We start from the raw sequence: 57,671 nt of genomic DNA on the forward strand, positions 1-57,671 counted from the left end.
GTGGGGTTGAAGTCTATTGTAGGGATAAAGTCGGAGAGAACAATAGTAGCAACAGGAGAATATACTCAAGAGGTCAGATACTATGTAACTTCACTTGATAATACCAAACCGGAGGAGATTGCATCTGCCATCAGGCAGCATTGGTCTATTGAAAATAATCTTCATTGGCAACTGGATGTTACCTTTCGAGAAGACTACAGTAAAAAGGTGAAAAATGCAGCCAGAAACTTTTCGGTGGCAACAAAGATGGCACTTACCATACTAAAGAATGAAAAAACAACAAAAGGAAGCATGAATCTGAAAAGACTAAAAGCCGGATGGGATGAAAAATATTTGTCACAACTTTTACAGGAAAATAATTTTTAATGCGTCTGCCCTGTGTAATATGATTATCTGTCTTTAGAAGAATGAAAGTCATTAAAGATACGAAATTAAATAGCAAAAAACAAGAGTGGCACTTGTTTTTCCTAATATCCCAATAGTTTTTTCATATTTGATACATTGTCATTTTTATGCCATTTACTTTACTATGCCATTATTAATTTGTACCTAATTTATCCTCTGTCTGTTTTTGTCTATCTCTTCACTTTTATTATTATTGATTATCAACATATTATCATTGACGACCGTCCGTATCCGTCCGGTAAAAAATGCCTGTTTTAGCAGTATGTCCTGTAACTTTGCAAATAAAAAAGTACAGAACAATGAGCAACTTATTATTTAAAAGATGGAATGATTTCGGTGGGTGGCTGGTCTTTCTGATAGCAGCATTTGTGTATGGGATGACCATCGAACCAACCGCAAGTTTCTGGGATTGTCCCGAATTTATTTCTTGTGCTGAAAAATTACAGGTAGGGCATCCGCCGGGAGCACCTTTCTATATGCTTGTCGGCAACCTGTTTACCCAGTTTGCTTCCGATGCTTCGCAAGTGTCGGGAATGGTCAACTTTTTAAATGCACTATTGAGTGCCGGTTGTATCTTGTTTCTTTTCTGGAGTATTACCCGATTAGTGAGAGCCTTGCTTGTGGGCGATGAACGGAAATTATCTGTTATGGATGTTATTATCATTCTGGGAGCAGGTTTTGTGGGAGCTTTAGCTTATACTTTCAGTGATACATTCTGGTTTAGTGCGGTAGAGGGGGAGGTATATGCCTTCTCTTCTTTCCTCACAGCCTTGGTATTTTGGATGATTCTTCGCTGGCAGGATGAAGCAGATTCTGTGTCCGGTGACCGCTGGATTATCCTGATAGCCTATATTATAGGGCTTTCAATCGGAGTGCATTTGCTTAATCTGCTTTGTATTCCTGCCATTGTATTAGTGTTCTATTACCAAAAATATCAGACTCTATCACTCAAGGGAGTTATCGGGGCCATTGCATTATCCGGTATTCTTATTGTATTGATTCTTTTTGTTTATATACCCGGAATGGCTGATGTAGGAGGATGGTTCGAATTATTCTTTGTCAATGTGATGGGATTACCCTTCCAGTCAGGATTGATCGTCTTTCTGGGTTTGGTCCTGTTTTTACTGATAGGAGCCATTTATCGGTTCAGAAAACGCATCGTGAATACCGGTTTGTGGTGTTTACTCATGCTCACCATAGGATATACCACCTATGCGGTCATACTCATTCGTGCCAATGCTAATACGCCGCTCAATGAGAATGCACCGGATACTATTTTCACACTCAAAAGCTACCTGAATCGCGAACAGTATGAAAGTGCTCCTTTACTTTATGGGAGAACCTATGCGTCCGAACCGGAGTATGTGCCCGAAGGAGACTATTACAAGGTAAAGACAGAAAAAGGTAGTGCCATCTATCGGCCGGATAAGAAAGAAGGCAAGTATAAAATTATTCGCTATAAGGAAGACGTGTGCTACACTCAAAATATGTTGTTTCCGCGAATGTGGAATGATCGTTCGGCCGCTTCTTACAAAGGATGGTCCGGTGGAGGTGCGAATGAGGCTCCTACACAAAAAGAGAACCTGACTTATTTTATCACATACCAACTCAATTACATGTACTGGCGCTATTTCTTATGGAATTTTGTCGGACGACAGAATGATATTCAAGGAAGCGGTGAACCGGAACATGGTAACTGGATTACAGGAATTTCCTGGCTTGATAATCTGCGACTGGGGGATCAAAAACTTTTGCCGGAATCTTTGCGTGAGAACAAAGGTCACAATGTGTTCTATGGTTTACCATTATTATTAGGATTACTCGGTATCTATTGGCAATGGACACGTGGGAAAAAAGGCAAGCAGCAATTCAGTGTCTTATTTTTCCTTTTCTTTATGACGGGATTGGCTATTGTGCTCTATCTGAATCAGACTCCCGGACAACCCCGTGAACGGGATTATGCGTATGCAGGTTCGTTTTATGCGTTCGCTATCTGGATTGGAATGGGAGTCGCCGGATGCTGTGACATGCTTCGCAGGAAACAGGAAAAAATCCTCCCAGTCGGCTTACTTATGCTGCTTTGCCTGTTTGTCCCCATACAAATGGCAAGCCAGACTTGGGATGACCACGATCGAAGCAACCGGTATACCTGTCGTGACTTTGGAGCTAATTATCTGATGACACTTCCCGACAAAGGAAATCCGATCATATTCTGTAACGGGGATAATGATACGTTCCCCTTGTGGTATAATCAGGATACGGAAGAAGTACGCAGAGATGTACGTATCTGCAATTTAAGTTATGCGCAGACCGACTGGTACATTTATCAGCAACAATGTCCTCTGTACGATGCTCCCGGACTGCCGATCAGTTGGGACCAAAATCAATACCAGAAAGGTAAGAACGAATATGTGGCTGTTCGTCCGGAGTTGAAGAAACAGATAGAAGAATTGTATCAGAAACATCCTGAAGAAGCCCGTGACAGTTTTGGAGACGATCCGTATGAAATAAAAAATATCCTGAAATATTGGGTGTTCGCGGAGAAACAGGAATTTCATGTGATACCTACCGATACAATAAATATCCATATTGATAAGAATGCAGTACTCCGTTCGGGAATGATGTTGCCTGAAGCCATTCATCATTTAAGAGGGGAAGAACTAAAAGATGCAATACCGGATAAACTGTCTATTTCTCTAAAAGATATACGTCTATTGACTAAAGTGGACTTGCTCATGCTCGAGATTTTGGCTAACTGTAACTGGGAACGTCCCCTATACATGGCTATCTCGGTAGGCAACTCTAGTAAACTGAAGTTTGATGACTACTTTGTTCAGGAAGGGTTAGCATTCCGGTTTACTCCTTTCAACTATAAAGAATGGGGAGACGTAGAAGAAGGCAATGGATATGCCATAGATACGGAGAAGCTCTACGAGAATGTGATGAACAGATATAAATACGGAGGATTGGATACTCCCGGACTTTATCTGGACGAAACAACCCTGCGCATCTGTTATTCTCATCGAAGGCTTTTTGCGCAACTGGCTAAAGAATTGGTGAAACAAGGAGACGATATCCGTGCCAGAAAAGTATTGGAATATGCTGAACAAGCTATTCCGGCATATAATGTTCCCGAAGTATACGAGAGCGGTTCGTATGATATAGCCACCGCTTATGCTTCCATAGGAGAAACAGAAAAAGCAATCCCTTTATTGAATCATCTGATAGCAGAATCGGAAAACTATATCGATTGGGCTTTCTCGTTGGGAGACGACCGGATAGGGATGGTTCAACGGGATTGTTTGTATAGGTTCTGGCAATGGAATCAGTGCAATGAATTACTGAAAAGTATGGATAAAGAGAGATATAAGCAGAGTAATCAGCAATTTGAAAAGAAATATATGCGCTTTACTCAACTAATGAATTATCACAACTAAACTCAAAGAATATGAGATCGAAAAGAAGAAGAGAAGAAGAAATAAAAACAGTATTGGGCAAAAGAAATTACGTCATCTTAATTATCGGCTCAATATTGACTATTATAGGATATATATTAATGAGCGGCGAGGGGAGTACCCTTGCCGCCTATAATCCCGATATATTTAGTGGAATACGCATATGTATTGCCCCATTATTGTGTTTATTGGGGTATCTACTGAATGTATTCGGTATTCTTTACCGTCCTCGTCAAAGGGGGATTTAATCTTTCAATAGAGGTAACTGATTGAGCATATTTCTAAGTTTGATTGCCACTCGTGGCATAGGTTCGGCAACTGTAAGTCCTACCAGATCATATTCGGAGGATATATCATGAATGATACGAACCACTTCCTCAATCTTCATGCCGTTAGGCTCAATGCCTACGGCAGCGATTATCTCTGCCGGGTCCAATACATCCATATCGAAATGTATAACCACCTTCGAAACTCCGGTGTTTTTCAGCCATTCCATAATCTTTGTACGATCATTGGCTACTTCCTGCGGAGATAATCCTTTAATGCCCAGCTTTCTTTGTCGTTCCTGCATACCTTCATCCCATGAGCGGAGTCCGACAATCAGGGCTTTGGAAGCATCTGTTTTTCCCGGAAGTAATTCCATAATTTCTTCATCTCCCATTCCCAAACAAGCTGTTAGTGCCATTGCATGATAACCCTTATATTCATCATAAGGCAGATTGATGTCGGGATGCGCGTCTATCCAGACAATAGCTACATCATCCGGGTATCTATTAATTAAATAAGTAAACGGAACAACACTTACGGAACATTCTCCTCCTAAAGTGACAATCCGGTCCGGATGATTCTCTTTAAGCAGATCAAGCGCAGCTTTAGTTTGTTTCAGTATGACACTGCGTGCACTGATACCTTTTTCCGTCGCTCTGTCATTGATATCCAGTGAAACCGGAACTTCGACGGTCTTCTGACCGGTCTGTGGGGCTAAATAGTTCAATAACTGTGCTCCCAGATAGTAGCCTCTGGATGAATCTTCCGCCGGAATATCAGGCATCCAATGATCTACAATTCCTCCTTGCCATTGAGGATAGATAAAACGAAGAGTTGATTTTTTATTTTCCATATTTACATTGTTAGTTACTTTTTCTTGTGCATTCATTGAAACGACTCCAACGACTAATGCAAGTGATAATAAATACTTTCTCATCTTTTTGAAGCAAAAGTAGGGAATACCTGAAACATCGGCAAGTAGGGACGAATTATTCATATACTGATAAATTTAGCCCTATACTACATTTTGGGGTTATTATTTTTGTTTTTGTAGTGATATCCTTATTTTTGCAGAAAAGCAGAAAACTATGTATAAGAAGAAAATTCCTTTTGATATTGATTGTGGGATAAAGATTACGATGGAAGTGATCGGGGGAAAATGGAAAAGTTGCATCATTCAGGAATTATGCACTGGTCCGAAACGTCCCAGCGAGCTGCATCGTTTATTTACCGAGGCAAGTCCCCGGGTCATCAATCAACAACTGAAAGAATTGGAGATGCACGGCATTATCAGCAAAAAGATATTCATGGAGCTTCCTCCCCATTCGGAATATGCTATCACCGAATTGGGAAAGACGCTGATTCCTCTGATTGAGCAACTGGAAATCTGGGGTGACAGCTTTCGTCCGGAGATGAAGAGAATCTTGAAAATAGAATAAATCTTTCTAATATCATTAATATTTCAAAAAAGACCATCTTTATAAGATAAATTATTGTTTCTTTTGTCCTAATGAAATGAAAGTTGGGAAATAGTATGAGTAATAACATTGATATAAAAACGCTGGAGGCCTTTCAGGATGGGAATCACAAGGCCTTTGAGACTATTTTTATAGCATACTACAACAAAACCAAAACATTCATTGACGGATATATAAAATCGGAGCCCGATGCAGAAGAGCTGACAGAGGATTTATTTGTTAATCTTTGGATCAATCGTCATTCCATTGATACATCCAAATCATTCAATTCTTATTTGCACACCATTGCAAGAAATGCAGCCATCAACTTCCTGAAACATAAATATGTGTGTGATGCCTATCTGAACAACAACCAAGATACAGAATATAGCTCTACTTCCGAAGAAGACCTTATTGCCAAGGAACTGGAAATGCTGATTGACAAACTTGTCGGGGGAATGCCTGAACAACGGAGAATGATTTATACATTGAGCCGTAACGAAGGACTATCCAATGCCGAGATTGCCGAACGCCTGAATACTACCAAAAGAAATGTTGAAAGCCAGTTAAGCCTTGCTTTGAAAGAAATACGGAAGGTTATTTCATGTTTTTTGGTATCATTGTTATAGGATCATTTTCGTCTTCATCCTGCTTTTTTCAAAAAAATATTCATTTTCTTATTGAGCTTTTTGCCACCAAACTGTATATATAGTAAAGTGCAGCAAAAATGAAGAAAAGTAATATTAGTAAAATCATCAAAATGTTCCTCTCCGCCCGCTTTCCATCCGAAACGGAAGAAAAAGTGCAGAAGTGGATCATCAAAGATAAAAATCAGCAGGCGAAAGCTAAAGCTTCACTGGATTTTTGGAATGAATTGGACGTAGAAGCCGATTCAAATACTTATGCTTCATTGGAACGGGTGAATTTAAGAACGGGATATAATAAGGAGCATCTCACCAACATAGTTTCTTATCAGAAATTTGCCCGTATTGCCGCCGTTATTATTCCTTTGTTTTTATTTGCAGGAGGAATGTTCTACTATCTTTCTCCCCACAACGAAATGATAGAAGTATCCGTTGCCTACGGAGAACAGAAACACCTGATCTTACCGGACAGTTCGGAAGTATGGTTGAACGCGGGAAGTACCATTTTATACCCGGAAACTTTTGCCAAAGATAAACGCTTGGTCATGCTTGACGGCGAAGCTTATTTCTCTGTCAAAAAAGATACCGCAAGTCCTTTTATTGTAGAAGCATCCCAACTTTCTGTGAAAGTGCTTGGAACCAGATTCAACGTGAAAGCTTATCCTAATGATGAAAAAATAACGACTACATTGACTAGCGGTAAGGTGGAAGTGAGTATTCATGCCCAACCTCCCCATATACTAAAGCCTAATGAACAACTTACATACGACAAAAAAACATCAGATATCCATATATCAGTGATAGATACGAATGATACAAACTCTTGGATAGTGGGAAAACTGGTCTTTACCAATGCCAGCGCCGGAGAAATATTCCGAACTCTGGAAAGACACTATAACACCACGATTGATAATACAGCAAATATCCCTGCATCCAAACGATATACAGTCAAATTCCTGAAAGATGAAAGCCTGGATGAAATACTGAATATATTGAAAGATATAATCGGCTTTGATTATCAGCAGTATGAAAAGAAAATAGTATTAACCCAATAATAAAAAGAAACAGCCTATGAATAAAAAGAACCGGGAAGCAGCTTGAGACCCTCTTCCCAGTTCTGAAATGTCTACCCTCATTCAACAAGTGACGTAAAATGAAGTATCAACATACAAATATAGAATAATGAATCGAATAAATACGAATAAACAGGCGGCTAAGCTTGCCATTTTTTTATTTTTTACTTTTCTCTCTCTCACAACTGTTGCACAGAATAAAGAAAAAAAAATTACCATACAAAATAAAAGTATCTCACTAAAAGAGGCTTTTGCACAAATAGAAGTACAAACGGGATATAGCATTGCTTATGAACAGTCAAATCTGGATATAGAAAAGAAACAATCTTTATCTCTTAAAAATGTAGCCATCGACAAAGCTATGACTCAACTATTGAAGGAAACCGGATATGTATATAAGATAAAAGGATATCATATTATTATTTCTTCGCAGGATAACAAGCAAAAGCCCGCCAACAATGATACACAAAAACTGACTCAAACCATAAGAGGAATCGTTGTTGACTCCAAAACCAATACGCCCATAGAATATGCCTCCGTCTGTATAGCAGAAGATCCCTCACGGGGAGGTTCGACTGACGGACGGGGAAATTTCCGGATTAATAATGTCCCGGTGGGTCGTTATAATATTCAGGCATCTTTTATGGGGTATCGCCCAAGTATCATCAGCGAAGTATCTGTCACTTCATCCAAAGAAGTATTTGTAGAGATTCCTATGGATGAGAATGTACAAGATTTGGCTGAAGTACTTGTCAAGCCGGAAATAAAAAAAGACCGGACTGTCAACCCAATGGCTATCACAGGAGGACGTATGATTAGTATTGAAGAAGCGTCCCGATTTGCCAATGGTTTTGACGATCCTGCACGGTTAAGTTCTGCATTTGCAGGTGTAGCAGGAGATGTCGGTACTAATGCGGTTGCCATCCGGGGAAATGCCCCGCAATTTACACAATGGAGACTGGAGGGAATTGAAATACCTAATCCTACTCACTTTGCTGATTTATCAGGCTTGGGAGGAGGATTCCTGTCCGCTTTGAGTACGCAAGTCATCGGCAACTCCGATTTCTACAACGGAGCTTTCCCGGCGGAATACAGTAATGCCCTATCAGGTGTTTTCGATATGCATTTGCGCAATGGTAACAATCAGAAGTACGAACACGCCTTTCAGGTCGGACTCATGGGCATAGATTTAGCTTCGGAAGGTCCTATCAATAAAAAACGGGGAAGTTCCTATCTGGTGAATTATCGCTTTTCTACTACTTCACTGGCATCGGGTAATGACATCAACCTGAAATATCAGGATTTAGCCTTCAAACTAAATTTTCCCACACGTAAAGCTGGAACCTTTTCGATCTGGGGATTAGGATTGATAGACAGAAATAAAGCAGATGTTTTGGAACGTTCCGAATGGGAAACGATGGGAGACCGGTCGTCGGGATATAATAAACTGGATAAACTGGCAGGTGGCTTAGCGCACAAATATGTACTGGATGAAAATACTTATATCCGTTCTTCTCTATCCGCTACCTATTCCAAAGACCGTTCATTGGCGGACTTACATACCGACGACGCTATTATTAATGTAGCAGATATTCAGAATAGCAGATGGAATTTAGTATTCAATTCATATCTGAATAAGAAATTCAGTCCGAGGCATACCAACAGAACAGGGATTACCATTACGGAACTTAAATATGATCTTGATTACAAAGTCAGCCCTTATTTGGGATTAAACAAACCTATGGAACAAATATCGAAAGGCAGTGGAGAAAGTACAGTCCTCTCGGCATATAGTAATTCCGTAATAAACTTGAGCAACAATCTGACAACCAGTTTAGGGGTTACCGGACAATATTTTACTTTAAACAAGAACTGGTCGATAGAACCGAGAGTTGCCCTTAAATGGAAAATAAATTCTGCACATTCTTTAGCAGCAGCTTACGGCTTGCATAGCCGCCGGGAAAGGCTCGACTATTACTTTGTTGAACAGATAATCAATGGTAAAAAGGAATCAAACCGGTACCTGGACTTCTCAAAGGCACATCATTTCGGATTCACTTATGACTGGAATATCAATCAGAGCCTACATCTGAAAATAGAACCCTATTATCAATACTTGTTCCACATACCGGTTGAGGAAAACTCTTCCTTTTCGATTATCAATTACGAAGAATTCTATTTAGACCGCATATTAACAAACACTGGAATAGCCAAAAACTATGGAATAGATATAACACTGGAACAATATATGAAAAATGGCTTCTACTATATGATTACAGCTTCATTATTCAAATCGAAATATAGAGGAGGAGACCGTATCTGGCGAAATACAAGACTGGATAAAAGTTTTTTAGTGAACCTGCTCGCCGGAAAAGAATGGATGGTTGGCAGACTCAAACAGAATGTATTAAGTGTAAACGGCCGTCTGTTCTTTCAGGGAGGAGGACGTTATACACCTGTGGATGAAGAAAAAAGTCAGGAGGAAAAAGACATTGTCTTTGACGAGAGCAAAGCATATACTAAACGATTCAATCCATCTATAAACGGTGATGTTTCCATCAGCTTCCGGATCAATAAGAAAAGAGTATCCCATGAGTTTTCTCTAAAGATACTGAATGTAGGCATGCGTACCGGAATGCATTTCTATCAATACAATGAAAGAACGAACGTAGTCGAAGAAAAAGATGGAGCGGGTCTGATTCCGAACATCAGCTACAAAATTTATTTCTAAAGAACTGAACAAGAAAAGGGTTTGTTCACACAATAGACTGACACCCAACACACAACTGCTTTCAGTAATTATGGTATAACAATCTGTAATATATATACTAACAAGCTCTCTGAATACCTGTATATTTGCTGCGTGAAATAATTTAGTGATGAATTATATGCGTATCATATTCAAGAAATTCAAAGCACGTATGATTGTAGGATGTATATTAGCTGTAATAGCATTGTTGACGGTGTCAGTCATTGTTTTTATTAATCAAGCCAGTTTCGGCAGAACTCCCCGTGGGGAACGGCTGGAAAGAGTCATGAAATCTTCTAATTACAGAAACGGAGAATTTAAAAATCAGCATGAAACCCTATTGATGACTTCCGACAGGGGACGTTTTATCGGAATCTGGGAGTTCATTTTCAAAAAGATAGACGGTTTGCGCCCCGAACAGGCTGTCAAAGCAATCAAAACGGATTTACGTAAGATTGACCGTAATGAAGAAATATTGGTATGGTTCGGACATTCATCTTACCTGATTCAAACGGGAGGAAAGCGAATATTGGTTGACCCGGTATTCTGTATGGCTTCTCCCGTATCTTTTGTCAACAAGCCATTCAAAGGTACGGAACTTTATACACCGGATGATATGCCAGACATTGATTATCTGGTGATTAGTCACGATCATTGGGATCATTTGGATCACAACACGGTCAAAAAACTGAAAGATCGGATTGGAGCAGTGATTTGTCCGTTGGGTGTCGGCGAACATTTCGAATATTGGGGATTTGATAAAGAGCGTCTGATAGAACTTGACTGGAATGAAGACGCAAACCTAGCTCCGGGCTTTATGATACATTGTTTGCCTGCCCGCCATTTCTCCGGTCGCGGACTTACTGCCAACCAGTCGCTTTGGGCTTCCTTCCTGTTAGAGGCTCCTTCACAAAAGATATACATCGGCGGAGACGGAGGATATGATACGCATTACGCAGAAATAGGTAATCGATTTCCGGACATTGACCTTGCGATCCTCGAAAACGGACAATACGACAAAGAATGGAGTTTGATCCATTTGATGCCCCAGTATATGGCGCAGACGGCCAGAGACTTAAAAGCAAAAAGAATCCTGACCGTACATCATTCCAAATATGCGTTGGCCAAACATCGTTGGGATGAACCTCTCAAAAATGCAGAAGAGATGAAGAATAAAGATTCTCTGAATGTATTGATTCCGGAGATTGGAGAGGTCGTGGCATTAGAAAAATAGTGCTTTACCCAATCGGCTAAAGGTTTTCCCGTCTGTTATCAGTAAAATTGGTAAAACATTCTGTAATTTGTATAGTTGAAAAACAAATTTCCCTGATTAACTTTGCAAAGTTGAAATATAGATGGTTCAATCCTGACAGTTTTAGACATTTAGATATAACTACTATAAATTGAAAATTAATTAGTTTATGCTACGTACTATCAGACTTACAACCGCCATTGTGTGCTTTACGCTTATTACCCTTCTGTTCCTCGACTTCACGGGTACATTGCACACATGGTTCGGATGGTTGGCGAAAATTCAATTTCTGCCGGCTTTATTAGCCTTGAACATAGGTGTCGTATTGTTTTTAGTTGTACTTACATTCCTGTTCGGACGTATCTACTGCTCTGTTATTTGTCCGTTGGGAGTGTTTCAGGACATTGTTTCGTGGGTGTCCGGCAAACAAAAGAAAAACCGGTTCCGTTATTCACCAGCAATGAAATGGTTGCGGTATGGCGTTTTAGGAGTATTCATTATCATAATGGTTGCTGGATTGAACTCTTTGGCTATCTTGCTGGCACCGTATAGTGCTTATGGCCGGATAGCTTCCAGTCTTTTTGCACCAATCTGGCAATGGGGAAACAACCTGTTGGCGTATTTCGCCGAACGAATGGATAGTTATGCTTTTTATGAGGTAGATGTATGGATGAAGAGTCTTTCGACGATGTTGATTGCCATTGCCACCCTTGTTGTTCTTTTCATTCTGGCGTGGCGCAACGGACGAACCTATTGTAATACGATCTGCCCCGTAGGTACTGTATTAGGGTTTATATCCAAATATGCGATATTCAAACCGGTAATTGATACTTCCAAATGCAATAGTTGCGGTTTGTGTGCCCGCAATTGCAAAGCATCGTGTATTAATCCGAAAGCCCATGAAATAGATTATAGCCGTTGTGTGACTTGTATGGATTGTATCGGAAAGTGTAAGCATGGAGCCATTACATACACAAGACGGAAACCTAAGAACGAAACAGCTACGAGCGAAGATTCGAAAGCAAAGTCTGTCACTACTGAACAGGTAGACAACGCCCGTCGTAGCTTCCTTTCAGCATCGGCCATTTTTGCAACAACTTCTGTACTGAAAGCACAAGAGAAGAAAGTAGACGGAGGATTGGCTACTATCGAAGATAAAAAGATTCCCCAAAGAGAAAATCCTATCTATCCTCCCGGTGCATTAAGCGCACGCAATTTCACTCAACATTGCACAGCCTGCCAATTATGTGTCTCTGTTTGTCCCAATCAGGTATTGCGTCCGTCAGGCAACCTATTGACATTGATGCAACCGGAAATGTCATACGAACGTGGGTATTGCCGTCCCGAATGTACTAAATGTTCGGAAGTTTGTCCCGCCGGCGCTATTCATCTCACCAGTCTTGCCGAGAAATCAGCTATTCAGATCGGACATGCCGTATGGATTAAAGAGAACTGTGTACCTTTGACAGATGGAATGGAATGTGGCAACTGTGCCCGCCATTGTCCGACAGGTGCCATACAGATGGTAGCTTCCGATCCTGAAAAAACAGATTCTCCAAAGATTCCGGTAGTAAATGTAGAAAAATGTATCGGTTGTGGGGCGTGTGAGAACCTTTGTCCGTCCCGTCCTTTCAGCGCTATTTATGTGACCGGACATCAGATGCATAGAATTATTTGATCTAAATCAGTATAAGAGTATGGAAGATAAAAATAAGAAAGATGTAAATAGAAGAGATTTCATTAAGATTGTAGGTATTAGTGTAGCCACGTCGACAGGGCTATTATACGGATGCTCTTCAAAAGGTACTTCCTCTTCAAGCAGCGCAACAGGAGAAGGAGAGGTGCCTACCGATAAAATGACTTACCGCACGTCTCCGACTACCGGTGACCGTGTTTCACTCTTGGGATATGGTTGTATGCGTTGGCCTCTCAAACCTGCTCCCAACGGTAATGGTGAAGTCATCGACCAGGATGCCGTGAATGGACTGATTGATTATGCAATCGCTCACGGAGTAAACTATTTCGATACATCTCCGGCATACGTACAGGGCTTTTCCGAAAAGGCAACGGGTATTGCATTGAGCCGTCATCCCCGTGACAAATATTATATCGCCACCAAGTTATCCAATTTCTCTCCCGATACATGGTCTCGTGAAGCATCGCTCAAGATGTACCACAAATCATTTGCGGACCTGCAGGTAGATTACATTGATTATATGCTGCTTCATGGCATTGGCATGGGAGGAATGGAAGCCCTTAAAGGACGCTACCTGGATAACGGAATGCTTGACTTTCTAGTGAAAGAACGGGAGGCAGGACGTATCCGCAATTTGGGATTCTCCTATCACGGAGATATCGAAGTGTATGATTATCTGCTTTCACGGCACGATGAATTCAAGTGGGATTTCGTACAGATACAATTGAACTATGTAGACTGGAAACATGCAAAAGAAACCAATACCCGGAATACGGATGCTGAATATCTGTATGGAGAACTGCATAAACGAGGAATTCCATCTATCATCATGGAACCGCTTTTAGGAGGACGTTTATCCAAGTTGAACGACAACCTGGTAGCACGACTCAAACAACGCCGTCCGGAAAGCAGTGTCGCTTCCTGGGCTTTCCGTTTTGCCGGTTCATTCCCGGACATTCTGACTGTATTAAGTGGCATGACTTATATGGAGCATCTGCAAGACAATCTTCGCACTTATTCTCCTTTGGAACCGTTGACAGATGAAGAAAAAGAGTTTCTCGAAGAAACGGCACAATTAATGTTGAAATATCCTACGATCCCTTGCAACGACTGCAAATATTGTATGCCATGTCCGTATGGGTTGGATATACCTGCTGTGTTGTTACATTACAACCGTTGTGTCAATGAAGGTAATGTCGCCAGAAGCGGACAGGATGAAAATTATGCGAAAGCCCGACGCGCTTTTCTTGTCGGATATGACCGCAGCGTGCCTAAACTTCGTCAGGCAAGCCATTGCATCGGTTGTAACCAGTGTGTGGCACACTGTCCGCAGAACATTGATATTCCGAAAGAGCTGCATCGGATAGATCAGTTCGTAGAACAATTGAAACAAGGTACTTTATAAAAAAAAGATGGAAGAATTAATCAATTTACTACATACAGGAGGATATTCCTGTACTATTGCCAACAAAGGAGAAATCCGCACTTTCACCCAACGCGGTGTGGCTGATATCTATGATTTACTGACTCAGGAACCGGAGTTTCTTAAAGGAGCTTCGATTGCTGATAAGGTGGTCGGAAAGGGAGCTGCCGCCCTGATGATTCTGGGAGGTATCAAAGAGTTATATACCGATATTATCAGTACCAAAGCTCTGGAGTTGCTTCAGAAATCAGATATAAAAGTTGATTTTACAGAGGAAGTACCTTTTATCTGGAACCGTAACCATACAGGAGGATGTCCTGTAGAGACAATGTGCAGTGAAGTGGAATCAGCAGAAGAAATATTACCACTGATCCGCGATTTTCTGGAAAAGATCAGAAATAAGAAGTAAAAAGAAGAAACTTGAAACACGAAATAAAGTATGAGAAGAAATACAGCTTGTTTATTCCTGTTCGGTAGCTTGCTTTCCCTCTCGGGAATGACACATACTAAAAAGGATAGCATACAGGCCGGAAGAAATTATATGATTGATGAAGTCGTAGTCACCGGAACACGTAATGAAACCGATGTGCGTCATCTTCCGATGACCATTTCCGTAGTCGGCAGGCAACAAATTGAGAAAAGATATGAGCCTTCTCTTTTGCCGTTGTTAACGGAGCAGGTACCGGGATTATTCACTACCAGTCGTGGCATCATGGGATATGGCGTATCTACCGGAGCTGCAGGTGGCATGAGCTTGCGTGGTATCGGTGGTAGTCCGACAGCGGGATTATTGGTACTGATTGACGGTCATCCCCAGTACATGGCGTTGATGGGACATCCGATAGCGGATGCTTATCAATCTATGATGGCAGAGAAAGTGGAAGTTTTACGTGGTCCTGCATCTGTACTTTATGGTTCGAATGCCATGGGTGGTGTGATTAATATTGTTACCCGTCGGCAACAGGAAGAAGGTGTGAAGACGAATATGCAAGTTGGGTACGGTTCATATAACACGTTGCAGACTGAATTTTCCAACCGTGTCAAGAAGGGACGTTTCAGTAGCGTCGTAACCGGATCATATAATCGTACAGATGGACATCGTCCCGATATGGGGTTCGAGCAATATGGTGGATACGCAAAGTTAGGTTATGATATCAGTTCTTTCTGGAAAGTATGGGGAGATGTGAATGTAACCCATTTTAATGCTTCCAATCCGGGGACTATCCAAGTACCACTGATTGACAACGATTCTCGTATCACTCGTGGAATGACATCGTTCGCTTTGGAAAATCATTATGAAAAGACTTCAGGAGGTTTGAGCTTTTTCTATAACTGGGGACGGCATAAAATCAATGATGGCTATCAGATAGGAAAAGAACCGCAAAAATCACATTTCAACTCTAAAGACAAAATGCTGGGTGTATCATGGTATCAGAGTGCCACTTTCTTTACCGGTAATCGTTTGACCGTAGGATTTGATTATCAACACTTCGGAGGTGAATCATGGAACAAAGTACTGGCTACGGGTGAACATACTCCGGGAGTAGACAAGCAAATGGATGAGTTTGCCGGATACGTTGATTTCCGTCAGGATATCAGCAGTTGGTTCTCACTGGACGCAGGTATTCGTGTAGACCACCATTCACACGTAGGTACAGAATGGATTCCACAAGGCGGACTGGCTTTTCATTTACCCAAGAATGCAGAACTTAAAGCAATGGTCAGCAAAGGATACCGTAATCCAACCATTCGTGAGATGTATATGTTTCCTCCTGCCAACCCGGAACTGAAACCGGAAAAACTAATCAACTATGAACTTTCCTATTCACAACGTCTGCTGGAAGGGGTATTGTCCTATGGAATCAGCCTTTACTATATCAATGGCGACAATCTGATTATGTCAAACGGACTCTTTCCTCCATTGAATATCAATTCCGGAGAGATAGAGAATTGGGGAGTTGAAACGAATATAGGCTACCACATCAATTCACATTGGAATGTGAACGCCAATTATAGCTGGTTGCACATGGAGAATCCCGTTCTTGCTGCCCCCGAACATAAATTGTATGCAGGGGCGGACTATACTTCCGGACGTTGGAGTATATCGACTGGAGTACAATATGTGAAAGGACTTTATACTTCTGTTGTAAAGGGTAGCGAGCAACAGGATCATTTTGTTTTATGGAATTTTCGTGGGAATTATCGTGTCTGCCGTTTCGCTAACCTCTTCATAAAAGGAGAGAACCTGCTGGCACAGCGTTATGAAATAAATGCAGGTTATCCCATGCCCAAAGCTACGTTTATGGGTGGTATTAATTTGAACTTTTAAATAATAAAATGATATGGAATCAACTACTGTAAAACTCTATTCGCTGAATTACGGCAATGTGAGAACTTATCTGGCAGCCTCGTTATTCATCGTTGGCAATATCCTTTTTCCCCAATTTTTTCATCTCATACCGCAAGGAGGAATAACCTGGCTGCCTATCTATTTCTTCACACTGATCGGAGCTTATAAGTACGGATGGAAAGTCGGTCTGCTGACTGCTGTTCTTTCCCCTATTATCAACTCCTCACTTTTTGGTATGCCGATGCCGGTGGTGCTGCCTGCTATTTTATTAAAGTCCGTATTGCTCGCCATTGCTGCCGGTTGGGCCGCACAACGTTTCGGACGTATCTCCATCCCGGTATTGGTTGGCGTAGTACTTACCTATCAAGTTGTAGGGACATTGGGAGAGTGGATGTATATAGGAAATTTCTACAATGCCATTCAGGATTTCCGCATTGGAATTCCCGGAATGTGCCTGCAAGTATTCGGAGGTTATTTATTCATTAGATATTTGATTCGCAAATAACTTCCTTATCAATAACCGCTTTTCCCTGAAAAGAGTTATAAGCCTTGAAAAAGAAAGTTCTCCTCTGTTATAGATACCCATAACAGAGGAGAACTTTTTTAAATACAACGTATCTATTCGCTTTTTATTTATCAATCTTCTTCGTCATCATCTTCCAGATCAGTAGCAACGGGATTACCTCCTTCTTTAGCATACCTGCTCGGACTCATCTTATAGTATTTTTTGAATACTTCCCGGAAATATTTAGTTTCAGAGAATCCAACCATGTCTGAAATCTCATTAATAGCGTATTCACCCTCTTTCAATAACTCGGTAGCACGTTTCAAACGCATCACCCGAATAAACTCTGTCGGAGACTGTCCCGTCAATGCTTTCAATTTACAATAGAAACTGGTACGGCTCATGCCACTTGATTCACAGAGCACATTAACGGAAAATTCAGGGTTGTTCATATTCTCATCCACAATTTTCTTTACATTTGATATAAACTTCCAATCGAGGCTGTTAGTACCGTTTGCAGATGGAACCATTGATTTCGTTTCTATATCCAGATTAGCATATCTCATGCGCAACAGTTCCCGGTTTGCCAACAAATTAGCGATATTCGCCCGTAATATTTTCACGCTGAAAGGTTTGATGAGATATTCGTCTGCACCAATCGACAGTCCATCCAGAATATTGTTTTCTTCTCCTAAAGCAGTGAGCAACAACACAGGAATATGTGAAATCTCAATATCACTTTTGATAGCAACACACAATTCATCTCCCCGCATCTCTGGCATCATGATATCAGAAAGAACCAGTTCCGGCCAATATTCTTTGATAATAATCAACGCTTCCTTTCCGTTAGCGCAAGCTTGTACATTATATATAGAAGATAATGAACTGACCAGATAGGAGCGTAACTCATCATTGTCTTCTACAACCAGAATCCGTCGTGAATTTGGATTACTTACAGTGACAGTCGCCTTTTCAGACACGTTCGGAGCGGGGAGCACAGGAGCTAACGCTTCAAACTTAGAGTGCGTTTCCTCCCCGGTATTTTGAAAGTTTTTATTGCTTTTCGGAAAGACAATTTTGATTGTCGTACCTTGATGTTCGACACTATCTACACTAATTTTACCTCCATGAAGGCTCACCAGTTTTCCTACCAACATTAATCCGATACCACTACCCGTCACTTTAGAGTTAATAGCATTGCTGGCACGGAAATGAAGCTTGAACAACTTACTTTGTTCACTGGCAGGAATACCTATACCTGTATCCTTGATTATCACTTTCCATGAATCATTCGTATCGGACACGGAAATGCTGACCTTTCCATTTTCCGGAGTATATTTTAGCGAGTTCGATATTATATTCTTCAAAATAGAATCCATCTTCTCCTTATCAAACGATACATTCATATAGCTGAAAGTACTCTCGTATGTATATTCAATACGCCTAATGGCAGCATAAGAAGAGAATGAATTATATATTTCATTCATATAGGTATTCAACTCATACTCGGAAACACTCATTTTAGAGGAATATACATCCGTTCGCTCAAAATTAATCAGATTGCTGACCAGTCGTAAAAGAACTTCCACATTCCTCAATGCAATGTTCGTACGAGTTATTCCATTGTCGGTAAGCGTCTCTTCTTCCAATAATTCCTCCAAAGGTGCTTTTATTAAAGTTAATGGAGTACGTATATCATGGGCCGTATTGATGAAGAACTGCGTTTTTTCATCAGATATATTCTTTTGTTTTCTTAGATTTATCACACGTAGAACAAAATAAAATCCCCCTATTACCAACAGAATATAACACAAGATAGCCCACCAACTCGACCAAAAAGGTTGCGTGATGATAATTTTCATAGCACGTTCCTGAAAAACAATGTCATGTTCTTCTCTGGATATAGCACGTACATGAAGAATATATCTACCTGGAGGCAAATTGGTAAAACGAATCAAATTATTTGCTCCCGGTTGAGTCCATTTCTCATAAAAGCCTTCTAATTTCCACGAATATAGTGCATTTCCGGGAGAATCATAATTGATTGTAGAAACTTCAAATGAAAACGTATTCTCATCATAAGCCAGCTCTAATACATCTGTCTCATCGATACTTTTCTGTAAAGGAGAATCCTTGACACCCGGATAAACAGGTTGATAAGACAGATGAAAGTCGCTAAATACCAATCTGGAGAACTTATAATCCGGGAATTTCACATTCATCGGAAGTTCAATTGCTCCATCCGTACTACCGAATACAAAGTTTTTATTTTTACGCACCGTTCCTGCCGCTGCGTTAAAGTATGCAGGCAACAAGCCTTCTCCTCTAGTCCAATTACGAAATATCTTTTCTTTAGTATGAAAACAGGTTATTCCGTTCTCTGTACTCATCATTATACGTCCATCTACTTCCGGCAATATTGTAAATATTCTATTTGAAACTAAAGCAGAATTATCAGAAAAATAATGTTCGAAAGTCTTATCTTGAGGATTATAGATAAATACTCCCATACCATTTGTCCCGATATATAACAACCCATTATCTGCCTGATAAAGCGTATTAATATAAGTGATTCCTATCTCCATTTCAATATACTGATATTCACCAGTATTTCGATTCAATAAATACAAGCCAGCAGCAGTTCCGATCCACATATTATCTTTGTCTTTTTCAACAATTGATGTTATGGAATTCAGTCCCGGATATAGACGTGCACTGTTAGTCTCCAAATCAAAACATTTTAGATTATAATAGCCTCCCGACCAGATATGTCCTCTTGAATCTTTAACTATATCACGAATATATTTATCCGGACGCATATTGACGTGAGAAAGAAGGTAAGGAGAGAAGTATTCAACTGATAGCGTTTCTTTATTTATTTTATAAATGCCGGAAGTATATCCTCCTGCCCATATAATGCCAGGAGCCACTTCACATAAAGTAATAAATATATGATTCTTGTCCTTTAGTTGATGATTAAAAGAGCTTAGAAATGAATGCCACTGACCTGTTTTTGAATTATAAAGACTAATACCATTACTAGTTCCAAACCACAGATCACCTTCATGATCTTCGATAACCGCTTGTACCTGATCATTGATTAATGACTGTGCATTACCCATAGCATGTTTCATCCAATGATAATTTTCATAGCGATTATCAATCACTGTAATTCCTGTTGGATAATTAGCAAGCCATATCCGCTTTTCTTCATCTACAAAAACATCATTGATATTATTTCCATTCATTTCATTATAACTCTGATAATTAGCAATAATGTAATCTTCCAGTTCACAGGTATTTACGTTAACTTTATACACCCCCATTCCTTCCGTTGCAATCAGTAACTCTGTTTCATTCAATGGGCTGATACGAGCTATGTTTACATCACTAAGATCAGCGTCCGGACGTATAATTTCCTGTGTATTCATATCGTACACAAAAACTCCTCTTTCAAATGAACCAATGAACAATCTTTTTAATTGCCGATGAAAATACAGTTCACTCACCTGTGCATGAAAATAGTCCAGTGTTTCAACAGGCATGGTCTCTAAAATACCATTCTCCAGTTTGACATATCGTACGCCCGTCTCCGTTGCTATAAAGAAATGGTGCTCATCTACTTGTTCTATTGCCGTAATACTACTATGCAATACATTGGGAAATCGAACTATATGAGCATCTTTAATATTATACAGCAATACAGTATCTTTACGACATATCCAGATATTATCATTGCGATCCAGATAACCACAACTTATTGCTTCAGAGGTATCCGGTAATTTATATACCATTTTGAAATCGTCTCTGTCGGCTTCGTATTGAAAGACTCGTCCTTGTTTGCCAACCACCCATATATCGATATGTGGTTCTGTATATAACCATCCCAAACGTATGGGAGCATCCAAAATAGTGCCTTCTTTATTTAATTTATAGTGTTTTATATCTTTACCGTTGTATCGGTCCATCCCTTCATTTGTAAGAAACCACATATAGCCCTGAGCATCTTTCTGAATATTGAATATCCGGCGATTGCTCAAGCCATCTTCTATTCCTATATATTTGTATGTTTGTGCTGTAACCCAAACAGGAAAAAAGAGAAGAATATATACAATGTATTTCATATAAATAGTTGTTTTTAAACTACTTCTAACGATCATATAAACATAACAGTTAACGAAACTAGACAAAAACAATGACAAATGCAAAGAAATAGGAGAGATTCTACAAGAAAACATCTATTTAGAAACATTTTTATTTCCAAAGTTGATTATTTACTTTGCGAAGTTGATTTATCTGAAAGTGTTCTTTTGCTATATGTTATAATTAGCGCATGTTTTGTTTTTGTTAATTTAACTAATCAGATTTGATTCCAGTTTCTTCTTATAGACCCATATACTTATTGTAAAATAAATAAGTGCCTGTATCCAGAGAGTTATATATTCCGGTCTGATATCAGCCATACTGGCTCCCATAGAATTCAGTTTCACAAAAGCGAGTGTGCCTGGTGCAGCTGGGAAAATGTAATGGACTACTTTCCAATACCAGGGCATTAGTTCCATTGGATAGGAAACGCCGGAAAGAAAGATTAATCCTACGGAGAAGAAGGCGATCATGAGTAGGGGAGCTTCAGAATCCGTAAAATACCTGGATGCAGCCAATCCCAAGAAAGAAGTTGCCATCAAATATGGAATCAATAATAGTACGATGTACAATCCGTTTCCAATATTGGGGATGCTGAAAAAGTGAGGGAGCAAGCCTAATAGAAAAAAGGCAAAGATGGCATAAAGAGTACAGTACACGGACGTTTTTCCTGCCACTATACGAATAGCAACTCCCCAGCCATACCCCAAAGGAGTATATGCACGGATTCCTTTACTACTGTATTCTTCTCCGGTCACCATACCAATAACCATCAGCAAGGTCTGGAAAATTATAATCATCATGACTGCCGGAATAAGATAGGAACCATATCCTTCGGTATAATTGTAGAGTGCAGTGCCTTCCACATTGATCGGTTTCGCCATAGCTACGGCGAGCAATCCTTGTGGTGGAAGAAACACTGCTTCATCTGGCCGGTATTTATCATTAATAGCCAGCATGACACGTGAAGAAGCACCTTGCAAAGCTTCGAAATACAAGAAGGCATCAGTAGTTGCATAAAGGGAAAATACGGCTTCATCTCCCCGGAACACCCGTTCCTCAAAATCATGAGGCAGGTAGAGTATTCCCTGTACTTTGCCTTCTTTCATCCATTCTTTTGCTTCGTGATAGTCCATAGCCTGACTAAAAATCTCTGCTTGGGGAGTAGCATCCAGCCAACGGATAAAATCACGGCTCAATTCACTGTGCGAATTGTCGACTACGGCAACAGGTACATCGGTTACAATATTCGGTGCATACATATAATTGTAGAGCAACCCGTAAACGAAGATTCCTCCCATCAACACCAGTAAAACCGCATAACTGGTACTGATAGCTAGAAATTCACGACGAATGATGAATGACAACTGTTGTAACTTACTTAATGTTTTCATACTTATGACTTTCTATAGCTCGTTTTAAATGAGGAAGCAGCGACAGGGCCAGCAACGGGAAGATACAGAGTATCACAGCCGACGGCCAAAGATGGATAAACCCACCGCCTCCATAGAGCATGGTTTGCATCATTTCCGTAAAATGACGGACAGGGAACAAATTGGAAGCATCCCTCACCAACGGATACATATTGGGAACCGGAAAGGTTACTCCGGACAAAGTAGCCCCCAGAGAACCTACCATAGAAACTACACTTATAACCAACGATATTGCCGGAAACAGCGAGAATAAAAACAGCCCTAAAGCCTGTGTTGCAATGATGAAAAGCACAGTCATGATATTCATTAACCACCAACTCCCCTGAAAAGGAATATGCAAAATACCAAACATGACGTAATTAGCCAACCATCCTATCAGTATATATATAATGGTATAAGGTAATAATTTACCTAAAACAGCTGTCACTATATTGCCTTTTGCAGTCGCCAGCCAATCATCTGCTGTGCGGAACTTGATTTCAATGCCAACCGCATACACGGTAATCAACAGAATCAAAACCTGAAACAGCACAAAGAAAAAGGGCTGACTTAAATATACCGAATAATCCAGACTAGGGTTATATATCGGATGGTTATTAGCTTGTACGGGTAATAAAAAGGTGGTAATCTGATCCTGTTCTACTCCGAGTGCCATCGCTTGCATCACCACAGGAGAAAGAGCCACCGGAGCTAAGGAAGTTTCGAATGCCGCCATCAACTCACCACCTACCGACATTAATGCATAATGATAATAGTAGGAGAGTGTTGCATTCTTTCCGGTAATCGCATTCTGTTCAAATTGGGGAGGTATGGAAAGATATCCATAAATCTCTTTCTTTTGCACAGATTCACGGGCAGCTGCTTCATTTACAAAATGCTTTGTCACTTTAAAAGTTGGTACGGCAGAAATATTCCTGACTATCGTCCGGGAAGTAGCAGTATTATCCTGATCGACAATACCAATAGGAATGTTTTCCATCTGTCCGTTACCAAAGATCGTAGCCATAAAGAAAAGGGTGAACAATGGCAAGACAATGCAGACACCAAAATAAAGGCGCCGTGAAGTCATTCGCCACCACTCTCTGAGCAGTACGGAACGAAAAGGGGAATATGTTTGTGATTCATCCATTCTCTGGTTTATTTGATGTCGATTAATCTAAAGTCAATAACACGGACATGCCGGGACGCAAGTCATCCACCTTTTGGGTTGGACGGGCATGAATCTCAAAGGTACGTAAGTCATAACTTCCGGTTTGCTTGGTTGATTTCCAGGTAGCAAAACTGCCTAGCGGACTAATATAATAGATTTTGAATTCAATATTTTTTTTACCGATAGCGGGCACATCCGCAACAAATGTTTCGTCCATTTTAAATTGCGGCATCAGATCTTCACGCACGTTAAGAACAACATGTATATCATCCATCACCACCAAATTCATAATGGGAGTTCCCGGTGCAACCAACTCTCCACGTTTAGGGAAGATTGTTGCTATCTGACCGTTTTCCGGAGCGGTCAACCGAGCATCGACCAGCAAAGCCGAGACTTCATCCACTGTGCTTCGAGCAGCATCCACCATGCTGGCAGCAGACGCTTTATCTTCTTTTTGTGCACCATCTACAGCCATCTGATACTGTTCATAGGCAGCACGTTCGGCTGCTACAGCCGCTTTATACATAGCTTCTACTTCATCCTTTCTTTGAGAAGTAATGACACTGTCCTTATATAAAGTAAGAATACGGTTGTAAGTTGTCTGGGCGAGAGTAAGATCGCTCTTCGTTTTATTCCATAATTGCAGTGCAGTAGCCACGATCTGACGACGGGTTCCGGCATCTATTTTCTTGTTCTGTTGTACTGCCACCTGTTCCAAGGCATTCACTTGTTGATACTTGGCATGTACTTCAGGGCTATTAATGACGACAAGAGTATCTCCCCGGTGTACCCAGTCTCCCTCCTGAACGAAGAAAGTGTCGATACGGCCGGGAAGTTTCCCACTGATACGGATTTCTGTTGCTTCAGCTTGTCCTTGCAAGACCAGCGGCTGTTTATGCATTAATATAACTCCCAAGCCGGTGAAAATACCGACAGCCAGAAGAATGATGACAAAAGCCCATGATAGGGTTTTACTAGTTGGTTTCATTGTTTGTTACGGTTTAGGTTGATAGTTTGCAAATTGTTCCGGTGTGCCACAAAGCGAGAGTAGATTCATTAGTGCCACATCATATTCATAATATGCTGCCAGACGAGCCACTTTTACACTGGCAAGCATGGTTTCAGCATCAATAACTTCGGTAGAAGTTGCCATCCCTTCTGTAAATGATTTCTTTCGGATGCGTACCAATTCTTCACTTAAGGCAATCGTTGCATTTAAAGCTTTTACATTATCCTGTGCCTTTTCCAGCTGCGTATAAAGCTTATCTACCCCAACAGCCAGATCATCACGGGCTTTCATCTGCCCTAAAGCCAGAGTTTGTTCCGTTAATTTCGATTGCCGCACTCTTTTTTCACGATCCAGTCCGTCAAAGAGGTTCCATGTAAAACCAATGCCTACCATGGTACGCGGTAATAAATTACTCTGAATACCATGCGAATACAAGGTCTGTTTTCCAAAAAGGGCTATATTCGGCAAATAGCCGCTTTGAGCAATCCGCACTTCTTGTTTGGCAATATGCTGCTGCAGCTGTAATTGGTTGAGTGTATAGTTCCCACTGTTTACTGAAAGATCAAATAGCATTTTAGGTGGCAATGAATCATTCATAAAAAGGGGAGAGGTAGGAATGATATTGGCATCTGCATCCTTTTTATTCAGCAAAACCTTTAAGGCACTTTGCACTACTGTTTCTTCTTTTCGCGCAGCTTCCAATGCACGTTTGGCTTCATCCATATTTACCTGGGCAAAAAGCCTTCCTGCTTTGTCAATCATTCCTGCTGCCTCTAACTTCAAGGCATTTTCATAATGTTTCTTCAATCCGTTGTAGGTTTCTTCACGAACCGTCACAATTTGTTGTGCCAGTCGAAGCCCGTAATAGCTTTCAACCAATAAACTTTGCTGATTGGCCGATACCTGTGCCCGACTTTCCCGTGCCAGATCAACCATCGTTCTTCCGATGTTGGTGGCATGAAAACGCTTACCACCGGAAAAGAGTACCCACTCGGCTGATAAATCAACAGTTGTCAAATTTCTTGGAGTCAAAGGAAATATAAGGGTATTTGCCCCAATTTGATCCAGTATAGACGAAATGATCTGGTCATCCGGAATAATGGAATGTACAAAGTCTTTAGCCGGATCGGTAAACTGCGATAAAGGCTGTTTAACTTCGATCTTCTCCGACATGTGTACAAACGCACCTGTAGACTGAAGACTGGGATACCAAAAAGCATTCAACTTATCACGTTCAGCCTTCGCAATCTCAATACTCTTATCCGCTATTTTCAGACTCTGATTTCCTTGATTCAACAGATGCAGTGATTCTTCGAAACTTAATGGTATCTGTGCATCTATCTGACCGATGGAAAAATACAAAGTCAATAGTATACAAAGTCGCTTATTTTTTTTCATACTGGTTAGGTTATATCTGAATTTGAGATATTCTAACAGATGAAAAGAGAGGTTTGTTCATCAGAAAGAATATAGCAATACAACAAAAGAAGGTTTCAACGCTTTTTTATAAGATGTTCTATTTTTCATCTTCTCTTTGAATCACGTTTGTATCATTTCTATCAGATAGAAAAAATGATGCATAAAATAATGCAAGTATATGCAATAAGCGTGTTATTAATGGATATAAACTACTTGATTATACAAAATATAAATGCATATTGGAGTTGTTTCTTTAAAGGAAAAGCTCTGTTCCTTTAAATGGAACCAACCGTTGGTCGGTGAGAAGCGTGTTCTCCCTTTAAAAGAAAGCTACCAAACAGCCCATAAAGTACCAGTTTGTCTCTAAATCTTATTTATTTTGCTAGAAACTAAATCTGTCAATTTGAAATAATATAAGCAACTTTGTTCTCACATATTCAATATTCATTCTCTATTTAGAACCTAGTGATAGATTATTCACTAAAATAGTTTATATCTGAATCTTATTAACCGGAAATCCTGGAATTTTTTCTATAGCGACTATCGCCAATCTGTATATTTTTAATTATACGGGCTACTAATATGCGTTTTTTCATATCCGGTTGTTTTTCATCAAAACAAAAGAATTGAAGAGGCTTTAATTTCTCTTTTTTCTTGCATTAAAATTTCTGCGATTTTATTTGAGATATAAAAATTATGTTTACCTTTGCATCACCATTTCATAAGGCTTTTGAGTCGAGAAATGCAGTAAATATGCGGTAATAGCTCAGTTGGTAGAGCACTAGCTTCCCAAGCTGGGGGTCGCGAGTTCGAGCCTCGTTTACCGCTCTTTTGAAAATCAGGTGGTTATCTTAAAAAAAACTGCCTGATTTTTTATTTTTCAAGCCCCCTTTTCTATGGTTTTATCTATTATCGGACGAAACCTAAACTGAACATATTGTAGAATAACCCTAATTGAATAACCAATATGGCTAAGAAAATAGAGAAATATCTCCCCGTAGATTACAGTGACAGTTTTTCCATAGAAGTTACAGAAAATCGTTTGTCTCCTAAAGATATTATTTTAAAAGTCTTTGCTCATAACCCCGCTTGGCTCCGAATGTTGTATGCAATAAGGGCCTGTTTAGTCAAACCTTTCGGTATAGAAACTAAAGCTATTGAAAGTGAAGAACTTATTATAGAGGAAGACAAGCAAGAAGCAATTATGAGAAAAGACGATAAACATTTATTGTTTTATGTCGATATTTTCATTACGCCATTGGAAACAGGAAAACAAATGATTGAGGTTACCACATTAGTAAAATACCATAATTGGGTAGGAAAGGCTTATTTCTTTTGTGTAAAACCTTTTCATCGGATCATAGTGCCTTTAGTTCTCAAAAAAGCGCTATGCTGAACAAGCACAGTCGCGGATGCAACTATATAACGAATATGAAAAATGAGATATGTAATATAGAAGTACATGACTTTAGAAAATTAATGCATGAAGAATAGGGCAGTTCATGCATTTTTCGTATTTTTGCACCCTGTTTTAACACTCAAGAAAACTTTAAATAGAAAAATATAATGGCAAAAGAACTGAAAGACCTTACCAAACGTAGTGAAAACTACTCACAGTGGTATAACGATTTGGTGGTAAAAGCTGATTTGGCAGAACAGTCTGCTGTGCGCGGATGTATGGTGATTAAGCCTTACGGATACGCTATCTGGGAGAAAATGCAACGTCAATTGGACGACATGTTCAAGGAAACAGGACACGTAAATGCATACTTCCCGCTATTAATCCCGAAATCATTCTTAAGCCGCGAAGCAGAACACGTAGAAGGGTTTGCGAAAGAGTGTGCCGTAGTAACACATTATCGTTTGAAGAATGCGGAAGACGGTTCAGGAGTTGTAGTAGATCCTGCAGCTAAATTGGAAGAGGAATTGATTATCCGTCCGACATCAGAAACAATCATCTGGAATACTTATAAGAACTGGATTCAGTCATACCGTGACCTGCCTATTCTCTGCAACCAATGGGCGAATGTTTTCCGTTGGGAAATGCGTACCCGTCTTTTCCTGCGTACTGCCGAATTCCTGTGGCAAGAGGGACATACCGCTCATGCTACCCGTGAAGAAGCAGAGGAAGAAGCAATCAGAATGTTGAATGTATATGGTGAATTTGCAGAAAAATATATGGCTGTTCCCGTTGTAAAGGGAGTGAAATCAGCCAATGAACGTTTTGCAGGTGCACTTGACACTTACACAATAGAAGCCATGATGCAGGACGGAAAAGCATTGCAAAGTGGTACTTCCCACTTCCTGGGACAAAACTTTGCAAAGGCATTCGATGTTCAGTTCGTTAACAAGGAAAACAAGTTGGAGTATGTTTGGGCTACTTCATGGGGTGTTTCTACTCGTTTGATGGGTGCATTGATTATGACTCACTCGGATGACAACGGATTGGTATTACCTCCACATTTGGCTCCGATTCAGGTAGTAATCGTTCCTATCTATAAGAATGACGAACAACTGAAACAAATTGACGCTAAAGTAGAAGGCATTGTAGCTAAGTTGAAAGCATTGGGTATCTCTGTGAAATATGATAATGCAGATAACAAACGCCCGGGCTTCAAATTCGCTGATTATGAATTGAAGGGTGTACCTGTTCGTTTGGTTATGGGTGGTCGCGATCTTGAAAACAACACTATGGAAGTGATGCGCCGTGATACACTGGAAAAAGAAACGGTTACTTGTGAAGGCATTGAAACATACGTTCAGAATTTGCTTGAAGAAATGCAAGCTAATATCTACAAGAAAGCATTGGACTACCGTAACTCCAAGATTACAACAGTAGACACCTATGACGAATTTAAAGAAAAAATCGAAGAAGGCGGATTTATTCTGGCTCATTGGGACGGAACTACCGAAACAGAAGAAAAGATTAAGGAAGAAACCAAAGCAACTATTCGTTGTATTCCGTTCGATTCATTTGTTCCGGGCGACAAAGAACCGGGTAAATGTATGGTTACAGGTAAACCATCTGCTTGCCGTGTCATATTTGCACGTTCTTATTAAATAGAAATTGTATATCATTATAAAAAGGATGAAAGCGATTGAATCGTTTTCATCCTTTTCTTTTTTTCCTTCCATATTATATTATTTATGGCCTATCCTAACAGTTCATTAGACATTCAATAGTTATTTCAAGCTCTTTTTTCAATCCATTTCAGTTTTATTTCAGAAATATCCCTTTTCTTTGTAGTATGTAAAAAAGAAAGGAGACAAAATTATGAAGATATTGATTGTAGAAGACGAACCCTCTTTGAGAGAACTGATTCAATGTTCACTTGAAAAAGAACGTTACGTTGTAGAAACAGCCAGTGACTTCAATTCTGCTCTACGCAAAATTGAAGATTACGACTATGATTGTATCTTATTGGACATCATGCTACCGGACGGAAGCGGACTTGATCTTCTTGAACGACTGAAAGCTCTCCATAAGCGGGAGAACGTGATTATTATTTCCGCGAAAGACTCTCTGGAAGACAAAGTTTTGGGATTAGAACTGGGAGCGGACGATTATTTGCCAAAGCCATTTCATTTGGTTGAACTAAATGCACGAATTAAAAGCGTGATTCGTCGCCATCAGCATGATGGAGAGATTGATATCCGCCAAGGCAACGTACGGATAGAACCGGATAAATATCGTGTATTTGTCAACGAGCAGGAAGTGGAACTAAATAGAAAAGAATATGATATCCTGTTATATTTTATCAATCGCCCTGGGAGATTAATCAATAAAAACACTTTGGCCGAATCAGTGTGGGGAGACCATATCGATCAGGTCGATAATTTTGACTTCATATATGCACAAATCAAGAATCTTCGCAAAAAGCTCAAAGATTCCGGTGCAACTATTGAAATTAAAGCAGTCTATGGATTTGGGTATAAAATGATAGTAGAATAAAAAAGAAAGAAATTATTGTCCATGAAATTAATATATTACATCATTCTTCGTATTACTCTTGCTCTGACCCTCATACTGACGGTCTGGGCTATCTTTTTTTATGTTACGATGATCGATGAAGTCAACGATGAAGTGGATGATGCTTTGGAAGATTATTCGGAAACCATCATTATCCGGGCATTGGCAGGAGAGGAGCTACCTTCTAAAACCAATGGCTCCAACAATCAATATTATATGATGGAAGTAAGCAAAGAGTATGCGGAAAGCCGGGAGGATATTCAGTATAAAGACTCTATGGTATACATTGAAGAAAAAGGAGAGACCGAGCCGGCACGTATTCTTACTACTATCTTTAAAGATGATGAAGGACGATACCACGAACTGACAGTATCGACCCCCAGCATTGAAAAAGATGATTTGAGAGATGCCATCCAGGTGTGGATTATATTTCTATATGTAGCTTTATTATTCTGCATTATTATCATTTCCGTATGGGTATTTTACCGGAATATGCGACCGCTCTATGTACTTCTACACTGGCTGGACGGTTATCAAACAGGAAAAAGAAATAAACCTTTGAGTAACGATACTCAAATCACGGAATTCCGGAAATTAAATGAGGCTGCCATTCGTTATGTGGAACGTACGGAGCAGATGTTCGAACAACAAAAACAGTTTATCGGAAATGCTTCACACGAGATACAAACTCCACTTGCTATCTGCCGTAATCGATTGGAAATGTTGATGGAAGATGATTCGCTATCAGAAAAACAACTGGAAGAACTGATGAAAACGCATCAGACTTTAGAATACATCACTAAATTAAACAAGTCCCTATTATTGCTTTCCAAGATTGATAATGGTCAGTTTACGGATACCAAAGAATTGGAACTCAATGTACTTCTCAAACAATATCTGCAAGATTACGAAGAAGTTTATGATTATCGCAACATAGAAGTCACGATAGATGAACAAGGCGTTTTCAAGGTGACAATGAACGAATCCCTGGCTGTTGCTTTACTCACTAACCTCCTGAAAAATGCATTTGTACATAATATTGATGGGGGACATATCCGAATCACCGTTACTAAGAACGGCATTACTTTCCGAAATTCGGGAGTGGAACATCCGCTGAACAAGGAACATATCTTCGAACGTTTCTATCAGGGTAGCAAAAAAGAAGGATCTACAGGGCTGGGATTAGCTATAGCCGATTCCATCTGTCGTTTGCAACATCTGAATATAAAATATTACTTCGAGCAGAATGAACATTGCTTCGAGATTTCCCAATCATAAGATTCATCTGAAAAACACAGAGGACACGGATTTTAAGTGAACGACCTGTCGGTTATCATAAAACCAATTTGTCAGGTATATCCATCCACCTGTTTCTCCGTGTCCTCTGCGTCTTTTATAGTGAGCAGGTTATCGGGATCGTATTTCTCTCCTCATAAACATGATATAAGAAATAGCGAAGCAAATAACCGTTGCCGCAATCAATCCGGTCAACTGTGGCCATACAACTAAAAGACTTTGTCCCAATGGGAGCGGACTAGGGATAGCTCCCTGTACCTGTTCCATAGTCAATGGCCCCAAACTTCTGACAGAAGGCATCAATAGTGTGGTGGTAGCTTCATTAAACAGTTCACTCGGTGCCAAACGCATCAACCCTAGAATAAACTTCTGATAACTGATAATCTGATAAGGTGATGCCATCTGTGACGGACTCAACCCTTTTGCCACCAAATTAACAATCATGGTATAGAATACACTAAAAAACAGCCAAACAGCCACAGATGCTAAGGCAGAAGTCGCTGCCTGACGGAAACGGAGTGAGAACAGAATAGCCAGATTCAACCAGAATGCTACATAAAAGATACTGGTAATGATGAAGAAAACAATTCTCCAAAACTCTTCTGCCGTAGGAGGAATACCAATAGCAATCAGCCCACATCCCATCACCAGAAAGCCCAATACAAACAACATGATACCTATCACAATCAAAGCAGCCACAAACTTCGCATTGATAATGCAATCGCGATGAATAGGCTGGGACAGCATACGGCTCAATGTTCCTTTATTTTGTTCGGAATTGACTGCATCAAATCCCAAAGCGATTCCCAATAGGGGACCTAAGAAGTTAATAAACAGCACAAAAGAGGGGAGAGTCCCATCTGAAACCGTAAACAACTTCAAGAAAAGAAACGAACCGTCCGGATCATTAGGTTTGATGGCTTCACTAATATTGGTGAGTGCTGTATATAGCGACCCCATACAGGTAAGTGCTATAATACCTATTAGTATAATAAAACGCCAACTTTTGACATGATCGGAAATTTCCTTGTTGACGATAACCCAAAAAGGATGATTGACTTTATTCATGTCTTTCTCCTCCTTCCTCAAAATAATGGTTATAAATATCAGACAATTCCTGCTTCTTATCTTTCAATTCTGCCATATCGATCAAAGCAAGTAATTGGCCATTACTGAACAAACCTACCCGGTCGCACACTTTCTGTACCTGATCCAGATGATGGGAAGAGAAAAGCACTGTCAGTCCTTCTTCTTTACTCAACCAGCGAATCAGTTCGATAAATTCCTGAACACCTGCAGGGTCAATCCCTGAAGTCGGCTCATCGAGAATAATAATCTCCGGATTTTTAATAAGTACATCAGCCAATCCCAACCGCTGTCTCATACCACGAGAGTATTTCCCTGTCTTTTTGGCTAACTGATCTTCAAGGCCTACCCGCTTCATCAGTTCCATAGCCTTGGTTTTTGCCTCTTTATCAGAAATACCATTTAATCGCGCTGTATAGATCAAATTCTCCGGTCCTGTCATATCATCATAGAATCCTACATCTTCTGGCAAATACCCAATTTTCCTTTTTACTTCAATGGGGTGTGTAGTAGAATTGATTCCACAAATTTCAACTGTTCCCGAAGTAGGCTCTGTCAATCCCAACATCATTAAGATAGTAGTTGATTTTCCAGCACCATTCGGTCCCAGTAATCCGAAGATTTCTCCTTTCCGGATATTCAGGCGAATATGATCTACAGCAGTGAAATTACCGTATTGTTTGGTCAAATCGGTAAGTACGATCACTTGTTCGCCCATAATTTACCTCCTTCCATATTTACGGAACAGATAGTAAACCACGCCGATGGTGGCAATAATGATAAGAACGCCTACCCATCCCCATATCATCGGAGTTTTTACTGCAACTCTGAACTGCGCATCTGCATTTACTTCAGGAGTTTTTGCCATGATGGTAGTCACATAGTCGCCTGGCAATGCTTTTTTAGAAGCTTTCAAAGTAGCCATAACCGTTGATGTCTCTCCGGCTTTTAGCGCATCGATTTTTGAAGGTTCGAAAGTTACTTCCCAGTCAGCTGGTTTATTAGCAGACAGCTGAATATCTTTCAGTAATGAAGAACCTGTATTTCTGACTTCCAGTTCTATTTTCTTTATATCACCTGCTGTGACATCTGTACTCAATAACCCACGGGGAGTAGTCAGTTCCATTTGATAAGAGCCGGTAACAACCACTTCCAGTTCCAATTCGGCAGAAGTGGTACCTGTAGCGGCGCGTACCGGAATTTTGTAACTGCCGGCTTCTACATTGGCAGGAGGAGTAATATCTATACTTACATTTTGAGTGCTGTTGGCTTCCACTTGTGCAGAAGTGGCTTGCTTATAGTTAGGTTTAAAAACTACATTCCAACCTCTGGGTGCATTAGCCATCAAAGCATATAGCTGCTGGTCGGCAGTCTGATTCTTTAAAGTGGCACTGAAAGTGAAGGTTGATTTGGAATTTCCCTGCATGTTGGGTTGGTCGGTAGTAAATTCAGTCTGGTATGTTCCTTTTTGAGCAACCACCACATCCAATGGAAGTTTGGCGTTTCCGGCATATACCACAAAGTGATAATTACCTTTATTCACTTTTAATGGGACTTCGACTTTTAAATTGAAAGTCTTTTTCTCTTTGGGAAGTACCGATAGTTGGCTAAGGCTCCAGCCACCGGATTTCATTTCGTGTTTCCAACTGGCGGACAATCCGCTGACAGAAAGATTCGCATTCGTCAACTGGTCTGTGTTGTTGATAAGATCAATACTGTAGTCAATTGACGCTCCGGGAGATACGGAGATTTTTGTGTAAGGTGTGTACAGAATCACGCTCTTAGGTATTGAATCATTGGCGTGCGTGTAATTCATAGGGATCATCCCCAATAGAATAGCTAATAATAAAAAATAATTTGTTCTCATAGTCATACAAAAGTTCTTATGGTTGTTTAATATGAATATTGTCAAATTTGTGTGTGCAAAAATAAGCGATGTATCTATTAGTAGTTTTAAAAGAATCCTAAAGAATCTAATTTCAAGAAGAAATTATAGTGACACTATCCCTATAGGATGGTGACGGTATCCTTTATGTATAGTGACGCTATGTTAACCGGATAGCGTCACTATATTTTTTCGATTTTTTTTTCGGAAATTCTCAAAATTCCCAAATCTTTTCAGATTCTCCTCTCATCTTTGCATTATCAAATTAATAATAATAGTAAAAACCAATATTAAAAAACAACGATTATGAAAAAGTTAGTATTCTTATTAGTGTGTCTTTTCACTTTGCAAACAGTAGCTCGTGCAGATGACGACAAACCAATCCAGGTAACTCAAATGCCACAACCGGCACAGCAGTTTATCAAACAGCATTTTGCCGACAGCAAAGTAGCATTAGCCAAAATGGAGAGTGATTTCTTTTATAAAAGTTATGAAGTGATTTTCACGAATGGCGATAAAGTGGAGTTTGACAACAAAGGCAACTGGGAAGAAGTGAACTGCAAATATAGTTCTGTACCTACAGCAATTATTCCGGCAGCTATTCAGAAATACGTAACGACCAATTACCCTGATGCTAAAATTCTAAAAATTGAGAGAGATAAGAAAGATTATGAAGTAAAACTGTCCAACCGTACGGAACTGAAGTTTGACCTGAAATTTAATTTGATTGATATTGATTTCTAAACCTATTTAAATTGAACAAAGATGAAACTAAAGATTTATACACTTTTACTGGCACTAAGCGTCACATGGAGTCTGCAAAGTTGTGACAACGATGACGATGGTTCAATAGCTGTTCCTGCCGAACTTCAAAGTGCATTTTCATCCAAATTCCCTAATGCTGCAAATGTGAAGTGGGAAACTAAGTCTGGATATTATGTAGCAGATTTCTATGACGGATATGAAGCATCTGCATGGTTCACCCAAGATGGTAAATGGCAAATGACAGAAACGGACATTCCTTACAATGCATTACCACAAGCAGTAAAAATGTCTTTTGAGAACAGCGAATATGCCTCATGGAAGCGGGATGATATAGACAAACTGGAACGGACAGGCGTTGAAACTGTTTTCGTAATTGAAGTCGAAAAGCAGAATCAGGAGGTCGATTTGTATTATTCTGCTGATGGAACTCTGATTAAAAGCATTGTAGACACTGATGATGATAACAACGAACATCTTCCTGTACAATTGACTGAAGCTATGAAAAACTTCATCAATGAAAAGTATCCGAATGCAAGAATCATGGAAGTAGACGTTGAGGATGATAGAAATGATTGGGATTTTGGATATACAGAGGTAGATATCATTCATAATGGAATCCCAAAAGATGTATTGTTCAACCAGACTGGAAATTGGTATTCTACTTCATGGGAAATACGTCAGAATGAATTGCCTGAAGCAGTAAACAATACTCTCAATAATCAATATGGAGAATATCGTTTTGACGAAGCGGAGTATATTGAAAAAGCAGATGGTAGCATATATTATCGAATTGAACTTGAGAAGGGGGATGTAGATAAAGTAGTAAACATAGGCGAGAACGGTACTGTCCTTTCATAGGTCAAAGTGCATAATTCTGAAACATAATTCTCACAAACAACAAACGATGACATAATTCCTGGTGGATATGTCATCGTTTATTATTTTTTACTGCTCCTGTACACGTTTTCTTTTCACTGCCGATTTAGCAGTTTTATCAGTGATGCTGTCCGTTTGTTGCGGTTTCACCTTTTCAGCTTCTTCCCGTTTCCGCTTATTGCGTAACCGCCATTTATTCCAGAAATATAGATCACTCCATTTATTGAAATCCTTTTTATACATGATACCTACACCTTGTGTAGTCAAGTTTGTTTTTGTGTAATAACGGTCATTTGTCTCATTATAAGCCTTCAAACGAATATCTCCCGAACGGGTAATCAGCCATTCTGCTTCAAAGTCTCCTACAAAGTTAGTATTAGCCATCGGATTATCCCGATAACCGAAGTTTCCGTTTATCAATAAACGGTTATTCAATAATTGTCCCGACAAAATACCTTCTACTTCCATGTCTGTCCAACCCTTATCACCCGTACTCAAATTCGTACCGATATTCCAGTTATTCGTTTCAAAGACCTGTGAAAGTGCATTGTTCAACTGGCCGGAGAGAGTAGATGAGAGCACCGATGACATCACATTCGAATTCTGATTATTATTACGGGCATCTTCCGTATAGAACTTGCCAATACCCAGCAAATAAAGAATCTGCATATTCATTTGCTCTTCCGTACTGATATAATTACGTACCAATGTTTGTATTTCATCTCTTTCATTCGGAAGCTCAATACCCAGTTTGATAGTCGGTCGTACCAGCATACCACTTAGATTCATGATACAATTTACACGCACATTGGGTTGTTGTATAATAGCCGAAGCATCCGGTATCAAATCATTCAAAGAGGCAGAGTTTACTGTATATGAAGCTTGTATGTCCATGTTAGCATCCAAAGGTGCACCATTGAACGTTATTGTACTTCCATCTTTGATAATAAAGTCTTTACGAATCACTTCCTGCAAACTAAATTTATATACTCCTTGATTGATCCGGTAATTACCAAACATTTTCACATCGCCCTTATTATAAAATTCCGTCCGGATATTTCCCGTACCTTTTCCGCTGATATAATCTCCGGCAATAGGGTCCATAATGATTCGCATGGTGGCATCGGGAGTTGCATCCACGAGAATATTCAAACGGATATCTGTTTTCTGCTCTTCCTCCTCCTGACGTTTTTGCTGTATTTGTTCGTAATATGAGATTACTTGAACAGAATCCTGGATAGTACGACGAGGTGTTTTATCCACGAATTTGATAAACTGATTGCTAGTAGCCGATGCTACACTACCATTAATATAGGTAAAGGTAGTATTTCGATTTGTAGTCATGGCCACATTTACATCGAGCCCCTGTATGGCGTTTCCAGAGAGCAATACATTCCCGGTACCATATACCGTACCATAGAAAGGCATATCTGTCGATTCTTTTGTGTTCATCACAAGCATATTATTTGCCTGTATCTCGAAACGATAGTTTAGGTTCTTAAAATGCTGGAAATGCAAATATCCATTCATTCTCCCCGAATGCCCTTCCATATCAGAGATATGTATATTATTGAATGTCAATCCGGTAGGAGCCAAATGAATAGTATCTTTTACCGCAAAATGTGTGTTTAAAATATCAAAATTCATGGATGCATCTGTCATAACCGCACCATTCAGGTTCAATCCTTTAAATTTTCCATAGAAATGTACTTTTCCTGTTCCTCGCCCTTTAATATCATTGGCAATAGACTTCATATAATGTTCGAGGAATTTCAGATTCAATTCATTTGCTTCAATATTTAAATCAAGTCCGCTCTCGGGTTTTAATGGATAAATAATACCCGTGACACGCGACGGAGAAGGAGATATATCCTGAATGGATGCATCCAACCGGATACCTCTGTTTTCATTATCCCACTCACCATATATATCCAGTTCACCCAAACGACCGTGATTGAGTGAGAAATTCTTTATAAATAAACGGGTATTCATGATAGGCTTTTTAAACACTCCGCTTGCATAAGCCGTTCCTGTTGCATCGCCCTCAAAATTTACATCGTCGGATATACTTGCAATATCAAATACATATCCCATATTTATATCCTTTAGATCAACCTTTACAGTATCTTTAGGATTCTCGGAAAGCCGGCCGTTAATACGTACATACCTATCCTGATGACTAAAATAGAAATTATTCACATCCACTCGTCCGGAATCGACCACCACCTGCGAAAGATGTATCTTCCAGAGAGTATCATTTAAAATAACATCAGTAGGCTTCACATCCACCATCGCTTTCAACAATGACTTTTCTCCGCTTGTACGTAGAAATTTGGCAACAGCTGCTAATTTCCCGCTATATGTTGCTGCAGCATTATTTCCCCAATCCAAAGTCGTACTGACATTGTCATCTTTAGCTTGTGCATCCAGAGATAGATTGACTGCTCCTTTCTTTTTCAAATTAGTCAGACGAACCCGTGCACGAATATGATCTGCCGGATTCTCGCACAGAATCATACCTGACTCAATATAGTTGTTCTTATATTGCAGACGGGGAAAATATCCCTCTACACGCAAGCGTTGTAAAGCATCATTAAAATATCCCTTCAACGTAGAATGAGTATATACCGTTAACGGTATATCAAATATCGTAGATAAAATGTCCGTATTATATATATGTATATCAAACAAAAAGTTATTATGGGTTTCAATCGGCTTCTTGGGAGGTAATATCAAAGACGGCACATATTTCCGCATAATATTCAGAATACTGGCAGGCAATGTGTGATATTGGAATTTTCCCTCTATGCTTGCTTTCAGGAATTCGGAAGTCAATCTAAGCTGATTTTCTCCATTTTGTTTGGTTGCCCGGATATTCATATTCTGCATGAAATATGCTTTATCCGGAGCTGTAAATTCCAAGCTATCCACATTGATTTCTCCAATCATCTCATCCACTGATCCACCTGTAAAATTGGCTTTCAGTTTTAAAGAGAACTCTGCATCAGGATATTTGGTCGTAAGATTCAAATCATGTGGGCGTACTTTATTGACTACTGCAAGAAAATTAAAAGTAGGAACTTTGGATGCAACATTTACGTCTCCATTCAGATAAATAGAGCCATTAGGATCATCCAACGCAATCTTTCCATTAAATCCGCCTTGTTTGTATTCTCCGTCCAGTGTGATATTTTCATATCTATATCTGCTATAATCTATCGAAGCAATCAGTCCTTTCAATTCTACGGCAGGCAAGTGGTCAGCAATATGCCGGCCATGTACATCCAGATTGAAAGTAATTTCTCCCAATTCCTCATTATCCAATAATTTACCTAGTTGAAAATCCTCTGTTTTGACAGCTCCGGAATACGCAAACAATCCTTTTGTCTTATCAGAACTCAATTTTAAGTCGGTCTTTACATTTCCAAGACTCGTTTGTAATTGTCCATAAGTAACTAAGTCCGTGAAGTATCCCGAAATTTCTCCCTGGAAACTCACGTTGCCCAAACGTTCGAGAAGAGGAGGAACTCCATTATAATTAGGACTCAAATTACGCACTAAAAAACCGACTCCGCGGGTATTGGCCGAAAGTTCGGAAAGAGTTCCATATACATACGCATCTTGTGGACGCGATAAGTCCTGAAGCGATACATCTCCTCGCAGACGGAACTGACGGTCATCGGCTGTAATCTCCAGATGCGAACAAGTCAACTGATCCACAGTTCCCTTCACCTCCATATCCAACGTCACCGGTTCCTTGAAATGCGAGAGGATAGGGACAAAAGGAGAAATATCTTTTAAAGTAACTTGCGATGGCAAAGTACGGAAAGAGAAATGCACCTGTTCTGTAAAACGGTCAAAAGCTTTCAAACTATCATACTCCAAATGAATGGTATCGAGCTTGAGAGAGGTTTCGGGCAATTCTATTGTAAAATTATCAATGTTTGTCTGCTTGTTATTGGCAACCAGTTTCAAACTCATTTTTTTCAAAGAGAAGCCGGATGCTTTTTCATCAAGGCTCAATCGCTTGATCCCTAAATTCAAAGAGTCCTTACTTAATGCCTTCAGCGATATATTAGCGATGATATTTTGAAGCTGAATATGCTTAGCATTAAATTTCCCCGGTGTTTCTTCTTCCGACAACACATGATAAGACATCCTTCCACGACGAATCAGGATGGAATTAATACGCAAATCAAGGGAGTTTTCTTTCTTCACGGTATCTTTGGAAGCAAAAGCATCCAAAACAAACTTAAAATTAGGAGGGGAATCCGGAGTCTCTTTCCGGAGATTGATATTAAATCCGAAAAGCTGGACACTGCTAATGGATATCTTTCCTTTAAAAAAGGGCATAATATCGAACTTGGCAGACAAACGTGTGACTTTGAGCATTTCCTGACCACTCTGATCGTCAAGCAATACATCATCAATAATAATACGGTTCAATAGACCCATATTAATTCTACCAATCACTACCTTTGTATTTAAAACTTCAGAAAGTTCTTCAGCTACAAATACACTCATTGCTTGCTGAATGTTTGGTATATTCAGCAAAACAATAGTCCCGATATATACTCCCAGTACAATACCTACTACCCAGCGTACAGTCTTTTTCAGCGTTCTGATATGCGATAACTTTTATTTTGCGAACAAAAATATAAAATAGTTCGTTACGAATCGTAGTTTTATGATTACTTTTGCACCGTTTAATAGTTTAAATACTTATGAGTGCAATAATTTTAGGAATTGAATCCTCCTGTGACGATACATCGGCAGCCGTAATCAAGGATGGTTATTTGCTGTCAAATGTGGTATCAAGTCAAGCCGTACATGAAGCATACGGTGGAGTAGTACCCGAGTTGGCTTCACGGGCACACCAACAAAACATCGTACCGGTAGTACATGAAGCATTAAAACGTGCCGGCGTCACCAAAGAAGAGTTGAGCGCGGTAGCTTTCACTCGCGGACCGGGATTGATGGGGTCTTTGCTTGTTGGAGTCTCCTTTGCAAAAGGATTCGCTCGTTCTTTAAACATCCCAATGATTGATGTTAATCATTTGACCGGACATGTTTTAGCTCATTTTATTAAAGCGGAAGGAGAAGAAGAGAGACAACCTGTTTACCCATTTCTCTGTTTGCTGGTATCTGGAGGAAATTCACAAATCATACTGGTCAAAGCCTATAATGATATGGAGATTCTTGGACAGACTATTGACGATGCCGCAGGTGAAGCTATTGATAAATGCTCTAAAGTGATGGGACTTGGTTATCCCGGCGGACCGATCATTGATAAACTGGCTCGTCAGGGAAATCCGAAAGCTTTTACATTCAGCAAACCGCATATTCCTGGTTTAGATTACAGCTTCAGCGGATTGAAAACTTCCTTTTTATATTCATTACGCGACTGGTTAAAGGAAGATCCTGATTTCATAGAACACCATAAAGTAGATCTTGCAGCATCATTGGAGGCTACTGTAGTGGATATTCTGATGGATAAATTACGAAAAGCCGCCAAAGAATATAAGATTAATGAAATAGCTGTGGCCGGAGGAGTTTCTGCAAATAATGGATTGCGTAATGCTTTCCGGGAACATGCCGAGAAATATGGCTGGAACATTTTTATCCCTAAATTCAGTTATACAACTGATAATGCAGCTATGATCGCCATTACCGGATATTTCAAATATCTGGATAAGGACTTTTGTTCTATTGATCTTCCGGCTTATTCTCGTGTGACGTTATAATAAGGTATACCTTAATTATATATAAGATAAAAACTAAGAAGTATGTTTGCCGAAATAATAACTGTTGGCGACGAACTGTTGATAGGACAGGTTGTCGACACTAATTCAGCCTGGATGGGGCAGGAATTAAATAAAATAGGCATTGAGGTTCTTCGTATTGTTTCAATCCGTGACCGGGAAAAGGAAATCTTGGAAGCGATTGATAATGCGATGGAAAGGGTGAATATTGTTTTAGTAACCGGAGGACTCGGACCTACCAAAGACGATATCACCAAACAAACTTTATGCAAATACTTTCATACAGAACTGGTTTTCAGCGAAGAAGTATTCGAAAATGTAAAACGGGTACTGGCAGGGAAAATACCAATGAATGCACTCAACAAAAGCCAGGCAATGGTTCCGAAAGATTGTACAGTGATAAATAATCCTGTAGGAAGTGCTTCTGTCAGCTGGTTCGAAAGAGATGGAAAGGTACTTGTTTCCATGCCGGGCGTTCCGCAAGAGATGACTGCCGTAATGACAGAAAGTGTATTACCTAAACTGCACGAGAGGTTTCAAACGGATGTGATTATGCATCAAACATTTCTTGTACAACACTATCCGGAATCCGTATTGGCAGAAAAACTGGAACCGTGGGAGAGTGCTCTGCCAGAATGTATCAAATTGGCATATTTGCCTAAGCTGGGGATTATTCGTCTTAGACTGACAGGACGCGGACAAAACAGGGAAGAAGTAAAAGTTCTTCTTGAACGTGAAAAGGTAAAATTAGAGAAAATACTTGGTGAAGACATTTTCGGTGAAGAAGATACGCCATTGGAAGTTATAGTCGGTGAACTTTTAAAAAAGAAGAAATTGACCGTTTCCACCGCAGAAAGTTGTACCGGAGGCAGTATTGCCGCACGTTTGACCTCCATTGCCGGTAGTTCTGAATATTTTAACGGAAGCGTAGTAGCCTATTCTAATGAAGTAAAAATGGGACTTTTACACGTTTCCTCCGAAACATTGGAGCAACATGGGGCCGTCAGCGAAGAAACTGTGATTGAAATGGTAAAAGGTGCGATGAAAGCACTAAAAACCGATTGCGCCGTTGCTACTTCAGGGATAGCAGGTCCTGGAGGGGGTACTCCCGAGAAGCCGGTGGGAACTGTTTGGATAGCCGCTGGTTATAAAAACGAAATTCGTACTTACAAACAGGAAACGAACCGCGGAAGAAGCATGAATATCGAAAGAGCAGGCAATAATGCACTATTAATGCTCCGTGATTTACTCAAATAAAGAAAAATAGGTGCCTGGAAGTGAATTATTTTAGGAAATTCTTGTTTTATACGGATAAAAGTGCTTACTTTGCGTCCTGTTTGAAAGAAGTATAGATATAAAACTATAAAAATAAGATAGAAATGTCGAAGATTTGTCAAATTACCGGAAAGAAAGCCATGATTGGCAACAATGTTTCACACTCAAAGAGAAGAACTAAAAGAACCTTTGATTTGAACTTGTTTAACAAAAAGTTCTATTATGTAGAACAAGATTGTTGGATCAGCCTTAGCATTTGTGCTAACGGGTTGCGTATTATCAACAAAAAAGGACTGGATGCTGCGCTGACTGAAGCAGTGGCTAAAGGTTATTGTGATTGGAAAAGCATTAAAGTAATCGGCTAAACGTAGAGGAGAAAACTTACAATGGCAAAGAAAGCAAAAGGTAACAGAGTACAAGTGATTCTGGAATGTACAGAACACAAAGACAGTGGAATGCCGGGAACATCTCGTTATATCACAACTAAGAACAGAAAGAATACTACAGAAAGACTTGAGTTGAAAAAATACAACCCGATTCTGAAGAGAGTAACAGTACACAAGGAAATTAAATAATAAAGTAGTATAACCCATGGCAAAGAAAACAGTAGCAAGTTTGCACGAAGGTTCTAAAGAAGGTCGTGCTTATACCAAGGTTATCAAAATGGTAAAATCTCCGAAAACTGGAGCATACGTTTTTGATGAACAAATGGTTCCGAACGAAAAAGTACAAGACTTTTTCAAAAAATAATCGAAATAGCATATACGCTATAACTGCAAAATCCTCTCATTGGCGAACAATGAGGGGATTTTTTATTGCTTCTTTTTTTACTTTTCCAATCCTTTGTTATATCTTTGTAGCAAATGTATTATACAAACAAGTGTAAATATGGGATTTTTTAGTTTTTTTTCAAAGGAGAAGAAGGAAACTTTAGATAAAGGATTATCTAAAACCAAAGAGAGCGTATTCAGTAAAATAGCTCGTGCTGTGGCTGGCAAGTCAAAAGTAGACGATGAAGTATTAGATAATCTGGAAGAAGTGCTGATTACATCTGACGTCGGCGTAGAAACAACTTTAAATATTATCAAGCGCATCGAAAAACGTGCAGCTGCAGATAAGTATGTAAATACTCAGGAACTGAATCTTATATTACGTGACGAAATAGCAGCTCTGCTTACTGAAAATAATTCGGGTGATGTAGCTGATTTCGACGTACCCATCGCAAGAAAACCTTATGTCATCATGGTTGTGGGAGTAAATGGGGTAGGTAAAACTACGACCATTGGTAAACTGGCTTATCAATTCAAGAAAGCAGGTAAATCCGTTTACTTGGGAGCCGCTGACACTTTCCGCGCTGCAGCTGTGGAACAGCTAATGATTTGGGGAGAACGGGTAGGAGTTCCCGTAGTTAAACAGAAAATGGGAGCAGATCCCGCATCTGTGGCTTATGACACTCTTAGTTCGGCCGTTGCCAATAACGCAGATGTGGTTATTATTGATACAGCCGGTCGTCTGCACAATAAGGTAGGCTTAATGAACGAGTTGACCAAAATTAAGAATGTGATGAAAAAGGTAGTGCCTGATGCACCGGATGAAGTTTTATTGGTACTGGACGGTTCCACCGGACAAAATGCATTTGAGCAAGCCAAACAATTTACTTTGGCGACGGAAGTTACCGCTATGGCCATCACTAAGCTTGATGGAACCGCTAAAGGTGGTGTTGTGATTGGTATTTCCGATCAATTCAAGATTCCTGTTAAGTATATCGGACTAGGCGAAGGCATGGAAGACCTGCAGGTATTCCGTAAAAATGAATTCGTTGATTCCTTGTTTGGAGAAAATGCATGAAAAGAAAAACAATAGATATTATTACTTTAGGATGTTCTAAAAATCTGGTTGACTCCGAGCAGCTAATGCGCCAATTGGAGGAAGTCGGATACAGCGTAACTCATGACACTGAAAATCCGCAAGGAGAAATTGCGGTAATCAATACATGTGGTTTCATTGGTGATGCCAAAGAAGAATCCATAAATATGATTCTGGAGTTCGCTGAAAGAAAGGAAGAAGGGGATTTAAAGAAACTTTTCGTGATGGGTTGTCTTTCCGAACGCTATCTCAAGGAATTAGCTGTTGAGATACCACAGGTAGATAAGTTTTATGGGAAGTTTAATTGGAAGGAGCTTTTACAGGACTTGGGAAAGGTCTATCACGATGAATTATATATCGAACGGACATTGACAACTCCCCAGCATTATGCTTACCTGAAAATTTCAGAAGGATGTGATCGTAAATGTTCTTATTGTGCTATCCCTATTATTACAGGACACCATATTTCCAAACCAATGGAAGAAATTCTGGACGAAGTACGATACCTGGTATCGCAAGGCGTGAAAGAATTTCAGGTGATCGCACAGGAATTGACTTATTACGGCATAGACCGGTATAAGAAACAAATGCTTCCGGAATTGATTGAGCGTATTTCTGATATACCCGGGGTGGAATGGATTCGCTTGCATTATGCTTATCCAGCACATTTCCCAACAGATTTATTCCGGGTTATGCGCGAACGTGACAATGTATGTAAATACATGGACATTGCCCTTCAGCACATCAGTGACAATATGTTGAAGTTAATGCGCCGACAAGTGAGCAAAGAGGATACTTACCAATTGATCGAACAATTCCGCAGAGAAGTGCCGGGCATTCACCTGAGGACGACTTTAATGGTAGGACATCCCGGAGAAACCGAGGAAGACTTCGAGGATCTCAAAGAATTTGTACGTAAAGTACGTTTTGATCGAATGGGTGCTTTCGCATATTCCGAAGAAGAAGGGACTTATGCTGCAGAAACATACGAAGATTCTATTCCACAAGAGGTTAAACAAGCCCGACTTGATGAATTGATGGATATCCAGCAAGGTATTTCGGCAGAGTTAAGTGCAGAAAAGATCGGTAAACAGATGAAAGTGATCATCGATCGTCTGGAAGGAGATTATTATATCGGACGGACAGAATTTGATTCACCGGAAGTAGATCCGGAAGTATTGATTGATCGTTCAGAGAGAGAACTTAAGATCGGACAGTTTTATCAGGTAGAAGTGGTGAATGCGGACGATTTTGATTTATATGCAAAGATTATAAATGACTATGAATAATAAGGAATTTACATCCGAACTAGCGGAAAGATTGGGATACACAATCAAGGATACTTCCGAATTGATGAATTCTTTGTTGTCCAGTATGACACAAGAATTGGAAGAAGGTAATGTGATTGCAATTCAAGGATTCGGTTCTTTTGAAGTGAAAAAGAAAGCGGAACGGATTTCAATCAACCCGGCAAGCAAACAACGCATGCTGGTTCCACCTAAATTGGTATTATCGTATAGACCTAGCAATACATTGAAAGATAAGTTTAAATAAATATTTCCCGTTATGAATGAAAGACTAACAATTCAAGACCTTACTGACTTATTGGCAGCCAAACATAGCATGACCAAGAAAGACGCCGAAGCGTTTGTTAAAGAGTTTTTCCTCTTGATAGAACAAGCCTTGGAGAACGAAAAGACTGTAAAAATCAAAGGATTGGGAACTTTCAAACTTATTGATGTAGATAGCCGGGAAAGTGTCAATGTCAACACAGGCGAGCGTTTCCAGATAAAAGGACATACAAAAGTCTCATTTTCTCCGGATGCAAATCTAAGGGATACGATAAATAAACCTTTTGCACACTTTGAGACTGTTGTATTGAATGAAAATACAATTCTGGAAGATACTCCGATAGAAGAGACTGAGGAAGAAGAAACAGGAGAGGAAGCGTCAGCACAGGCAGTCTTGAATGAGATGGGGGATGACTCTGAAACTACTGTGATAGAAGAAAATGAAGGTACTGATGATGGTCTTTCGGAAGAAGAGCCGATTCAGGAAGAGCAAATAGCCAGTCAGCCACTTGTGGAAGAGTCCATTGAAGAACCTGCTATTACTGAGGAATCTGCAATAGCACAGGAATCGACAGAACAGACGTCTCCTAAAGAGCCTGAAGAAGCCATTACAGAGACTGATATCGAAGAAAAGGTAGAACAGCTGGAAGATGAAGAGGTTCCGGAAGAGGAAGTGATAATCAATGAGCAGCAAGCAGCATTTATAGAAGAAGAAAAAGAAGAGATCACTGCCGAAAAGATTATAGAGCAAGAGCTTCTAAAAGCAAATCTGCAACCTGTGACTCCTATAGTGCCTCCTGCTGAAAAAGAAACGATAAAACCGGTCCAACCGGAACAAGTATCCCAGCCGGTTTCTAAAAAGACAGCCCCAGTGAAGGAAAAATCTCCTGTACCTTATTTAATAGCTGTTATTGTAGTCGTTTTGTTATTATGCGGAGGTGTCATTCTTTTTATTTATTATCCGGATTTATTCTCTTCTTCATCTGACAAGAATGCACTGGATATGCCGCCTGTGACCACTCAACCCGTTCAACCGGAAGCGCAGCTTTCTGATACGATTGCACATAAGGATACTACAAAGGTAATAACGCCTGATGTATCCAAAGTCGCTACCACGACACAACCGGTTGCCAAAAAAGAAGAAGCTATTCCTGTCAAAGCAGAACCTCAAACGGTTACACAACAACCTGCTACTTCTGCCTATCTGGATTCAGCATCTTATAAGATTACGGGAACCAAGACAAAATATACAATCAAAGAAGGAGAAACTTTGACTAGGGTTTCCTTGCGTTTTTATGGTACAAAGGCAATGTGGCCATACATTGTGAAACACAATCCGAAGGTTATTAAGAACCCCAACAATGTACCGTATGGCACAACTATTGAAATACCAGAACTTACAAAAGAATAAGTAGTTATAATCCATTCACCCGACCATGCAAATCCTGTATTGGTCGGGTGAAGTGTTATGGATGTACAAAAGCGTATGAAAGTACCTTAATCTAAAGATTTCGCATTGTTTTTTAATAAAAATTAGTTGCAATCGTTAATTATATGGCGTACTTTTGGGGCAAAATAAAAAGCCTTATGACACAGGCAAGGCTTACATAAAATTAATGGGATTTAAATAATAAAATATTAAGTATTTATGGCTGAATCAATTGATATCCGCGAGCTAAATGAGCGGATTGAAAGACAAAGTGCTTTCGTTACCAATCTTACGACAGGTATGGACCAAATCATTGTTGGTCAGAAACATTTGGTTGAATCACTGCTTATCGGATTACTTTCCGATGGCCACGTCCTCTTGGAAGGTGTGCCTGGTTTGGCGAAAACTTTGGCTATTAAGACACTCGCTTCTCTGATTGATGCGAAATATAGCCGTATCCAGTTTACGCCGGACTTATTGCCTGCAGACGTTATCGGTACAATGGTTTACAGTCAGAAAGATGAATCTTTTAAAGTGCAGCGCGGACCTATTTTCGCAAACTTTGTATTAGCTGATGAAATTAACCGTGCTCCTGCAAAAGTACAAAGTGCTTTGCTGGAAGCAATGCAGGAACGTCAGGTTACTATTGGTAAAGAAACATTCATGTTACCGGAACCTTTCCTTGTATTGGCAACTCAGAACCCTATCGAACAGGAAGGTACTTATCCGCTTCCTGAAGCACAGGTTGACCGTTTCATGCTGAAAGTAGTCATTGATTATCCGAAGTTGGAAGAAGAAAAATTGATTATTCGTCAGAATATCAATAGTGAGAAGTTCAATGTGAAACCTATTCTAAGAGCGGATGAAATTATTGAAGCACGTAAGGTTGTTCGTCAAGTCTATCTGGATGAGAAGATCGAGCGTTATATTGTAGATATCGTATTTGCAACTCGTTTCCCTGAAAAATATGATCTCAAGGAACTGAAAGATATGATCGGATTCGGAGGTTCACCTCGTGCGTCTATCAATCTGGCTTTAGCTGCTCGTACGTATGCATTCATCAAACGTCGCGGCTACGTTATTCCGGAAGATGTACGTGCTGTAGCACATGATGTTCTTCGTCACCGTATCGGATTGACATACGAAGCTGAAGCTAACAACATGACTTCGGACGAAATCATCAGTAAGATTCTGAATAAGGTTGAAGTACCCTAATTTGTAGTTATAATACAGTCAATAAGTAGTCATAAATATCTATGCATGACTACTTAACTACCTACTAATTAACTACTGTATAAATGGAAACAAGTGAAATACTAAAAAAAGTTCGCCAAATTGAAATAAAGACACGAGGATTGTCTAACAATATCTTTGCAGGCCAGTATCATTCGGCTTTCAAAGGTAGGGGTATGTCATTTTCGGAAGTCCGTGAATATCAATTCGGTGATGATATACGTGACATAGACTGGAATGTGACTGCGCGCTTCAATAAACCTTATGTGAAAGTGTTTGAAGAAGAACGTGAACTGACAGTTATGTTAATGGTTGATGTTTCCGGAAGTTTGGAATTTGGTACGATCAAGCAGTTAAAGAAAGATATGGTGACGGAAATCGCTGCTACTCTTGCTTTCTCTGCCATCCAGAATAATGATAAAATAGGTGTGATTTTCTTTTCAGACCGGATAGAGAAGTTTATTCCTCCCAAGAAAGGACGTAAACATATCTTGTATATTATCCGTGAATTAATTGATTTCCAACCGGAAAGCCGTCGCACAAATATTCGTCTTGCCTTGGAATATTTGACAAACGTAATGAAAAGGCGTTGCACTGCATTTATCTTATCAGATTTTATTGACCAGGAAAGCTTTAAGAATGCGCTGACCATTGCTAACAGGAAACATGATATAGTAGCATTGCAAGTATACGACAGGAGAGTCAGTGATCTTCCTCCAGTAGGACTGATGCGAATCAAAGATGCAGAAACTGGGCATGAACAATGGATTGACACTTCTTCCAAAGCTGTACGCCGGGCACATCGCGACTGGTGGATACAAAAGCAGACTGAATTGAACGATACTTTTACCAAAAGTAACGTAGATGCTGTATCCGTCAGAACCGATCAGGATTACGTAAAGGCATTGTTGAATTTATTTGCCAAACGAAATTAATGGAATCAAAGATGAATAGAAATATTATTCTGATAGCATTATTAGGTCTATTGTTTGTCAGTAAAGCAGTAGCACAGTCTGTTACAGTAGAAGCAAAAATTGATTCACTGCAGATACTGATCGGCGAACAGGCGAAAGTGCAACTGCAAGTAGCCATGGATGCCAAACAGCGTGCTATTTTTCCTGCTTACACTGATACACTGGTAAGAGGTGTAGAAATTATAGAAACAGTCAAACCAGATACCCAATTCCTGAATGATCGTCAGCGGATGGTGATTACGCAGGAGTACATTATCACTTCTTTTGACTCTGCTCTATATTATCTCCCGCCAATGCCAGTTACCGTAGATGGGAAAGTGTACAACTCCAAAGCTCTCGCATTAAAAGTATATTCAATGCCGGTTGACACCTTACATCCGGACCAGTTCTTCGGACAAAAATCTGTGATGAAAGCTCCTTTTGCATGGGAAGACTGGTATGGATTGATCGCTTGTTCATTCTTGGCTTTACCTTTGCTTGGTTTGCTGATCTATCTGATTGTTCGCATACGTGATAATAAACCGATTATCCGTAAAATTAAAGTTGAACCTAAATTGCCGCCACATCAGGCTGCAATGAAAGAGATAGAACGTATCAAGACAGAGAAGGTGTGGCAGAAAGGGCAATCGAAGGAGTACTATACCGAACTTACCGATGCTATTCGTACATATATTAAGGATCGTTTCGGATTTAATGCATTGGAAATGACTTCTTCTGAAATAATTGATCAGTTACTGGAAATGAATGATAAAGAGGCCATATCAGACCTAAAACTATTGTTCCAGACTGCTGATTTAGTGAAGTTCGCCAAGCATAATCCTCAGATGAATGAAAACGATGCCAATTTGATTAATGCCATTGATTTTATCAATGAGACCAAACAACCGGAAGAGGAAAATCAGAAACCGCAACCAACGGAAATCACTATTATTGAGAAACGTTCTTTACGTGTTAAAGCTATGCTGATTTGTGGAATTGCATTGTTATCAGCAGCATTGATCGGTACCTTTATATATATAGGTCTACAGTTATACAATCTTTTTGTATAAAGGATGTATAGCTTAATACTAAATAGTAAACTGTTAAATCATAAATAAAATGGTTTTTGCCAATATTGAATATCTGTTTTTGCTATTATTGCTTATACCGTATATTGTATGGTATATCCTGAAGCAAAAGAAAAGTGAAGCAACTCTTCAAATTTCAGATGCCCGGGTATATGCGCATACACCTAAAAGTTATAAGAATTATTTGTTGCATGTTCCATTTCTATTACGCTGCCTTGCTTTAGTACTGGTTATTTTGGTTCTTGCACGCCCGCAAACTACTAATAAGTGGCAGAACAGTGAGATAGAAGGAATTGATATTATGCTGGCTATCGACGTTTCTACCAGTATGCTGGCTGAAGACTTGAAGCCGAACAGACTGGAAGCTGCTAAAGACGTAGCTGCAGAGTTTATCAATGGACGTCCCAATGATAATATCGGTATTACATTATTTGCAGGAGAAACTTTCACCCAATGTCCGTTGACTGTAGACCATGCTGTATTATTGGATATGATACATAATATCAAATGTGGTCTTATCACTGACGGTACTGCTGTCGGTATGGGTATTGCAAATGCTGTAACCCGCTTAAAAGATAGCAAAGCGAAATCCAAAGTTATTATCCTATTGACGGATGGTACAAATAACAAGGGAGATATTTCGCCTATGACAGCGGCAGAAATAGCAAAAAGCTTTGGTATTCGTGTATATACCATCGGAGTAGGTACCAATGGAATGGCTCCTTATCCTTATCCAGTCGGAAATACGGTGCAATATGTAAGTATGCCGGTAGAAATTGATGAAAAGACATTGACAGAGATTGCCGGAACGACAGATGGTAACTATTTCCGGGCTACGAGCAACTCGAAGCTTAAAGAAGTATATGAAGAAATTGATAAACTGGAAAAGACGAAACTGAATGTAAAAGAGTATAGTAAGCGGGACGAAGAATATCATTGGTTTGCTTTAGCAGCTTTCCTCTGTGTCTTGTTGGAAGTACTATTACGTAATTCGGTACTCAAGAAAATTCCATAAGGATGTTTGTCAATCGTTATTTGCCAATCATAAAATAGTAAGAAGATGTTTCGATTTGGAGAACCTACATATTTATATTTATTGTTGCTATTACCTTTTTTAGCAGCTTTCTACTTGTATTCCAATTACAAGAGGAGAAAGAATATCCGACGTTTCGGAGATCCGACTTTGTTGGCTCAGTTAATGCCTGACGTATCCAAATATCGTCCGGATGTAAAATTCTGGATTATTTTTGTTGCTATTGGTTTGTTCTCCGTATTACTGGCACGCCCTCAATTCGGTTCAAAACTGGAAACGGTTAAACGCAAGGGAGTAGAGGTAATTATTGCTTTGGACATTTCAAACTCTATGTTAGCGCAGGATGTACAGCCTAGCCGTTTAGAAAAAGCAAAAAGATTAATATCCAGATTAGTAGATGAGCTTGATAATGATAAGGTAGGTATGATTGTATTTGCCGGTGACGCTTTTACACAGCTGCCAATTACAAGTGACTATATTTCCGCTAAGATGTTCTTAGAATCCATTAGTCCTTCGTTGATTTCTAAACAGGGTACAGCTATTGGGGAAGCAATCAATCTGGCAGCTCGTAGTTTCACTCCGCAAGAAGGGGTAGGACGCGCCATTATTGTTATTACTGATGGTGAAAATCATGAAGGTGGTGCAGTGGAAGCTGCCAAAGCTGCGGCAGAAAAGGGTATTCAGGTAAGTGTATTGGGAGTAGGTATGCCTGATGGCGCTCCAATACCGGTGGAAGGAACGAATGATTACCGCCGCGACCGGGAAGGTAATGTGATTGTTACCCGTTTGAATGAAGCTATGTGTCAGGAAATTGCAAAAGAAGGAAAAGGTATATATGTACGAGTAGATAATTCTAATTCAGCCCAAAAGGCCATCAATCAAGAAGTGAATAAAATGGCGAAATCTGATGTAGAGTCGAAAGTATATACGGAGTTTAACGAACAATTCCAGGCTATTGCATGGGTTATTCTACTATTGTTATTGGCAGAAATCTTAATTCTGGATCGCAAAAATCCTTTATTTAAGAACATTCACCTGTTTTCTAATAAGAAATAGTTATACGTATGTTAAAAAGTAAATATATTCTATTCGCTGTATTTCTGTTAGCGGCAGCTGGTGTATCGGCTCAGAAAGCAGAACGCGACTATATCCGTAAGGGAAACCGTCTGTTTAATGATAGCGTATTTGTTGATGCAGAGGTGAACTATCGGAAGGCCTTGGAAGCTAATCCCAAGTCTACGGTATCCATGTATAATCTGGGAAATACCCTTTCGCAACAGCAAAAGTTTCAGGATGCCATGGAACAATATGTATCGGCCAGCAAAATAGAAAAAGATAAAATAGAAACTACGCCCATATTTATCACAATATGGGAGTAATTTTCCAGGCTGGTAAAGACTATGCCAAAGCTGTAGATGCATATAAAATGTCACTGCGTAATAATCCTACCGATCATGAAACCCGGTACAATTTGGCTCTCGCACAGAAAATGCTGAAAGACCAACAAAATCAGCAGAATCAAGATCAAAATCAGGACCAAAACAAAGATCAGCAAAAGCAAGATCAGAAACAGGACCAGAATAAAGACAAACAGAAGGATCAGAAACAAGATGAAAAGAAAGATCAGCAGCAACCACCGAAATCTGAAAAGAAACAAGACAATCAGATGTCAAAGGAGAATGCTGAACAATTACTGAACTCTGTCATGCAGGACGAAAAAGATGTGCAGGATAAAGTGAAGAAGCAACAAAAAGTTATGCAAGGCGGTCGCTTGGAAAAAGATTGGTAATATAAAGTTGATGATATAAATTTCATAAGCAATGAAAAAACTGATTATTATATTGATGGCATTGATAGCATATAGCACTCATGTGTTTGCTGATAAGGTGTCTTTTACTGCTTCTGCTCCTGATGCAGTGGTAGTAGGCGAACAATTCAGGCTGTCGTATATTGTAACTACACAAAAAGTGAAAGATTTTCGGGCACCATCAATCAAAGGTTTTGATGTATTGATGGGCCCAAGCCGTTCACAACAAAGTAGTACTCAAATAGTGAATGGTAATGTTACATCTACTAGTAGTATTACATTTACATACATATTAATGGCTAATAATGCCGGAGAATACACAATACCCGGTGCCTCCATTGTTGCCGATGGTGACCAAATGGTGTCAAACTCAGTAAAGATTAAAGTATTGCCACAAGATCAAGGTGGCAATAGCGGACAAAATAATAGTAGTAGTGGTTCTATACATTCCTCATCTGGTACAAGTGTCTCTAATCAGGACCTTTTTATTATGGCAAGTGCCAGTAAAACAAATGTGTATGAACAGGAGGCTTTTGTCCTGACCTATAAAATATACACCAGAGAATCCAACTTACAACTTAATAATGCGAAATTGCCCGACTTTAAAGGTTTCCATTCTCAAGAAATAGAAATGACAACCAATGCAAGATGGACTCCGGAGCATTATCAGGGACGTAATTACTATACAACGGTTTATCGCCAGTTTGTTCTCTTCCCGCAACAATCAGGAAAGCTATATATTGATCCGGCACAGTTCCAGATGACTATCGGAAAACCTGTGCAATCAGATGATCCTTTTGATGCCTTCTTCAATGGAGGAAATAATGTCATTGAAATTAAAAAAAATATTTCCACTCCTAAGATAGCAATAAATGTCAATCCGCTTCCTACGGGTAAACCTGCAGATTTTTCAGGTGGAGTGGGAGAGTTCAATATATCTTCTTCTATCAACAGTAAGGAACTGAAAACCAATGATGCTATTACTATTAAACTGGTAATATCCGGTACAGGTAACCTGAAGTTGATTTCTAATCCGGAAATTAAATTCCCGGATGATTTTGAAGTATATGATCCCAAAGTAGACAATCAAGTCAGATTAACCCGGGAAGGACTCACAGGCAATAAAGTTATTGAATATTTAGCAATTCCGAGACATGCCGGAACATATAAGATTCCGGGAGTATCTTTCAGCTATTTTGATATTCGCTCCAAGTCTTACAAAACACTGAAAACAGAAGATTATGTAGTAAATGTTGAGAAAGGTGCAGGTAATGCGGATCAAGTAATTGCTAACTTCACGAATAAAGAGGACTTGAAAGTATTAGGTGAAGACATCCGTTATATCAAACAGAATGAAGTTACTCTCCAACCTAAAGGAAGTTTCTTCTATGGTTCAATGACATATTGGTTATTCTATATCATTCCGGCTCTTGCCTTTATTATTTTCTTTATTATTTATCGTAAGCAAGCTGCTGAAAATGCAAATGTTGCTAAAATGCGTACGAAGAAAGCAAATAAAGTGGCAACGAAGCGTATGAAGCTTGCAGGAAAATTACTCTCCGAAAATAAAAAAGATGCTTTCTACGATGAGGTATTAAAGGCATTGTGGGGATATATAAGTGACAAACTGAATATTCCGGTATCTCGTTTATCTAAAGATAATATTGAAGAGAAACTAAGAAATCACGGAGTAAATGAGGAACTAATCAAAGAATTCCTGAATGCATTGAATGATTGTGAATTTGCACGGTTTGCTCCAGGTGATGAGAATCAAGCTATGGATAAAGTTTATTCTTCTTCAATAGAAGTAATAAGCAAAATGGAGAATTCAATAAAACATTAACCCAGAAGAGATTATGTCATGAAAAAGATATTATTTTTTATATTATTATCAATGTCGCTTACTTGTTTCGGACAAGATTCGTTAAGCATTGATACTAGACAAACGAATGGAGTTGATTCTATCCACGCTTCGCATACCACATTTTCCAGTAATACACTGGAAGATGCAACAAAAGCTGAAGGAGATTCCGCATATATAAAAGAAGATTATGCAGCAGCTATTCAGATATATGAAGCATTACTGAAAAATGGAGAAGCTGCCGACGTCTATTACAATCTGGGAAATAGTTATTATAAAATAGGGGAGATAGCGAAAGCTGTTTTAAATTATGAGCGTGCTCTGCTATTACAACCAGGAAATGGTGACATCCGTGCTAATCTTGAAGTGGCACGTGCAAAAACAATAGACAAGGTTGAACCTGTTCCTGAAGTATTCTTTGTTTCATGGATCAAATCTCTGACAAATAGTATGAGTGTAGATGCATGGGCCACATGGAGTATTGTCTCCTTTATTCTATTGATTATCGCTTTCTATTTCTTTATATTCTCCAAACAGATTATGTTAAAGAAAATAGGATTCATATCAGGAATCATTTTGCTGATTGTCACTGTTTGCTCTAATCTTTTTGCTTCGCAACAAAAAGAGCATTTGGTTAATCGAAGTGAGGCGATAGTAATGAATCCGAGTGTAACAGTACGAAGTACTCCAAGTGAGAGTGGGACTAGCTTGTTTATTCTCCATGAAGGGAGAAAGGTAAGTGTCAAAGACAACTCTATGAAAGAATGGAAAGAAATTCGACTGGAAGATGGAAAAGTCGGGTGGGTACCTGCTTCTGCTATCGAGGTGATATAAAGGTCATTAATAGATTTTATATATTCAAGAAAAAAAGATAAGCAAATAATTTGTTTTATCTTTTTTTTTGCTTAAGTTTATAGCGTGATAAAAAAATCACATAGTATTAACCATTAAATTTATGAGACATGAGAACAATAACGTTTAATGAACTTCGTAAAATTAAAGATTCATTGCCTAGCGGTAGCATGCATAGAATAGCAGACGAACTTGGTTTGCACGTAGATACAGTGCGAAACTTCTTCGGAGGACACAATTTCAAGGAGGGAAAAAGCGTCGGAATACATCTCGAGCCCGGTCCAGATGGTGGGCTTGTAATGTTGGATGACACGACCGTTCTTGATCGGGCTTTAAAAATCCTAGATGAATTGAATATGAGTATGCAAAAAGAACAGGCTACCGAATCTGTGCAAGTTTAAAATATAACAAACTGAATCCCAATTGAATCAAACAATTGGGATTTCTTATTTGTTTTCACCTTATAAAATGTACATTTATGGAAGACAAATTAGTAACCCTGGCCATTCTGACATACACCAAAGCGCAGATCTTAAAGAATGTCTTGGAAAATGAAGGTATAGAAACCTACATTCATAACGTTAATCAAATACAACCGGTTGTTTCATCGGGAGTGCGTTTACGAATTAAAGA

At 39.5% G+C, this 57,671-nt stretch carries 47 protein-coding genes, 1 tRNA gene and 1 pseudogene (1 of these 49 only partly in view); 39 read left to right on the plus strand and 10 right to left on the minus strand.

Annotated elements, in window-relative coordinates:
• The 3 genes from HMPREF9010_RS19075 to HMPREF9010_RS19065 all read left to right on the plus strand — a co-directional run.
• Window positions 1–366: ISAs1 family transposase (locus HMPREF9010_RS19075; protein WP_157453720.1), on the plus strand; the 366-nt coding region annotated here is incomplete at its 5' end.
• Between the two features lie 338 nt (window positions 367–704).
• Window positions 705–3,842, plus strand: coding sequence for a DUF2723 domain-containing protein (locus HMPREF9010_RS19070; RefSeq protein ID WP_032852473.1), 3,138 nt, complete (start codon window positions 705–707; stop codon window positions 3,840–3,842).
• Between the two features lie 11 nt (window positions 3,843–3,853).
• Window positions 3,854–4,108 (plus strand): DUF3098 domain-containing protein, encoded by a 255-nt coding sequence (locus HMPREF9010_RS19065; RefSeq protein ID WP_008647505.1) that lies wholly within the window; start codon window positions 3,854–3,856, stop codon window positions 4,106–4,108.
• On the opposite strand, the gene HMPREF9010_RS19060 is transcribed toward HMPREF9010_RS19065, so the two are convergent.
• Window positions 4,105–5,124, minus strand: coding sequence for an arginase family protein (locus HMPREF9010_RS19060; RefSeq protein ID WP_008647508.1), 1,020 nt, complete (start codon window positions 5,122–5,124; stop codon window positions 4,105–4,107). The genes HMPREF9010_RS19065 and HMPREF9010_RS19060 overlap by 4 nt on opposite strands.
• A gap of 91 nt (window positions 5,125–5,215) precedes the next feature.
• Between HMPREF9010_RS19060 and HMPREF9010_RS19055 the strand changes: the two genes are divergently transcribed.
• The 10 genes from HMPREF9010_RS19055 to HMPREF9010_RS19010 all read left to right on the plus strand — a co-directional run bounded on the left by HMPREF9010_RS19055 (window position 5,216) and on the right by HMPREF9010_RS19010 (window position 17,276).
• The gene (locus HMPREF9010_RS19055; protein ID WP_004296014.1) at window positions 5,216–5,566 is read left to right on the plus strand and encodes a winged helix-turn-helix transcriptional regulator; all 351 of its coding nucleotides are present in this window, start codon (window positions 5,216–5,218) and stop codon (window positions 5,564–5,566) included.
• Window positions 5,567–5,661: 95 nt separating this feature from the next.
• Complete coding sequence (locus HMPREF9010_RS19050) at window positions 5,662–6,213, plus strand: RNA polymerase sigma-70 factor (RefSeq protein ID WP_008647509.1); 552 nt, start codon at window positions 5,662–5,664, stop codon at window positions 6,211–6,213.
• 98 nt (window positions 6,214–6,311) lie between these two features.
• The gene (locus tag HMPREF9010_RS19045) at window positions 6,312–7,283 is read left to right on the plus strand and encodes a FecR family protein (protein WP_008647510.1); all 972 of its coding nucleotides are present in this window, start codon (window positions 6,312–6,314) and stop codon (window positions 7,281–7,283) included.
• A gap of 127 nt (window positions 7,284–7,410) precedes the next feature.
• Entirely contained in the window at window positions 7,411–10,032 is a 2,622-nt protein-coding gene (locus HMPREF9010_RS19040) for a carboxypeptidase-like regulatory domain-containing protein (RefSeq protein ID WP_008647511.1), read from the plus strand.
• Between the two features lie 148 nt (window positions 10,033–10,180).
• Window positions 10,181–11,284: an MBL fold metallo-hydrolase gene (locus HMPREF9010_RS19035; RefSeq protein ID WP_008647517.1), complete on the plus strand. Its 1,104-nt coding sequence runs from the start codon at window positions 10,181–10,183 to the stop codon at window positions 11,282–11,284.
• 187 nt (window positions 11,285–11,471) lie between these two features.
• The gene (locus tag HMPREF9010_RS19030) at window positions 11,472–12,980 is read left to right on the plus strand and encodes a 4Fe-4S binding protein (protein ID WP_008647519.1); all 1,509 of its coding nucleotides are present in this window, start codon (window positions 11,472–11,474) and stop codon (window positions 12,978–12,980) included.
• A 19-nt stretch (window positions 12,981–12,999) separates the two neighbouring features.
• Window positions 13,000–14,403, plus strand: a complete 1,404-nt coding sequence (locus tag HMPREF9010_RS19025) for an aldo/keto reductase (RefSeq protein WP_008647520.1) — start codon at window positions 13,000–13,002, stop codon at window positions 14,401–14,403.
• Between the two features lie 7 nt (window positions 14,404–14,410).
• Window positions 14,411–14,830 carry a DUF1893 domain-containing protein gene (locus tag HMPREF9010_RS19020; RefSeq protein ID WP_008647522.1) on the plus strand — a complete coding sequence of 140 codons (420 nt, stop codon included), beginning with the start codon at window positions 14,411–14,413 and terminating at the stop codon, window positions 14,828–14,830.
• Between the two features lie 30 nt (window positions 14,831–14,860).
• Window positions 14,861–16,750 (plus strand): TonB-dependent receptor, encoded by a 1,890-nt coding sequence (locus HMPREF9010_RS19015; protein ID WP_032852475.1) that lies wholly within the window; start codon window positions 14,861–14,863, stop codon window positions 16,748–16,750.
• A gap of 13 nt (window positions 16,751–16,763) precedes the next feature.
• Window positions 16,764–17,276, plus strand: coding sequence for a hypothetical protein (locus HMPREF9010_RS19010; RefSeq protein ID WP_004296005.1), 513 nt, complete (start codon window positions 16,764–16,766; stop codon window positions 17,274–17,276).
• Between the two features lie 131 nt (window positions 17,277–17,407).
• Here the strand turns inward: HMPREF9010_RS19010 and HMPREF9010_RS19005 are convergent, their stop codons facing one another.
• The 5 genes from HMPREF9010_RS19005 to HMPREF9010_RS18995 all read right to left on the minus strand — a co-directional run bounded on the left by HMPREF9010_RS19005 (window position 17,408) and on the right by HMPREF9010_RS18995 (window position 26,409).
• Entirely contained in the window at window positions 17,408–21,400 is a 3,993-nt protein-coding gene (locus HMPREF9010_RS19005; RefSeq protein ID WP_008647527.1) for a two-component regulator propeller domain-containing protein, read from the minus strand.
• Between the two features lie 228 nt (window positions 21,401–21,628).
• Window positions 21,629–22,813 carry an ABC transporter permease gene (locus HMPREF9010_RS0124100; RefSeq protein ID WP_004296002.1) on the minus strand — a complete coding sequence of 395 codons (1,185 nt, stop codon included), beginning with the start codon at window positions 22,811–22,813 and terminating at the stop codon, window positions 21,629–21,631.
• A complete protein-coding gene (locus HMPREF9010_RS0124105) occupies window positions 22,797–23,981 on the minus strand; it encodes an ABC transporter permease (protein ID WP_004312435.1) in 1,185 nt (394 codons plus the stop codon). Before HMPREF9010_RS0124105 ends, HMPREF9010_RS0124100 begins: the two co-directional genes overlap by 17 nt.
• 22 nt (window positions 23,982–24,003) lie before the next feature.
• Window positions 24,004–24,990: an HlyD family secretion protein gene (locus tag HMPREF9010_RS19000; RefSeq protein ID WP_004296000.1), complete on the minus strand. Its 987-nt coding sequence runs from the start codon at window positions 24,988–24,990 to the stop codon at window positions 24,004–24,006.
• 6 nt (window positions 24,991–24,996) lie between these two features.
• A complete protein-coding gene (locus HMPREF9010_RS18995; RefSeq protein WP_009041125.1) occupies window positions 24,997–26,409 on the minus strand; it encodes a TolC family protein in 1,413 nt (470 codons plus the stop codon).
• 776 nt (window positions 26,410–27,185) lie between these two features.
• Between HMPREF9010_RS18995 and HMPREF9010_RS18990 the strand changes: the two genes are divergently transcribed.
• The 5 genes from HMPREF9010_RS18990 to HMPREF9010_RS18970 all read left to right on the plus strand — a co-directional run bounded on the left by HMPREF9010_RS18990 (window position 27,186) and on the right by HMPREF9010_RS18970 (window position 31,678).
• Window positions 27,186–27,258: transfer RNA gene (locus HMPREF9010_RS18990), tRNA-Gly, on the plus strand.
• Between the two features lie 139 nt (window positions 27,259–27,397).
• Window positions 27,398–27,826: a DUF2867 domain-containing protein gene (locus HMPREF9010_RS18985; RefSeq protein ID WP_008647529.1), complete on the plus strand. Its 429-nt coding sequence runs from the start codon at window positions 27,398–27,400 to the stop codon at window positions 27,824–27,826.
• Window positions 27,827–27,996: 170 nt separating this feature from the next.
• Window positions 27,997–29,490 (plus strand): proline--tRNA ligase, encoded by a 1,494-nt coding sequence (gene proS, locus HMPREF9010_RS18980; RefSeq protein ID WP_007752799.1) that lies wholly within the window; start codon window positions 27,997–27,999, stop codon window positions 29,488–29,490.
• A gap of 214 nt (window positions 29,491–29,704) precedes the next feature.
• A complete protein-coding gene (locus HMPREF9010_RS18975; RefSeq protein WP_004295994.1) occupies window positions 29,705–30,382 on the plus strand; it encodes a response regulator transcription factor in 678 nt (225 codons plus the stop codon).
• Between the two features lie 21 nt (window positions 30,383–30,403).
• Window positions 30,404–31,678, plus strand: coding sequence for a sensor histidine kinase (locus HMPREF9010_RS18970; RefSeq protein WP_004295993.1), 1,275 nt, complete (start codon window positions 30,404–30,406; stop codon window positions 31,676–31,678).
• 129 nt (window positions 31,679–31,807) lie between these two features.
• Here the strand turns inward: HMPREF9010_RS18970 and HMPREF9010_RS18965 are convergent, their stop codons facing one another.
• From HMPREF9010_RS18965 to HMPREF9010_RS18955, 3 genes are read right to left on the minus strand one after another with little or no spacing between them, the layout of a single operon-like run.
• Window positions 31,808–32,764, minus strand: a complete 957-nt coding sequence (locus HMPREF9010_RS18965; RefSeq protein ID WP_004295992.1) for an ABC transporter permease — start codon at window positions 32,762–32,764, stop codon at window positions 31,808–31,810.
• Window positions 32,757–33,500, minus strand: coding sequence for an ABC transporter ATP-binding protein (locus HMPREF9010_RS18960; RefSeq protein ID WP_004295990.1), 744 nt, complete (start codon window positions 33,498–33,500; stop codon window positions 32,757–32,759). The genes HMPREF9010_RS18965 and HMPREF9010_RS18960 overlap by 8 nt, the downstream gene beginning before the upstream one ends.
• A gap of 3 nt (window positions 33,501–33,503) precedes the next feature.
• Window positions 33,504–34,655, minus strand: a complete 1,152-nt coding sequence (locus HMPREF9010_RS18955; protein ID WP_004306080.1) for an NEW3 domain-containing protein — start codon at window positions 34,653–34,655, stop codon at window positions 33,504–33,506.
• A gap of 318 nt (window positions 34,656–34,973) precedes the next feature.
• Between HMPREF9010_RS18955 and HMPREF9010_RS18950 the strand changes: the two genes are divergently transcribed.
• The gene (locus tag HMPREF9010_RS18950; RefSeq protein WP_004306079.1) at window positions 34,974–35,411 is read left to right on the plus strand and encodes a PepSY-like domain-containing protein; all 438 of its coding nucleotides are present in this window, start codon (window positions 34,974–34,976) and stop codon (window positions 35,409–35,411) included.
• A gap of 21 nt (window positions 35,412–35,432) precedes the next feature.
• A complete protein-coding gene (locus HMPREF9010_RS18945) occupies window positions 35,433–36,290 on the plus strand; it encodes a PepSY-like domain-containing protein (RefSeq protein ID WP_008647531.1) in 858 nt (285 codons plus the stop codon).
• A gap of 87 nt (window positions 36,291–36,377) precedes the next feature.
• On the opposite strand, the gene HMPREF9010_RS18940 is transcribed toward HMPREF9010_RS18945, so the two are convergent.
• A complete protein-coding gene (locus HMPREF9010_RS18940) occupies window positions 36,378–40,832 on the minus strand; it encodes a translocation/assembly module TamB (protein ID WP_008647532.1) in 4,455 nt (1,484 codons plus the stop codon).
• A 200-nt stretch (window positions 40,833–41,032) separates the two neighbouring features.
• Here HMPREF9010_RS18940 and tsaD point away from each other — a divergent pair, with 200 nt between their 5' ends.
• From tsaD to HMPREF9010_RS18855, 19 genes and pseudogenes are all read left to right on the plus strand, one after another.
• Complete coding sequence (gene tsaD, locus HMPREF9010_RS18935; RefSeq protein ID WP_004306076.1) at window positions 41,033–42,052, plus strand: tRNA (adenosine(37)-N6)-threonylcarbamoyltransferase complex transferase subunit TsaD; 1,020 nt, start codon at window positions 41,033–41,035, stop codon at window positions 42,050–42,052.
• A gap of 42 nt (window positions 42,053–42,094) precedes the next feature.
• Window positions 42,095–43,327 (plus strand): competence/damage-inducible protein A, encoded by a 1,233-nt coding sequence (locus tag HMPREF9010_RS18930; protein ID WP_008647533.1) that lies wholly within the window; start codon window positions 42,095–42,097, stop codon window positions 43,325–43,327.
• 122 nt (window positions 43,328–43,449) lie between these two features.
• Window positions 43,450–43,710 carry a 50S ribosomal protein L28 gene (gene rpmB, locus HMPREF9010_RS18925; protein ID WP_004295983.1) on the plus strand — a complete coding sequence of 87 codons (261 nt, stop codon included), beginning with the start codon at window positions 43,450–43,452 and terminating at the stop codon, window positions 43,708–43,710.
• Between the two features lie 21 nt (window positions 43,711–43,731).
• Complete coding sequence (rpmG, locus tag HMPREF9010_RS18920; RefSeq protein ID WP_002560155.1) at window positions 43,732–43,920, plus strand: 50S ribosomal protein L33; 189 nt, start codon at window positions 43,732–43,734, stop codon at window positions 43,918–43,920.
• A 16-nt stretch (window positions 43,921–43,936) separates the two neighbouring features.
• Complete coding sequence (locus HMPREF9010_RS25235; RefSeq protein ID WP_004295982.1) at window positions 43,937–44,095, plus strand: DUF4295 domain-containing protein; 159 nt, start codon at window positions 43,937–43,939, stop codon at window positions 44,093–44,095.
• A 138-nt stretch (window positions 44,096–44,233) separates the two neighbouring features.
• Window positions 44,234–45,193: a signal recognition particle-docking protein FtsY gene (gene ftsY, locus HMPREF9010_RS18915; protein ID WP_004295981.1), complete on the plus strand. Its 960-nt coding sequence runs from the start codon at window positions 44,234–44,236 to the stop codon at window positions 45,191–45,193.
• Window positions 45,190–46,500, plus strand: coding sequence for a 30S ribosomal protein S12 methylthiotransferase RimO (rimO, locus tag HMPREF9010_RS18910; protein ID WP_004306074.1), 1,311 nt, complete (start codon window positions 45,190–45,192; stop codon window positions 46,498–46,500). Before ftsY ends, rimO begins: the two co-directional genes overlap by 4 nt.
• Window positions 46,493–46,765: an HU family DNA-binding protein gene (locus tag HMPREF9010_RS18905; protein WP_004306073.1), complete on the plus strand. Its 273-nt coding sequence runs from the start codon at window positions 46,493–46,495 to the stop codon at window positions 46,763–46,765. The genes rimO and HMPREF9010_RS18905 overlap by 8 nt, the downstream gene beginning before the upstream one ends.
• Window positions 46,766–46,777: 12 nt before the next feature.
• Window positions 46,778–48,193: an HU family DNA-binding protein gene (locus HMPREF9010_RS18900; protein ID WP_004325926.1), complete on the plus strand. Its 1,416-nt coding sequence runs from the start codon at window positions 46,778–46,780 to the stop codon at window positions 48,191–48,193.
• A gap of 237 nt (window positions 48,194–48,430) precedes the next feature.
• A complete protein-coding gene (locus tag HMPREF9010_RS18895; RefSeq protein WP_008647534.1) occupies window positions 48,431–49,426 on the plus strand; it encodes an AAA family ATPase in 996 nt (331 codons plus the stop codon).
• 83 nt (window positions 49,427–49,509) lie between these two features.
• Window positions 49,510–50,379 carry a DUF58 domain-containing protein gene (locus tag HMPREF9010_RS18890; protein ID WP_008647535.1) on the plus strand — a complete coding sequence of 290 codons (870 nt, stop codon included), beginning with the start codon at window positions 49,510–49,512 and terminating at the stop codon, window positions 50,377–50,379.
• Complete coding sequence (locus HMPREF9010_RS18885) at window positions 50,379–51,467, plus strand: hypothetical protein (RefSeq protein WP_004312449.1); 1,089 nt, start codon at window positions 50,379–50,381, stop codon at window positions 51,465–51,467. The genes HMPREF9010_RS18890 and HMPREF9010_RS18885 overlap by 1 nt, the downstream gene beginning before the upstream one ends.
• Window positions 51,468–51,516: 49 nt before the next feature.
• Window positions 51,517–52,500, plus strand: a complete 984-nt coding sequence (locus HMPREF9010_RS18880) for a vWA domain-containing protein (protein WP_004295974.1) — start codon at window positions 51,517–51,519, stop codon at window positions 52,498–52,500.
• A 45-nt stretch (window positions 52,501–52,545) separates the two neighbouring features.
• Window positions 52,546–53,574: a VWA domain-containing protein gene (locus HMPREF9010_RS18875; RefSeq protein ID WP_004295973.1), complete on the plus strand. Its 1,029-nt coding sequence runs from the start codon at window positions 52,546–52,548 to the stop codon at window positions 53,572–53,574.
• An 8-nt stretch (window positions 53,575–53,582) separates the two neighbouring features.
• Window positions 53,583–54,307, plus strand: a pseudogene (locus tag HMPREF9010_RS0124110) (tetratricopeptide repeat protein).
• A 31-nt stretch (window positions 54,308–54,338) separates the two neighbouring features.
• Window positions 54,339–56,168: a BatD family protein gene (locus HMPREF9010_RS18870; protein ID WP_008647538.1), complete on the plus strand. Its 1,830-nt coding sequence runs from the start codon at window positions 54,339–54,341 to the stop codon at window positions 56,166–56,168.
• Window positions 56,169–56,186: 18 nt separating this feature from the next.
• The gene (locus HMPREF9010_RS18865) at window positions 56,187–57,020 is read left to right on the plus strand and encodes a tetratricopeptide repeat protein (RefSeq protein WP_008647540.1); all 834 of its coding nucleotides are present in this window, start codon (window positions 56,187–56,189) and stop codon (window positions 57,018–57,020) included.
• Window positions 57,021–57,148: 128 nt separating this feature from the next.
• A complete protein-coding gene (locus HMPREF9010_RS18860; RefSeq protein ID WP_004295969.1) occupies window positions 57,149–57,439 on the plus strand; it encodes a hypothetical protein in 291 nt (96 codons plus the stop codon).
• A gap of 77 nt (window positions 57,440–57,516) precedes the next feature.
• Window positions 57,517–57,671 carry the beginning of a universal stress protein gene (locus tag HMPREF9010_RS18855; protein WP_008647542.1) on the plus strand. Its footprint extends 967 nt past the window's final position, so 155 of the gene's 1,122 nt are visible here — the first part of the coding sequence; its start codon is at window positions 57,517–57,519; its stop codon lies beyond the right edge, outside the window.

It is taken from the genome of Bacteroides sp. 3_1_23 (genome assembly GCF_000162555.1).
Taxonomy (GTDB): Bacteria; Bacteroidota; Bacteroidia; order Bacteroidales; family Bacteroidaceae; genus Bacteroides; species Bacteroides ovatus.

What these genes read in the sequence shown, in the direction of transcription:
- HMPREF9010_RS19025 (WP_008647520.1), top strand. Translation starts at nt 13,000, where the DNA reads ATGGAAGATAAAAATAAGAAAGATGTAAATAGAAGAGATTTCATTAAG.
- HMPREF9010_RS19070 (WP_032852473.1), top strand. Translation starts at nt 705, where the DNA reads ATGAGCAACTTATTATTTAAAAGATGGAATGATTTCGGTGGGTGGCTG.
- HMPREF9010_RS19030 (WP_008647519.1), top strand. Translation starts at nt 11,472, where the DNA reads ATGCTACGTACTATCAGACTTACAACCGCCATTGTGTGCTTTACGCTT.
- HMPREF9010_RS18975 (WP_004295994.1), top strand. Translation starts at nt 29,705, where the DNA reads ATGAAGATATTGATTGTAGAAGACGAACCCTCTTTGAGAGAACTGATT.
- HMPREF9010_RS19015 (WP_032852475.1), top strand. Translation starts at nt 14,861, where the DNA reads ATGAGAAGAAATACAGCTTGTTTATTCCTGTTCGGTAGCTTGCTTTCC.
- HMPREF9010_RS19050 (WP_008647509.1), top strand. Translation starts at nt 5,662, where the DNA reads ATGAGTAATAACATTGATATAAAAACGCTGGAGGCCTTTCAGGATGGG.
- HMPREF9010_RS19035 (WP_008647517.1), top strand. Translation starts at nt 10,181, where the DNA reads ATGAATTATATGCGTATCATATTCAAGAAATTCAAAGCACGTATGATT.
- HMPREF9010_RS18985 (WP_008647529.1), top strand. Translation starts at nt 27,398, where the DNA reads ATGGCTAAGAAAATAGAGAAATATCTCCCCGTAGATTACAGTGACAGT.
- HMPREF9010_RS18885 (WP_004312449.1), top strand. Translation starts at nt 50,379, where the DNA reads ATGGAATCAAAGATGAATAGAAATATTATTCTGATAGCATTATTAGGT.
- HMPREF9010_RS18865 (WP_008647540.1), top strand. Translation starts at nt 56,187, where the DNA reads ATGAAAAAGATATTATTTTTTATATTATTATCAATGTCGCTTACTTGT.
- HMPREF9010_RS18970 (WP_004295993.1), top strand. Translation starts at nt 30,404, where the DNA reads ATGAAATTAATATATTACATCATTCTTCGTATTACTCTTGCTCTGACC.
- HMPREF9010_RS25235 (WP_004295982.1), top strand. Translation starts at nt 43,937, where the DNA reads ATGGCAAAGAAAACAGTAGCAAGTTTGCACGAAGGTTCTAAAGAAGGT.
- HMPREF9010_RS19000 (WP_004296000.1), bottom strand. Translation starts at nt 24,990, where the DNA reads ATGAAACCAACTAGTAAAACCCTATCATGGGCTTTTGTCATCATTCTT.
- HMPREF9010_RS0124105 (WP_004312435.1), bottom strand. Translation starts at nt 23,981, where the DNA reads ATGGATGAATCACAAACATATTCCCCTTTTCGTTCCGTACTGCTCAGA.
- HMPREF9010_RS18930 (WP_008647533.1), top strand. Translation starts at nt 42,095, where the DNA reads ATGTTTGCCGAAATAATAACTGTTGGCGACGAACTGTTGATAGGACAG.
- HMPREF9010_RS18965 (WP_004295992.1), bottom strand. Translation starts at nt 32,764, where the DNA reads ATGAATAAAGTCAATCATCCTTTTTGGGTTATCGTCAACAAGGAAATT.
- HMPREF9010_RS18895 (WP_008647534.1), top strand. Translation starts at nt 48,431, where the DNA reads ATGGCTGAATCAATTGATATCCGCGAGCTAAATGAGCGGATTGAAAGA.
- ftsY (WP_004295981.1), top strand. Translation starts at nt 44,234, where the DNA reads ATGGGATTTTTTAGTTTTTTTTCAAAGGAGAAGAAGGAAACTTTAGAT.
- HMPREF9010_RS18900 (WP_004325926.1), top strand. Translation starts at nt 46,778, where the DNA reads ATGAATGAAAGACTAACAATTCAAGACCTTACTGACTTATTGGCAGCC.
- HMPREF9010_RS0124100 (WP_004296002.1), bottom strand. Translation starts at nt 22,813, where the DNA reads ATGAAAACATTAAGTAAGTTACAACAGTTGTCATTCATCATTCGTCGT.
- HMPREF9010_RS18905 (WP_004306073.1), top strand. Translation starts at nt 46,493, where the DNA reads ATGAATAATAAGGAATTTACATCCGAACTAGCGGAAAGATTGGGATAC.
- rpmB (WP_004295983.1), top strand. Translation starts at nt 43,450, where the DNA reads ATGTCGAAGATTTGTCAAATTACCGGAAAGAAAGCCATGATTGGCAAC.
- HMPREF9010_RS18955 (WP_004306080.1), bottom strand. Translation starts at nt 34,655, where the DNA reads ATGACTATGAGAACAAATTATTTTTTATTATTAGCTATTCTATTGGGG.
- HMPREF9010_RS19065 (WP_008647505.1), top strand. Translation starts at nt 3,854, where the DNA reads ATGAGATCGAAAAGAAGAAGAGAAGAAGAAATAAAAACAGTATTGGGC.
- HMPREF9010_RS19045 (WP_008647510.1), top strand. Translation starts at nt 6,312, where the DNA reads ATGAAGAAAAGTAATATTAGTAAAATCATCAAAATGTTCCTCTCCGCC.
- HMPREF9010_RS18880 (WP_004295974.1), top strand. Translation starts at nt 51,517, where the DNA reads ATGGTTTTTGCCAATATTGAATATCTGTTTTTGCTATTATTGCTTATA.
- HMPREF9010_RS18960 (WP_004295990.1), bottom strand. Translation starts at nt 33,500, where the DNA reads ATGGGCGAACAAGTGATCGTACTTACCGATTTGACCAAACAATACGGT.
- HMPREF9010_RS18870 (WP_008647538.1), top strand. Translation starts at nt 54,339, where the DNA reads ATGAAAAAACTGATTATTATATTGATGGCATTGATAGCATATAGCACT.
- HMPREF9010_RS19020 (WP_008647522.1), top strand. Translation starts at nt 14,411, where the DNA reads ATGGAAGAATTAATCAATTTACTACATACAGGAGGATATTCCTGTACT.
- rimO (WP_004306074.1), top strand. Translation starts at nt 45,190, where the DNA reads ATGAAAAGAAAAACAATAGATATTATTACTTTAGGATGTTCTAAAAAT.
- HMPREF9010_RS18890 (WP_008647535.1), top strand. Translation starts at nt 49,510, where the DNA reads ATGGAAACAAGTGAAATACTAAAAAAAGTTCGCCAAATTGAAATAAAG.
- HMPREF9010_RS19055 (WP_004296014.1), top strand. Translation starts at nt 5,216, where the DNA reads ATGTATAAGAAGAAAATTCCTTTTGATATTGATTGTGGGATAAAGATT.
- HMPREF9010_RS19010 (WP_004296005.1), top strand. Translation starts at nt 16,764, where the DNA reads ATGGAATCAACTACTGTAAAACTCTATTCGCTGAATTACGGCAATGTG.
- HMPREF9010_RS18860 (WP_004295969.1), top strand. Translation starts at nt 57,149, where the DNA reads ATGAGAACAATAACGTTTAATGAACTTCGTAAAATTAAAGATTCATTG.
- tsaD (WP_004306076.1), top strand. Translation starts at nt 41,033, where the DNA reads ATGAGTGCAATAATTTTAGGAATTGAATCCTCCTGTGACGATACATCG.
- HMPREF9010_RS19060 (WP_008647508.1), bottom strand. Translation starts at nt 5,124, where the DNA reads ATGAATAATTCGTCCCTACTTGCCGATGTTTCAGGTATTCCCTACTTT.
- proS (WP_007752799.1), top strand. Translation starts at nt 27,997, where the DNA reads ATGGCAAAAGAACTGAAAGACCTTACCAAACGTAGTGAAAACTACTCA.
- HMPREF9010_RS18940 (WP_008647532.1), bottom strand. Translation starts at nt 40,832, where the DNA reads ATGAGTGTATTTGTAGCTGAAGAACTTTCTGAAGTTTTAAATACAAAG.
- HMPREF9010_RS18945 (WP_008647531.1), top strand. Translation starts at nt 35,433, where the DNA reads ATGAAACTAAAGATTTATACACTTTTACTGGCACTAAGCGTCACATGG.
- HMPREF9010_RS18950 (WP_004306079.1), top strand. Translation starts at nt 34,974, where the DNA reads ATGAAAAAGTTAGTATTCTTATTAGTGTGTCTTTTCACTTTGCAAACA.
- HMPREF9010_RS19040 (WP_008647511.1), top strand. Translation starts at nt 7,411, where the DNA reads ATGAATCGAATAAATACGAATAAACAGGCGGCTAAGCTTGCCATTTTT.
- HMPREF9010_RS18875 (WP_004295973.1), top strand. Translation starts at nt 52,546, where the DNA reads ATGTTTCGATTTGGAGAACCTACATATTTATATTTATTGTTGCTATTA.
- HMPREF9010_RS19005 (WP_008647527.1), bottom strand. Translation starts at nt 21,400, where the DNA reads ATGAAATACATTGTATATATTCTTCTCTTTTTTCCTGTTTGGGTTACA.
- HMPREF9010_RS18995 (WP_009041125.1), bottom strand. Translation starts at nt 26,409, where the DNA reads ATGAAAAAAAATAAGCGACTTTGTATACTATTGACTTTGTATTTTTCC.
- rpmG (WP_002560155.1), top strand. Translation starts at nt 43,732, where the DNA reads ATGGCAAAGAAAGCAAAAGGTAACAGAGTACAAGTGATTCTGGAATGT.